The 57,671-nt window shown below is 47.1% G+C and carries 55 protein-coding genes (2 of these 55 running past the window's edge); 21 read left to right on the forward strand and 34 right to left on the reverse strand.

Translation table 11 applies throughout. The features are described from left to right. From rplD to QZT80_RS05665, 4 genes are all read right to left on the reverse strand, one after another. Positions 1 to 523, reverse strand: partial view of a 50S ribosomal protein L4 gene (gene rplD, locus QZT80_RS05650; protein WP_295118897.1) — the 5' portion only. Its footprint begins 119 nt before the window's first position; 523 of the gene's 642 nt are visible here — the first part of the coding sequence; its start codon is at positions 521 to 523; its stop codon lies beyond the left edge, outside the window. A gap of 1 nt (position 524) precedes the next feature. Continuing rightward, complete coding sequence (gene rplC, locus QZT80_RS05655) at positions 525 to 1,142, reverse strand: 50S ribosomal protein L3 (protein WP_295118900.1); 618 nt, start codon at positions 1,140 to 1,142, stop codon at positions 525 to 527. A 214-nt stretch (positions 1,143 to 1,356) separates the two neighbouring features. Then, positions 1,357 to 1,662 (reverse strand): 30S ribosomal protein S10, encoded by a 306-nt coding sequence (rpsJ, locus tag QZT80_RS05660; protein ID WP_012789286.1) that lies wholly within the window; start codon positions 1,660 to 1,662, stop codon positions 1,357 to 1,359. A 764-nt stretch (positions 1,663 to 2,426) separates the two neighbouring features. Further along, positions 2,427 to 3,047: an outer membrane beta-barrel protein gene (locus tag QZT80_RS05665; RefSeq protein WP_295118906.1), complete on the reverse strand. Its 621-nt coding sequence runs from the start codon at positions 3,045 to 3,047 to the stop codon at positions 2,427 to 2,429. A 342-nt stretch (positions 3,048 to 3,389) separates the two neighbouring features. Between QZT80_RS05665 and QZT80_RS05670 the strand changes: the two genes are divergently transcribed. Continuing rightward, positions 3,390 to 4,517: a sorbosone dehydrogenase family protein gene (locus QZT80_RS05670; protein WP_295118908.1), complete on the forward strand. Its 1,128-nt coding sequence runs from the start codon at positions 3,390 to 3,392 to the stop codon at positions 4,515 to 4,517. 186 nt (positions 4,518 to 4,703) lie between these two features. On the opposite strand, the gene QZT80_RS05675 is transcribed toward QZT80_RS05670, so the two are convergent. The 3 genes from QZT80_RS05675 to fusA form a co-directional block, all read right to left on the reverse strand. Further along, positions 4,704 to 5,729: a hypothetical protein gene (locus QZT80_RS05675; protein ID WP_295118911.1), complete on the reverse strand. Its 1,026-nt coding sequence runs from the start codon at positions 5,727 to 5,729 to the stop codon at positions 4,704 to 4,706. 148 nt (positions 5,730 to 5,877) lie between these two features. Beyond that, positions 5,878 to 6,888: a hypothetical protein gene (locus QZT80_RS05680; protein WP_295118913.1), complete on the reverse strand. Its 1,011-nt coding sequence runs from the start codon at positions 6,886 to 6,888 to the stop codon at positions 5,878 to 5,880. Positions 6,889 to 7,127: 239 nt separating this feature from the next. Continuing rightward, positions 7,128 to 9,275 carry an elongation factor G gene (fusA, locus tag QZT80_RS05685; RefSeq protein WP_295118916.1) on the reverse strand — a complete coding sequence of 716 codons (2,148 nt, stop codon included), beginning with the start codon at positions 9,273 to 9,275 and terminating at the stop codon, positions 7,128 to 7,130. Between the two features lie 678 nt (positions 9,276 to 9,953). Between fusA and QZT80_RS05690 the strand changes: the two genes are divergently transcribed. Genes QZT80_RS05690 through QZT80_RS05705 form a run of 4 tightly spaced genes read left to right on the forward strand, consistent with a single transcriptional unit; the run spans position 9,954 to position 15,033 of the window. Continuing rightward, a complete protein-coding gene (locus QZT80_RS05690; protein WP_295118919.1) occupies positions 9,954 to 10,454 on the forward strand; it encodes a T9SS type A sorting domain-containing protein in 501 nt (166 codons plus the stop codon). 20 nt (positions 10,455 to 10,474) lie between these two features. Continuing rightward, a complete protein-coding gene (gene porV, locus QZT80_RS05695) occupies positions 10,475 to 11,641 on the forward strand; it encodes a type IX secretion system outer membrane channel protein PorV (protein WP_295118921.1) in 1,167 nt (388 codons plus the stop codon). Positions 11,642 to 11,665: 24 nt separating this feature from the next. Continuing rightward, positions 11,666 to 12,082, forward strand: coding sequence for a hypothetical protein (locus QZT80_RS05700; RefSeq protein ID WP_295118924.1), 417 nt, complete (start codon positions 11,666 to 11,668; stop codon positions 12,080 to 12,082). 14 nt (positions 12,083 to 12,096) lie between these two features. Beyond that, positions 12,097 to 15,033, forward strand: coding sequence for a hypothetical protein (locus QZT80_RS05705; protein ID WP_295118927.1), 2,937 nt, complete (start codon positions 12,097 to 12,099; stop codon positions 15,031 to 15,033). Positions 15,034 to 15,502: 469 nt separating this feature from the next. On the opposite strand, the gene rpsG is transcribed toward QZT80_RS05705, so the two are convergent. The 4 genes from rpsG to QZT80_RS05725 all read right to left on the reverse strand — a co-directional run bounded on the left by rpsG (position 15,503) and on the right by QZT80_RS05725 (position 18,029). Next, positions 15,503 to 15,970, reverse strand: coding sequence for a 30S ribosomal protein S7 (gene rpsG / locus QZT80_RS05710; RefSeq protein WP_295118931.1), 468 nt, complete (start codon positions 15,968 to 15,970; stop codon positions 15,503 to 15,505). 30 nt (positions 15,971 to 16,000) lie between these two features. Next, positions 16,001 to 16,381 carry a 30S ribosomal protein S12 gene (gene rpsL, locus QZT80_RS05715; protein WP_027318727.1) on the reverse strand — a complete coding sequence of 127 codons (381 nt, stop codon included), beginning with the start codon at positions 16,379 to 16,381 and terminating at the stop codon, positions 16,001 to 16,003. A 136-nt stretch (positions 16,382 to 16,517) separates the two neighbouring features. Beyond that, positions 16,518 to 16,814 (reverse strand): hypothetical protein, encoded by a 297-nt coding sequence (locus QZT80_RS05720; protein WP_295118938.1) that lies wholly within the window; start codon positions 16,812 to 16,814, stop codon positions 16,518 to 16,520. Between the two features lie 96 nt (positions 16,815 to 16,910). Further along, positions 16,911 to 18,029, reverse strand: coding sequence for a branched-chain amino acid aminotransferase (locus tag QZT80_RS05725; RefSeq protein ID WP_295118941.1), 1,119 nt, complete (start codon positions 18,027 to 18,029; stop codon positions 16,911 to 16,913). A gap of 122 nt (positions 18,030 to 18,151) precedes the next feature. On the opposite strand from QZT80_RS05725, the gene QZT80_RS05730 reads away from it, so the two are divergent. From QZT80_RS05730 to QZT80_RS05745, 4 genes are read left to right on the forward strand one after another with little or no spacing between them, the layout of a single operon-like run. Continuing rightward, on the forward strand, positions 18,152 to 18,646 hold the full coding sequence (locus QZT80_RS05730; protein WP_295118944.1) for a hypothetical protein: 495 nt from the start codon (positions 18,152 to 18,154) through the stop codon (positions 18,644 to 18,646). Positions 18,647 to 18,649: 3 nt separating this feature from the next. Further along, positions 18,650 to 19,234: an RdgB/HAM1 family non-canonical purine NTP pyrophosphatase gene (rdgB, locus tag QZT80_RS05735; RefSeq protein WP_295118946.1), complete on the forward strand. Its 585-nt coding sequence runs from the start codon at positions 18,650 to 18,652 to the stop codon at positions 19,232 to 19,234. 39 nt (positions 19,235 to 19,273) lie between these two features. Continuing rightward, positions 19,274 to 19,705 carry a thioesterase family protein gene (locus QZT80_RS05740; RefSeq protein ID WP_295118949.1) on the forward strand — a complete coding sequence of 144 codons (432 nt, stop codon included), beginning with the start codon at positions 19,274 to 19,276 and terminating at the stop codon, positions 19,703 to 19,705. Between the two features lie 16 nt (positions 19,706 to 19,721). Continuing rightward, on the forward strand, positions 19,722 to 20,312 hold the full coding sequence (locus tag QZT80_RS05745; protein ID WP_295118952.1) for a nitroreductase: 591 nt from the start codon (positions 19,722 to 19,724) through the stop codon (positions 20,310 to 20,312). A 295-nt stretch (positions 20,313 to 20,607) separates the two neighbouring features. On the opposite strand, the gene QZT80_RS05750 is transcribed toward QZT80_RS05745, so the two are convergent. The 13 genes from QZT80_RS05750 to QZT80_RS05810 form a co-directional block, all read right to left on the reverse strand. Continuing rightward, a complete protein-coding gene (locus tag QZT80_RS05750; RefSeq protein WP_295118955.1) occupies positions 20,608 to 20,862 on the reverse strand; it encodes a hypothetical protein in 255 nt (84 codons plus the stop codon). Between the two features lie 17 nt (positions 20,863 to 20,879). Next, positions 20,880 to 21,440: a hypothetical protein gene (locus QZT80_RS05755; protein WP_295118957.1), complete on the reverse strand. Its 561-nt coding sequence runs from the start codon at positions 21,438 to 21,440 to the stop codon at positions 20,880 to 20,882. Positions 21,441 to 21,663: 223 nt separating this feature from the next. Then, on the reverse strand, positions 21,664 to 22,590 hold the full coding sequence (locus QZT80_RS05760; RefSeq protein ID WP_295118961.1) for a glycerophosphodiester phosphodiesterase family protein: 927 nt from the start codon (positions 22,588 to 22,590) through the stop codon (positions 21,664 to 21,666). A 6-nt stretch (positions 22,591 to 22,596) separates the two neighbouring features. Continuing rightward, a complete protein-coding gene (locus tag QZT80_RS05765; protein WP_295118964.1) occupies positions 22,597 to 24,081 on the reverse strand; it encodes a calcineurin-like phosphoesterase family protein in 1,485 nt (494 codons plus the stop codon). Positions 24,082 to 24,161: 80 nt separating this feature from the next. After that, positions 24,162 to 25,496, reverse strand: coding sequence for a glycerol-3-phosphate transporter (gene glpT / locus QZT80_RS05770; protein WP_295118967.1), 1,335 nt, complete (start codon positions 25,494 to 25,496; stop codon positions 24,162 to 24,164). Between the two features lie 67 nt (positions 25,497 to 25,563). Further along, entirely contained in the window at positions 25,564 to 27,108 is a 1,545-nt protein-coding gene (locus QZT80_RS05775) for a DUF5689 domain-containing protein (protein ID WP_295118970.1), read from the reverse strand. Between the two features lie 28 nt (positions 27,109 to 27,136). Next, positions 27,137 to 28,657 (reverse strand): SusD/RagB family nutrient-binding outer membrane lipoprotein, encoded by a 1,521-nt coding sequence (locus tag QZT80_RS05780; protein ID WP_295118973.1) that lies wholly within the window; start codon positions 28,655 to 28,657, stop codon positions 27,137 to 27,139. Between the two features lie 11 nt (positions 28,658 to 28,668). Next, entirely contained in the window at positions 28,669 to 31,917 is a 3,249-nt protein-coding gene (locus tag QZT80_RS05785; protein ID WP_295118976.1) for a SusC/RagA family TonB-linked outer membrane protein, read from the reverse strand. 336 nt (positions 31,918 to 32,253) lie between these two features. Beyond that, positions 32,254 to 33,828, reverse strand: a complete 1,575-nt coding sequence (locus QZT80_RS05790; protein WP_295118979.1) for a glycerol-3-phosphate dehydrogenase/oxidase — start codon at positions 33,826 to 33,828, stop codon at positions 32,254 to 32,256. Between the two features lie 518 nt (positions 33,829 to 34,346). After that, the gene (locus QZT80_RS05795) at positions 34,347 to 35,798 is read right to left on the reverse strand and encodes a family 43 glycosylhydrolase (protein WP_295118982.1); all 1,452 of its coding nucleotides are present in this window, start codon (positions 35,796 to 35,798) and stop codon (positions 34,347 to 34,349) included. Positions 35,799 to 35,898: 100 nt separating this feature from the next. Further along, positions 35,899 to 37,392 (reverse strand): glycerol kinase GlpK, encoded by a 1,494-nt coding sequence (glpK, locus tag QZT80_RS05800; RefSeq protein ID WP_295118985.1) that lies wholly within the window; start codon positions 37,390 to 37,392, stop codon positions 35,899 to 35,901. Positions 37,393 to 37,419: 27 nt separating this feature from the next. Beyond that, entirely contained in the window at positions 37,420 to 37,776 is a 357-nt protein-coding gene (locus QZT80_RS05805; RefSeq protein WP_295118987.1) for a PadR family transcriptional regulator, read from the reverse strand. Positions 37,777 to 37,801: 25 nt separating this feature from the next. After that, entirely contained in the window at positions 37,802 to 38,311 is a 510-nt protein-coding gene (locus QZT80_RS05810; RefSeq protein ID WP_367112854.1) for a winged helix-turn-helix transcriptional regulator, read from the reverse strand. A gap of 26 nt (positions 38,312 to 38,337) precedes the next feature. Between QZT80_RS05810 and QZT80_RS05815 the strand changes: the two genes are divergently transcribed. From QZT80_RS05815 to QZT80_RS05825, 3 genes are all read left to right on the forward strand, one after another. Next, complete coding sequence (locus tag QZT80_RS05815; protein WP_295118990.1) at positions 38,338 to 39,024, forward strand: DsbA family oxidoreductase; 687 nt, start codon at positions 38,338 to 38,340, stop codon at positions 39,022 to 39,024. Between the two features lie 215 nt (positions 39,025 to 39,239). After that, positions 39,240 to 39,935 carry a ferritin-like domain-containing protein gene (locus QZT80_RS05820; RefSeq protein WP_295118993.1) on the forward strand — a complete coding sequence of 232 codons (696 nt, stop codon included), beginning with the start codon at positions 39,240 to 39,242 and terminating at the stop codon, positions 39,933 to 39,935. 16 nt (positions 39,936 to 39,951) lie between these two features. After that, positions 39,952 to 40,788: a ferritin-like domain-containing protein gene (locus QZT80_RS05825; RefSeq protein WP_295118996.1), complete on the forward strand. Its 837-nt coding sequence runs from the start codon at positions 39,952 to 39,954 to the stop codon at positions 40,786 to 40,788. A 65-nt stretch (positions 40,789 to 40,853) separates the two neighbouring features. On the opposite strand, the gene QZT80_RS05830 is transcribed toward QZT80_RS05825, so the two are convergent. Further along, a complete protein-coding gene (locus QZT80_RS05830; RefSeq protein ID WP_295118999.1) occupies positions 40,854 to 41,903 on the reverse strand; it encodes a glycosyltransferase in 1,050 nt (349 codons plus the stop codon). Positions 41,904 to 42,030: 127 nt separating this feature from the next. On the opposite strand from QZT80_RS05830, the gene QZT80_RS05835 reads away from it, so the two are divergent. Continuing rightward, positions 42,031 to 43,095, forward strand: a complete 1,065-nt coding sequence (locus QZT80_RS05835; protein ID WP_295119002.1) for a glycosyltransferase family 4 protein — start codon at positions 42,031 to 42,033, stop codon at positions 43,093 to 43,095. On the opposite strand, the gene QZT80_RS05840 is transcribed toward QZT80_RS05835, so the two are convergent. After that, complete coding sequence (locus tag QZT80_RS05840; protein ID WP_295119005.1) at positions 43,096 to 43,602, reverse strand: cupin domain-containing protein; 507 nt, start codon at positions 43,600 to 43,602, stop codon at positions 43,096 to 43,098. A 188-nt stretch (positions 43,603 to 43,790) separates the two neighbouring features. On the opposite strand from QZT80_RS05840, the gene QZT80_RS05845 reads away from it, so the two are divergent. After that, a complete protein-coding gene (locus QZT80_RS05845; protein WP_295119008.1) occupies positions 43,791 to 44,369 on the forward strand; it encodes an NADPH-dependent FMN reductase in 579 nt (192 codons plus the stop codon). Between the two features lie 34 nt (positions 44,370 to 44,403). Here the strand turns inward: QZT80_RS05845 and QZT80_RS05850 are convergent, their stop codons facing one another. From QZT80_RS05850 to QZT80_RS05860, 3 genes are all read right to left on the reverse strand, one after another. After that, complete coding sequence (locus tag QZT80_RS05850) at positions 44,404 to 45,567, reverse strand: PepSY domain-containing protein (RefSeq protein ID WP_295119010.1); 1,164 nt, start codon at positions 45,565 to 45,567, stop codon at positions 44,404 to 44,406. A gap of 1,207 nt (positions 45,568 to 46,774) precedes the next feature. Next, positions 46,775 to 47,461, reverse strand: a complete 687-nt coding sequence (locus QZT80_RS05855) for a hemerythrin domain-containing protein (RefSeq protein WP_295119012.1) — start codon at positions 47,459 to 47,461, stop codon at positions 46,775 to 46,777. 102 nt (positions 47,462 to 47,563) lie between these two features. After that, positions 47,564 to 47,932 carry a DoxX family protein gene (locus QZT80_RS05860; protein ID WP_295119015.1) on the reverse strand — a complete coding sequence of 123 codons (369 nt, stop codon included), beginning with the start codon at positions 47,930 to 47,932 and terminating at the stop codon, positions 47,564 to 47,566. An 87-nt stretch (positions 47,933 to 48,019) separates the two neighbouring features. Here QZT80_RS05860 and QZT80_RS05865 point away from each other — a divergent pair, with 87 nt between their 5' ends. The 3 genes from QZT80_RS05865 to QZT80_RS05875 all read left to right on the forward strand — a co-directional run bounded on the left by QZT80_RS05865 (position 48,020) and on the right by QZT80_RS05875 (position 50,492). Next, the gene (locus QZT80_RS05865) at positions 48,020 to 48,385 is read left to right on the forward strand and encodes a helix-turn-helix domain-containing protein (protein ID WP_295119018.1); all 366 of its coding nucleotides are present in this window, start codon (positions 48,020 to 48,022) and stop codon (positions 48,383 to 48,385) included. Positions 48,386 to 48,562: 177 nt separating this feature from the next. Beyond that, on the forward strand, positions 48,563 to 49,189 hold the full coding sequence (locus QZT80_RS05870) for a TetR family transcriptional regulator C-terminal domain-containing protein (RefSeq protein WP_295119021.1): 627 nt from the start codon (positions 48,563 to 48,565) through the stop codon (positions 49,187 to 49,189). A 10-nt stretch (positions 49,190 to 49,199) separates the two neighbouring features. Further along, a complete protein-coding gene (locus QZT80_RS05875) occupies positions 49,200 to 50,492 on the forward strand; it encodes an AarF/ABC1/UbiB kinase family protein (RefSeq protein ID WP_295119024.1) in 1,293 nt (430 codons plus the stop codon). A 78-nt stretch (positions 50,493 to 50,570) separates the two neighbouring features. Here QZT80_RS05875 and QZT80_RS05880 read toward each other — a convergent pair whose 3' ends face one another. The 3 genes from QZT80_RS05880 to QZT80_RS05890 all read right to left on the reverse strand — a co-directional run bounded on the left by QZT80_RS05880 (position 50,571) and on the right by QZT80_RS05890 (position 52,026). After that, positions 50,571 to 50,957 carry a VOC family protein gene (locus QZT80_RS05880; RefSeq protein ID WP_295119027.1) on the reverse strand — a complete coding sequence of 129 codons (387 nt, stop codon included), beginning with the start codon at positions 50,955 to 50,957 and terminating at the stop codon, positions 50,571 to 50,573. Between the two features lie 103 nt (positions 50,958 to 51,060). Beyond that, entirely contained in the window at positions 51,061 to 51,489 is a 429-nt protein-coding gene (yiaA, locus tag QZT80_RS05885; RefSeq protein WP_295119030.1) for an inner membrane protein YiaA, read from the reverse strand. A 75-nt stretch (positions 51,490 to 51,564) separates the two neighbouring features. Further along, entirely contained in the window at positions 51,565 to 52,026 is a 462-nt protein-coding gene (locus QZT80_RS05890) for a hypothetical protein (protein WP_295119033.1), read from the reverse strand. 178 nt (positions 52,027 to 52,204) lie between these two features. On the opposite strand from QZT80_RS05890, the gene QZT80_RS05895 reads away from it, so the two are divergent. Then, on the forward strand, positions 52,205 to 54,901 hold the full coding sequence (locus QZT80_RS05895) for a hypothetical protein (protein WP_295119036.1): 2,697 nt from the start codon (positions 52,205 to 52,207) through the stop codon (positions 54,899 to 54,901). Positions 54,902 to 54,961: 60 nt separating this feature from the next. Here QZT80_RS05895 and QZT80_RS05900 read toward each other — a convergent pair whose 3' ends face one another. Next, the gene (locus QZT80_RS05900; RefSeq protein ID WP_295119039.1) at positions 54,962 to 55,174 is read right to left on the reverse strand and encodes a hypothetical protein; all 213 of its coding nucleotides are present in this window, start codon (positions 55,172 to 55,174) and stop codon (positions 54,962 to 54,964) included. A gap of 227 nt (positions 55,175 to 55,401) precedes the next feature. On the opposite strand from QZT80_RS05900, the gene QZT80_RS05905 reads away from it, so the two are divergent. The 3 genes from QZT80_RS05905 to QZT80_RS05915 all read left to right on the forward strand — a co-directional run bounded on the left by QZT80_RS05905 (position 55,402) and on the right by QZT80_RS05915 (position 57,404). After that, entirely contained in the window at positions 55,402 to 56,070 is a 669-nt protein-coding gene (locus tag QZT80_RS05905) for a DUF6250 domain-containing protein (RefSeq protein WP_295119042.1), read from the forward strand. Between the two features lie 393 nt (positions 56,071 to 56,463). Further along, the gene (locus tag QZT80_RS05910; protein WP_295119045.1) at positions 56,464 to 57,009 is read left to right on the forward strand and encodes a sigma-70 family RNA polymerase sigma factor; all 546 of its coding nucleotides are present in this window, start codon (positions 56,464 to 56,466) and stop codon (positions 57,007 to 57,009) included. 8 nt (positions 57,010 to 57,017) lie between these two features. Beyond that, on the forward strand, positions 57,018 to 57,404 hold the full coding sequence (locus QZT80_RS05915) for a hypothetical protein (protein ID WP_295119048.1): 387 nt from the start codon (positions 57,018 to 57,020) through the stop codon (positions 57,402 to 57,404). 65 nt (positions 57,405 to 57,469) lie between these two features. Here QZT80_RS05915 and QZT80_RS05920 read toward each other — a convergent pair whose 3' ends face one another. Next, positions 57,470 to 57,671, reverse strand: partial view of an NIPSNAP family protein gene (locus QZT80_RS05920; protein ID WP_295119051.1) — the 3' portion only. 581 nt of this gene lie beyond the right edge of the window; the window shows 202 of its 783 coding nt (coding positions 582-783); its start codon lies beyond the right edge, outside the window — the gene reads right to left on this strand; the stop codon is at positions 57,470 to 57,472.

Consider the following 57,671-nt stretch of genomic DNA (forward strand, 5'->3'; position numbering starts at 1 on the left):
AAGGCAGGTTCCTTAAAGACAGGTAAACATTGTCATTATACTCAGGAAGAATAACCAAAGTCTTCTTGCTCTCAGTATTAATGTTCAGACCTTTAAGAATGCTCAGGAACTGCTTGGTTTTTGGAGCGTCGAAGTTCACATCTTCTACTACGATGATGCTGTTCTCTTTAGCTTTAGCAGACAGTGCAGAAATCTTAGCGAGATCTTTTACTTTCCTGTTCAGTTTGATGTCGTAACGGTGAGGTTTAGGACCGAAGATGGTACCACCGCCTTTATAGAGAGGGTTACGGATGTTACCTTTACGGGAACCACCTGTACCTTTTTGTTTGTGCAGTTTACGGGAAGCACCCTGAACTTCAGCACGGGTTTTTACCTTGTGTGTACCTTGACGCTGAGCGGCCAGATATTGTTTCACTGCCAGGTAAATCACGTGATTGTTAGGCTCCACACCGAAAATCTCCTCGGGAAGCTCTACAGACCTTCCGGTTTTCTTACCTTCTATATTTAAAATATCGATTTGCATGTTACTTCTGGATTAAAACGATTGAACCATTGTGGCCCGGAACGGAACCACTTACCAGGATATAATTCTTGTCAGGGAATACCTTCAGAACCTTAAGACCTTTAACTTTCACTCGTTCGTTACCAGTTTGGCCAGCCATACGCATGCCTTTAAATACGCGGGAAGGATAAGAAGATCCGCCTACGGAACCGGGAGCTCTGCTACGATCGTGCTGACCGTGCGTTGCTTCACCAACACCGCTAAAGCCGTGGCGTTTTACAACACCCTGGAAACCTTTACCTTTAGATGTACCTACTACATCTACTTTCTCGCCTTCAGCGAAAATCTCGACAGTGATAGTTTCTCCAAGGGCTTTTTGTACGTCTGGGTTACGGAACTCTTTTACGAATCGTTTAGGGGAGGTCTGTGCTTTCGCGAAGTGATTAGTTTCTGCTTTGGTAGCGTGTTTCTCTTTCTTGTCGCCGAATGCTACCTGGATAGCGTTGTAACCGTCTGTGCTTTCAGACTTAACCTGTGTTACAACGTTGGGACCAGCCTCGATAATGGTACAAGCTGTTTGCTTGCCATTAGCTTCGAAGATGCTGGTCATGCCAATCTTTTTGCCAATAATACCTTTCATTGATGATATATTATGCCCAGCGCCTGAGGGATGTCAAAGCTATCCTCAGGATGAGCGGTTTAAATACTCTGTTTATTGGGCGGCCACCCAGAAGGCGTGACCTAATGTCTTGATAACGTTACAAATATCTCAAGCGGACCTCTATCCCAGGATATCTGATTTACCAATTGTCTCGATGAATCGTATCCCTGGATTTGCCCGCCTGCCGATGTCCTTACGCCTTAATCTCTACTTCTACACCAGAAGGAAGGTCGAGCTTGCTCAACGCATCCACTGTCCTGGAAGAGGAAGTATAAATGTCCAACAAACGCTTGTGCGTGCAAAGCTGGAACTGTTCGCGCGCCTTTTTGTTTACGTGCGGTGAACGCAGTACCGTAAAAATTTTCTTTTCTGTAGGCAAAGGTATAGGACCTGTTACCACGGCACCCGTGTTTCGCACGGTTTTAACGATCTTCTCAGCGGATTTATCCACCAAATTATGATCGTAGGACTTCAGCTTGATTCTAATTCTCTGAGACATATGCAATGAACTTCTTCTAATTTACCCCTTACAATTTGGGACGGCAAAGGTAACCCTTTTTTTAATCAGGACAAATATTTTTGAAGGAAAATTGGGATTGACGGCAAAATAAAACGGATTTGCCTGCCAGTAGGTAACAAACTACTCTGTTAGAAGTGTGGCTAATTTACACATTTACAGTTAATTCGGCCCTTTTTGCCGGGTTTAATTATCCACAGGGCATCCTTATTTTTTTCAACATTCCTTTGTCCAAAATGGAACTGCCCCCGTAAGGAGGCAGCCCTGGCATTTGTCCGTTAATCAAGAAAGCAACCCTGTTCCTGTTGCCTTCACCCGGCTTATCGCCGGGCACTGCCAAATTAATATAGCTAATACTCAATTCCCTGTTCATTCCTGTTCATTTTACTTTTCATCTGTTCACAAGTTAAAAGCGATCCGTAAATTATACGTTAGCCTAAGATTCAATATTAAATTCCATATAATATCTTAGCCAGCATCAGCTCTCGACGCCCCGTTGGCCCCCACTCAGCCCCCAACTCGCTGTTGACAAACTAGGTTAAAATACCACCGTAGATAATCCGGATCAGGCCTACACGAACGCGGCATTACTACAGGCTTAAGAGAGGTTCCGACACCATCACAACAATACGATCCGAACCCGGTACTATTTTACCAGCCTTTATAGCGACGCTACAAACTATATCAGGAATAAAAAAGGGACCGGTACACCGGTCCCTGCTATTAAAGGTTATCTTGTTCAGGAATTACATCCTTGCTTTTTCCTCCTTGTAAATCTGCCTGGCCTTTGAAGATGGCAGGTAAATCTGGAAACCAAGGTTGAAAGCTACCTGGTGGCTGGTGGTAGAGCTACCGAAGCCCACACCAAGATTATACTTTACCAGCGCTTCCAAACCAACGTTTGGCGTAATGAAATAAGCCAGACCAGGACCAAAACCAACACCAAGACCATTAGTACTCACTGAGTTGGTTTCTACATCCTCTACCTTCGTTTTGGAGTTAGTGCCGACAAAACCTACGTTAGCTTCAAGAAAAAACTTGCTACGTTTGGAGAATTCCACGGTTTTGTCGTCTATAAAGTAACGTCCGAATGCACCCACTCCGTAATTCACCGAATTTGTTTTGGTATCGTCCACTTTTGCGTGAGAGTACCCCAGGCTCACATCGGCACCTATCGCTAATCCGTCCTTAATAAACCACCCTACTTTAGGGGAAATACCCAGGTCGAACGAATTGGAACCATCCTGGAAAGTTCCGGTTACATTAAGCAGGTTAACACCCACCATAATATTGCCTTTTTGTGTTTGGGCCATAGATACAGCGCTAAAAGATAAGAGTGCCAGGGTCAGAATGTGCAGTTTTTTCATAAAATCATGTTTTGGTTTAATTACGAATTTTATTGAAGGTTAATAAATACATTGCCTTAAATGCTTTGCATGCAGGATATCCGGGAACAATAATGATGGCAGACATACAATATTCAGTGCATCTCATGCACATACCTTAGCTAAATTCTAAATGACGGAGAAGGTTAGGGGAAAGAAAAATTTTATATAGGTGTATTGATTGCTTGCCAAACAAAACTGCTGATAATGAACATCCTAAAGATACATACAACACAATTTCTAATAAAAGGTTCGCCCAAGTATTATGCCGTTTATATCATCAGGCATAAATATTGACGTTTTATGCTCATAACCTGATCTTTTATGAAAACGACTGCATTCTCATTTCCCACAGTAATATTGCTTTGTTCAGCCATATTTCTCGCTGCCTGTGGCAAAAACAATAATGGTAATAATGATAATCCGGACGATCCGAGCTGGCCGGCAGACAGTGTGCGCACTGTAATAAGTAATCTTTCCCAGCCATGGGAAATACTGTGGGGGCCAGACGACTATATATGGACAACTGAGCGAAGTGGCCGTATTAGTCGCATAGAGCCCAAATCGGGCACTTTAAAACCGTTACTGACCATCAGTGATGTAGACCAGCAAAACGAGGGTGGCCTGCTTGGCATGACCCTTCATCCTGATTTTAAATCCAACGGATTCCTTTACGTTGTGTACAACTACAATAAAGGCGGCACTTACACAGAAAAGGTGGTACGCTATACTTATAAAGACAGCAGCCTGTCCTCTCCTGCCATAATACTTGATAATATCGCCGCATCCGGCATCCATAACGGTTCCAGGCTGGCAATTGCTGACAATAAACTCTGGATCACAACAGGCGATGCAAATACTGCAGCAAATGCTCAGAACACCGGCAACCCTAACGGTAAAGTATTAAGAATAAATTTAGATGGCAGTATCCCGGCAGATAACCCCATCGCTAACAATCCGTTGTGGAGTTATGGGCACAGAAATCCCCAGGGGCTGGTGGTAGTCAACGGTATCATCTACACTTCCGAACATGGAGCTAACATTGAAGACGAGGTAAACATCATCGAAAAACAAAGGAACTATGGCTGGCCTAACGTGGAAGGACCCTGCAATACCGACGGTGAAAATACTTTCTGCGCAGCGAATAACGTCAAAGCACCTATCTGGTCGTCTGGCACACAAGGAACATATGCGATTTCCGGAATGGACTACTACAACAATGATCGCATCTCCCAATGGAAAAATTCATTGTTGGTGACCAGCTTGAAAAATAACAGGTTATACCAGCTAAAACTAAGCGAGGACAAAAAAACAGTGACGACCACTAAAACCTACTTTAACGGAGCCTTTGGAAGGTTGCGCGACGTTTGTATTTCGCCGGCTGGCCGTGTATACATTTGCACAGGCAATGGAAATAACGACAAAATAATAGAAATCAGTAAACCAGAATAGTAACTGTTCACATATATAATCGAAGCGGGGATAGCGATCATGCCATCCCCGTTTTTTATGCGGTGTAGTCTATGTATTACGCTATCAGCTGCCCGAATACTTCATGGCATTGCACCTGACCGATTACGCATAAAAAAACAGGAGGGAAATTTCTTTCCACTCCTGTTTATGGAATGACCGGTTTGTTTATTTCTTCGTGTATTCTTCCAGCCTGGTACCCCTGGTAAGAATAATCTTATTGCCTTTCACTTCTACAGGAATGATAGCCACCTCAAGATAAGAAGTACCTGCGTCGCCATTACTATCGTATACGATGTAGATAGATTTTAAGGATTCATCGTAGTTCCAGCCACCGGTTTTAGTGAAGGTGTTGCTGTAGCTGGTAAAAGCCATAGCATCGCAGGTAGACGTTGCCCAGTTAGGCATTCTGCCACCAGTAACTTCCGTGCTTTTGAATGCGCCGCCGCTACCTAACACATACTCGAATTTATCGGTCTGGGTGATGTAGGTAGGTTTATAAATGCCATCGCACATTTGCCCATTAGGGCAAACTGTGGTCGGCTTGTTGCTAACACAATACACCATTTGCTGAATTGTATCGGCCTTGTACACATTAAATTTCCAGGCCGTATCAAAGCCTATTTTTTTTGTGCCGGACAATTGCCAGGTCCCGTTCAGGGAAGGCAGGCCTCCTGGTTGTTTAACTTCAACAATATATTTGATGGTATTGCTAACTGAACCTCCTGCACTAAATGCCGCCACGTTAACGGTAAATGTGCCAGACTTGATATTTTCCGGCAATTTGAAGATGATGGCCGAGTCGCCGGGGAAAAATTCTCCCTCCGTTTTATACTGGCCCTCCTGGGCTTTGCGTGCATTACGCGCCAGTGTGTAATCTACTTTAAAATAAGAAGAGCTGTTACCCTCAAACTGTACAAGGTAGCCCGCGGCCGAGTAAGCACCCACCGAAAACCTGGGCTTGATAATGGTATAACGGCCATCGATCGCTACCACATCACCGTCCTCTGACTGAAGTACCAATGCCTGGTCGGTAGCCGCCGGAATTGTGCCTTTAACCGTTTCACTGTAATAAACTTTAACTTTGCTGCTAAGCGCCACGCCATCCGTGGGATCTATTTCTGGTTGGTCGTCCTTACCACAGGACGTGAAGCCGGCTACTGCCAGCATAGACAACAATACGTACTTTTTCATAGGAGGATAAATAGGTTTATCACACTAAGATATACCAAATACAATTAATAAATAACATCGACATTGTGTATTAGTTATCTATTTTTAGATTACATTACCACAAATAAAAAGGCTGCCTTGCAAGGCAGCCTTTTTATTTGTGGTCGGACTATTTTTTAGTGTATTCAACCTTTTCTCCATCGTCGTAAGTGATGGTAAATTTGTTACCCTTCACCTCCAGGTTGAAAGTTTCAAAGTCCCAAAGTTCATCGTCGCTGATGTTATCGCCAATGGACAGCACTTTAGTTTTTGAATTATAACCCCATGAACCGGTTGTGTTATCTTCCTGCTTTTCTTCGAAGTATTCGGCTTTTGAGCAGGTTGATGTTTCGAAGTTTAAGTATTTGTAAATACCCAGGTATACGCTGGTGAACTTACCGGCAGCTGTAAACGTAATCTCGTCTTTAGACTGATCCCTGATAGTAGTAGCTAATTTCACTTCAGTGCAATTGGCACCAGCAGGACACATATCATAGATTTTACCATCATTGCACATCAGGTTGGTGAGTGCAGAGTCGATGAACACGTAAGTCCATTTCTTCTTTTCCGCATCATACTCACCCGATTTTTTCCAGGTACCTACCAGTGAACCCAAACCTGCAGATTTAATTACAGTAATGCATGCAGTCACTTTATTACCGATTTTACCTTCCGCATTGTAGGCAGCGTACTCTACGCAGAACTCACCATCCTGGAAGTCAGCAGGAATTTTAAGGATGATAACCGAATCTGCAGGATTTAGCGTTTCTGCTTCTTTAAACACACCAAGCTGTTTAGGAGCTTTACGGGCACCTCTTGGTTTGGTGTAATCAATTTTAAAGTAAGAGCCCGCGCCTTTAATTTGCACCAGGTAACCAGCTACATCGCCAGCTTCTACTTGTGGAACAATGATAGCATAACCGCCACCGATGGCGGCAACGTCGTCGTCGCTGGCAATCAGGGTAGGCGCGCCCGTAGTAACGTCAGGCAATGAACCTTTTACCGTTTCACCATAATAAACTTTTACATTAGCCGCAACCGCATCCGGGTTGGCAGGATTAGTTCCGGATTCTTTGTCGTCTTTACCACAAGACATAAATGCAGCGATAGCCAGCATAGAGAGCAGCAGGTACTTTTTCATAGGAGGTTTGATTAATTAGTGAATATTATATAAAATTTCAGGCGGGGGTTTATACCACCAGTATTAGCAATCGGGTTATTCAGGTTTGCACTTCGCTCATTGCACGCTACAAAGATATTATAACAATCAACAAATTCAATTATTTAATAATCTTTATTAAATTACTTAATAAGGACTAAACACAAAAAGGCCTCGCTTTTAACAGCGAGGCCTTTTATATTGAAAGATCAATAGTCGAATTAGTCGGCTTTCACTTTACCTTTTACTTTCGCGATCACTTCTTCAGCGATGTTGTTAGGAGCAGGTGAGTAGTGAGAGAACTCCATGATAGAAGTTGCACGGCCAGAAGACAGTGAACGGAGCTGCGTAACGTAACCGAACATTTCGCTCAACGGTACTTTAGCTTTGATCACCTGTGCGTTGTTTTTAGATTCCATACCTTCCAGCATACCACGACGGCGGTTCAGGTCACCTGTAACATCACCCATGTACTGGTCTGGAGTGGTAACTTCAACTTTCATGATAGGCTCGAGCAATACCGGCTTAGCTTTACGGCCAGCTTCGCGGAACGCGGATTTGGCGCAAAGTTCGAAGGACATTGCATCGGAATCCACCTGGTGGAAGGAACCGTCAAACAAACGAACTTTCAGGTTATCCAGTGGGTAGTTAGCGAGTACACCATTTGACATGGAAGCCTCGAAACCTTTCTGGATAGCAGGAATGAACTCTTTAGGGATAGAACCACCAAAGATATCATTAATGAACTGGAAGTGTTTGCCATCGTTTTCTTTCAGCCATTCAACATCAGCAGGTCCGATCTCGATCTGGATGTCGGCGAATTTACCGCGACCACCTGTTTGTTTCTTGAACACTTCGCGGTGTTCGAGTTTCTGGGTGAATGCTTCTTTGTAAGCTACCTGAGGGTTACCCTGGTTAACTTCCACTTTGAATTCGCGTTTCATACGATCGATGATGATCTCGAGGTGAAGCTCACCCATACCGCTAAGTACAGTCTGACCTGTTTCTTCGTCGGTTTTAACTTTCAGGGTAGGATCTTCCTCTACGAGTTTGGCGATAGCCATACCCATTTTATCAACGTCTGCCTGAGTTTTAGGCTCGATCGCAACAGCGATTACCGGCTCAGGGAAGGTCATTGATTCCAGGACTATTGGTGATTTTTCATCACACAGGGTATCACCTGTTTTGATATCTTTAAAACCAACAGCAGCTCCGATATCACCAGCTTCGATGAAATCGATAGGGTTCTGCTTGTTAGCGTGCATCTGCATGATACGGCTGATACGCTCGTTTTTGCCTGTACGTGTATTGAGTACGTAAGAGCCAGCGTCCAGACGGCCAGAATAAGCCCTGAAGAATGCCAGACGGCCTACGAATGGATCGGTAGCGATCTTGAAAGCCAATGCAGCGAAAGGTTCTTTTGCATCAGGCCTACGGATGATCTCTTCGCCATTATCAGGGTTAGTACCTGTTACGGCTTCGATATCCATTGGAGAAGGCAGGTAGCGACAAACGGCATCCAGCATTTTCTGTACACCTTTGTTTTTGAAGGAAGAACCGCACATCATCGGGATGATCGCCATATCGATGGTAGCTTTACGGATCGCTTCGTGAATTTCGGCCTCAGAGATAGAGTTTGGATCGTCGAAGAATTTCTCGAGCAGTTTGTCATCGTAGTCAGCAACAGCCTCAACGAGTTTAGCTCTCCATTCGTTCGCTTCTTCCACCATATCAGCCGGAATGTCGATTTCCTGGTAAGTAGCACCTTTACCTTCTTCGTCCCAGATAATACCTTTCATGGTAATCAGATCGATTACACCTTTGAAAGTATCTTCCGCGCCGATAGGCAGGGTTAATGGAACTGGATTAGCACCCAGCATTTCCCTGATCTGTTTTACCACGTTCAGGAAGTCTGCACCGGAGCGGTCCATTTTGTTAACGAAACCGATACGGGGTACACGGTAGCGGTTAGCCTGGCGCCAAACGGTTTCAGACTGTGGTTCAACGCCTGATACAGCGCAGAACAATGCTACGAGACCATCCAGTACACGCAGTGAACGTTCAACTTCTACAGTGAAGTCCACGTGACCGGGAGTATCGATGATGTTAAATTTATATTGTTTACTATCTGGCGTAGCTGCACCCTGTTGGGTAGGGAAGTTCCAAAAACAGGTAGTCGCAGCGGATGTGATGGTAATACCTCTCTCCTGCTCTTGCGCCATCCAGTCCATGGTAGCTGCACCTTCGTGAACCTCACCTATTTTGTGGGTTTTACCTGTATAATACAGGATACGCTCTGTGGTAGTGGTTTTACCGGCATCGATGTGCGCCGCAATACCAAAGTTTCTTTGAAATCTTAAGTCTGCCATAAAATTAAAATGCTAAAAATAATGCAATTCAGGGCGCAAAGGTAAACTATTTTTAACAATAAATAAAGTAGTTATCCTTTGTCGAATTGTTAATTCGGTGCCATTTTTCAGGGCATGGGAAAGCCCTGTCATATTAAAAAAATATAATTGAGTAAGTGGTGCGGAATTTCCAGTAAAATGACAAAAAAAGCCGGGAATTAAAAAAAAACCGCCATTCGCCAATCTAAAATGGTGACTTTTATCGAAAGTATTAATTTTATTCAAGGTAATAGGCTCCGCAGCAATCAGAAACCCGTGTAGTAGCGAAGCGAGCAATGCCCCAAAGAACCATATAAGATGTGAGGAACATAGATTAGCAGCAGCATCCTCATATCAAAAATACACAGCACTCCATATTAAGGATTCTTTTAACAAGTTCTTGTTGAACCAGGAAAAATATTGCCCACACTTTTGGGAGTGGGTAGTCAGTAGTATTTGCAACCATAAAAACCGAAAACACATGAAACCACATCTACTTTCCACTTTCTGTGTGCGTAAGCCACCCCCGCAATAAGATAATCGCATCTTCTTAAGGCATTGCCCATCCATTGCCAACACGGCCTGCTAAAGGCGGTAATGGCATTGCTATGCCCCAAAGATGTTGTCACCCGTTTCTACATCCCAATTAATTCAATCATCATGAAAACAACCTTTACGAGGTATTTACTCTTTCTGGGCTTTGCGGTGGCGCTAAGCCTGCCGGCCAGGTCGCAGATTCTCGTGCGCCAGGTTACGGCCACCGCAGGCGGCAGCGGAGCGGTCAATGGTGTGTCGTTCGAATACACTGTAGGCGAAGCTGTAATCTCCACATTGTCGGGCGGCGAGATGTTGACCCAGGGCTTCCATCAGCCAGAGGTTATTCCCCATCCCGGTCAGGGCGTAAACCCGCTGATCAACGCGATCATATTTCCCAACCCGGCCGTAGCTAATGTTAATATACGGTTCGACCTGCTGGACAACGCCAATGTGCAGATGCTGTTTATCAATGCAGCCGGCCAGGTAGTGTACCAGGAAGCCCGGAAATACGCGCCAGGGAAAATCACCATGACCCTGCCGGTCAATCGCTTCGCAGCCGGTATTTACACGGTCCTGATAAAAGCAAACGGTCACGTGTTTATGGACAAGCTGATCGTCCAGTAAATTATCTCAAACAAAAGAGCATGAAAAAGTACATCATACCCTTAGTGCTAAGCTGCTGCATTTTAGGAGCGTGGCAGGCTTCAGCACAAAAACAGCAGCAGAAGCCCCCCAGTGTGGGCGCCTCTTTCCTGCAAATTAATCCGGACGCCCGCAGCAGTGGCGTTGGCGATGCACCCACCGGAATGGAGCCCGACGCCAATGCGCTGTTTCATAATGCCGCCAAAATTGTGTTCGCCGGCGATTGGGGCGTAAGCGCCTCCTACTCCCCCTGGATGTGGGAAATGAACACCGGCAGCTCCAATACTGCCATGGCTTACATTTCAGGGTTTAAAAACTTTGGCGATAAGGAAGGGGTTGGCATGTCTGTAAAGTACTTCCACCATGGCGAAGTGACTTTCCGCGACGATAATGGCAACGAAATGCAAAAGTATAAGCCAAAAGAGTTTTCCATTGATGCGAGCTATGCGCGGAAATTGGGAAACAACCTGGCACTGGCCGTATCGTTACGCTACATTCGCAGCGACCTTGGCAGTGGTACTTTTAACGGCCTTGAGCAAAAACCGGCACAGGCAGGTGCAGGCGACATTGGCCTGTATTACCAAAGCCATGCAAACCATATCGACTTCGATAACCGGTATTGCTGGGGCGTAAGTTTTACCAACATTGGCAACAAACTGAAGTACACCGACGATGCACAGCGTAAAACATTCCTCCCTATGAACCTCCGGATTGGCGGTGGCTATAGTTTCGTACACACCACTGATCACATGTTCACCCTTTCGGCTGAAGTCAACAAACTGTTAGTGCCTACTCCTCCGATTTATGTGGAAGATATTAACGGTGTGCCTACCAGCGAAATCGAAAAGGGTAAAGATCCGGACCGTGGTATAGCTGAAGCGCTTTTTTCTTCTCTGTGGGACGCACCTGGCGGATTTAGCGAAGAAATACGCGAATTCACGGCCTCAGGAGGAATAGAATATGCTTACCAGCGGCAGTTTTTTGTTCGTGCAGGCTATTTCCGGGAGCATCCTAACAAAGGTCACCGGCAACATGCAGCGGCAGGCATTGGGGTAAAAATTAAAGCCATCCAACTCGATATGGCTTACATCATGCCGACAGACGCCAGCCTGTACCGTCGGAAAACGCTGAAATTCACCCTGCTTTATAACCTTTCTCCAGAAAAATAATTTACTAACCTGAAATAACACCATATGAAAATTTTAATACTGCTCATCGGCATGTTAACCATCGGCGCACTGGGAGTTAACGCCCAGGAAAATAACGGAGGTGGTGCCAAATCAACCAAATACCGGTTATTTCCAGACTTCGATAAAGATGTTAAAAAGGTGAATGCTACGGAAGATAAAAATGCCCGCAGAGCAGCCCCACAAAACACCACATCGACCAGGGAACAGATTTTTAAGGACTATAAAAAGCAGCCTGCTGCGCGTTCAGCGAAACCATCTGCCCTAAAAACGGGTGGCGCAAAACTTTCGTCGGATAGTAAAGCAGAACCTGCACCTGCAAAGGAAGAAGTGAAAAAACCTGAAATTCCACTGCAGGAAGGCCAGGAGCCAAAAGAAAAACCTGTTACCACGCCCAAAACAACTCCGCTCTCAAAACAGTAAAACCAGCACCTAACATGAAAAAATTACTATATACTACTTTCTTTTTGTTCCTTGCTCTTTATGCTACTGCTCAAAGCGGGCTTACGGGCACCAACTACCAGGCGGTAGCGCGGAACTCGAATGGTACCGTTTACGCTAACCAGGCAGTAAACGTACGTTTCTCCATCCTGGGTGGCTCCAATGCCGGCCCGGTACAATACCAGGAAACACATGCCGCTAACACTAACCAGCTTGGCCTGTTCAACCTGCAAATCGGTAAAGGTACTCCGGTAACCGGCACGTTTGCGGGCGTTCCCTGGGCCAATGCCAACCAATTTCTTAAGGTGGAAGTAAGCCTGAATGGCGGTGGCAGTTATACCGAATTAGGTACTTCCCAACTGATGACAGTGCCATTCGCCCTGTTCGCCGCAAGCGGTAACCCTGGCCCACAAGGGCCACAAGGTGTTCCGGGCGTTGCAGGCCCTGCGGGTCCCGTAGGTGCTGCTGGCCCTGTTGGTCCTGTAGGCCCGGCTGGTCCCGCCGGCCTTAACGGTGTAAATGGCGCCATAGGCCCTGTTGGCCCTGCCGGTCCGGCAGGTGTTGCTGGGCCCGTTGGCGCAATTGGTCCTGTCGGTCCTGCAGGCCCAGTAGGCCCTGCCGGTCCCCAGGGCCCTCCGGGTGATCTTAATGCAGCTCCTGCAAGCGGGGACCTCAGCGGCAACTATCCTGGTCCTACAGTGGCGAAACTGCAGGGACAAACCCTGAGCGGTGTTGTACCTATATTGGACCAGGTGTTGAAGTTTAATGGCACCGAATGGGTTCCGTCTACGTTATCTGCAGGCCTTACCCTTCCGTTCGTTGCCAATGAGAATAACGCCAACACACTCTTTTCCATCAACAATGCAGGCGACGGCACTTCTATAGAGGGTACTAATAGCACCACTACTTCAAGCATAGCAGCCGTGCGTGGTATCGTCACCAGTACTGCTCCGGGTGGCTTCTCGTCTGCAGTACGTGGCATTAATAATGGTACCGGCGGACTGGGAATTGGTATTTGGGGCAGCCAGGCAGGCAGCGGATGGGGTGTTTATGGTGTTACGCCTAACGGCCTCGGCGTTTATGGTAACTCCAGCGCAGGCGGTACTGGTGTGTATGCAAATAGTAATAGCGGAACGGGGCTTACTGCTACCAGCAACAACGGTATTGCCGCCAGCATTTCCATCTTTAACAATGCAAACAACAGTAATGTACTAAATGCAAATACCCTCGGTAATGGTACAGTAATAAACGTCACCTCATCCGGTAACGGAGCTGGTGTGTTTTCCTCTACCGGCGCAGGTTTCGCGGTGCATGGTGTTACAAGTGAGCAAACAAGTGCAGGTGTTATTGCTGATAATAATGGCGCGGGTGAAGCCGTGGTTGGCCGTACTACATCCGATATTGCGGGTGCGGTAGTGGGGCGTAACGACGGTGGCGGTTATGGTGTGAGAGGTTTTATCTCTACCAACACCACCGGCACCGCCATAGGCGTTTTTGGACAGGTAGGTCAAAATAGCAGTAAGGGCCGGGCAGGTAGATTCGTAAACCTGAACCAAAGTAACGAACTCGGCAACACGCTTGAGGTAGAAACTAATAGTAACGGTAATATTCCCGACAATACCCAGGGCAATGCTGCATCTTTCCTGGTAGACAACACTAACAGTGTTGCAGCAGGCGTACGTTCTGAAGTAAATACCATTTTCGGCAACTTCGGTGCCGCAGGTATATTCGGCATAGCTTCAGGCACAGGTGGTTTCGCCGGCCTTTTCCACTCTTCAAACCCAACAGGTAATGGCCGTGCGCTGGTTGCGATTTCAGACGGTAATGGTAATGCTATTACTGCCAACTCCGCTAACAGCGGGAACGCGGTAGAGGCGAATATAGACGGTGATGGTACCGCAGTATATGGCTGGGTACCAACCTTCGCCGAAGGCCGTGCAGCGAGGTTCGAACACTTTAACGACGACAATGAAAATGCCGTAGTAACTGTAAAAACAGTGGGTAACGGTATAGGCGGCGATTTCAAGGTAGACCGCACCACCGGTACTTCTCCTGCAGTGAAAGGAGAGGTTAACTCCATATTCGCCAACTTTGGTACTGCCGGTGTTTACGGGCTGTCATCAGGTACAGGTGGGTATGCCGGCTTATTCTACTCTTCTAATGCGGGAGGCAACGGCCCCGCAGTACTGGCGCTTACAGAAGGCGCTGGTAACGGCATTACCGCCAATGCAGGTGGTAATGGCGATGGAATTGAAGCTAGTTGTGACGGCAATGGCAACGCAGTATCTGGCTTCGTCCCGAACTTTGGTACTGGCAGAGCCGGAAGGTTCGCCAACTTCAATAACGCCAACGCACAACCTGTTGTACATGTCACCACTACCGGCACCGGTTCAACCCTGCTCATCAACCACACGGGCCCAAGCGGTAACCTGGCCGTTTTCCAAAGCGCTGGTGCCAACGTTGCCCGCATTAACAAAGCCGGCATGGGCTTCTTTAACGGAGGCACCCAGAACTCAGGTGCGGACGTTGCCGAGGCGTTTGACGTAAGCGGCAGCATCAGCAACTACGAACCTGGGGATGTACTGGTGATCGCTACCAGCGAAGACAGGATGGTGGAAAAATCCTCTGAGCCTTACTCTACACTCGTAGCGGGCGTATATGCTACTAAACCGGGTGTACTCTTAACAGAAGAAGAAATCGATACCGATATTTCCGATAAAGCCCCAATGGGTGTTGTAGGTGTAATCCCTACTAAAGTTTGCCTCGAAGGCGGCCCTATCAAACGCGGCGACATGCTGGTTACTTCCAGCAAAGCAGGTTACGCGATGAAGGCCGATCCAGAGAAAGTAAAACCCGGCCAGGTAATCGGTAAAGCACTGCAGCAGCATCTTTCCGGCGAAGGGAAAATCAAAGTACTGGTAAACGTGAAGTAACTTTTGCGGTATAAGTAATGTGCTGCGCGACAAAGTTCGCAGTACAGTTAGAAGTTTAATTATGGTTGTAACTTAGCGAAGCCCGCTTTCCAGCGGGCTTCTGCTATTATAGTAAGGCAAGGTTTGATTAAAACCGGTAATTTGTGTCACTTAAAACTATACCATGATCCCGGATGATCTGCACATTTGCCTCGCATGTATCGATCTTTAAGGCTCCCTGCAAGAGGGAACTGGTTGTTCTCAGTAAACAATTGAGAGCCAGGCAGGAAACAAACAGGCAATAGTCTTTCCAAGCGACGGACGCCTGGTACGCTGGCAAAATAGCAGAACTGGCAATGAGTGAAGCAAGAACAGCTAACAGGGTAGTTCTGAGCGGTTGGGGTCTTATGATTACCTAAAATAAAACGGCAAACGCTCCAATAAAGAACGTTTGCCGCAATTATATGCTGTAGGGCCTAAACCCTTTCTACTATATTCTGAAGTGAGAGAATGCTTTGTTAGCTTCAGCCATACGGTGAGTATCTTCTTTCTTTTTGAAAGCAGCACCTTCACCTTTGCTTGCAGCTACGATCTCGTTAGCAAGTTTCTCAGCCATGCTCTTACCATTTCTTTCGCCAGCGAAACGGATCAACCATTTCATGGAGAGAGAAATTTTCCTGTCTGCACGAACTTCGGCAGGGATCTGGAAAGTAGCACCACCGATACGACGGCTTCTTACTTCTACAGCAGGCGTTACATTAGATAAAGCCCTTTTCCATATTTCGTAGCCATTTTCGTTAGTAGTTTGGCTAACACGGTCGATCGCATCGTAGAAAATCCTGTAAGCGATGGATTTTTTACCTTGTTCCATGATGTTGTTCACGAAACGGGTTACTTGTTTGTCGCCAAATTTAGGATCTGGAGCCAGCGGTAATTTTTTCGCAGCTTGCTTTCTCATTTATTGAAAAATTTCAACTAGTTATTATAATTATTTTTTAGCCTTTTCCTTCTTAGTACCATACTTAGAACGGCTCTGCTTCCTGTCTTTCACACCAGCGGTATCAAGTGAACCACGTACGATGTGATAACGTACACCCGGAAGGTCTTTTACCCTACCACCACGGATCAGTACGATGGAGTGCTCCTGCAGGTTGTGACCTTCACCAGGGATGTAGGCAATCACCTCAATCTTGTTGGTCAAACGAACCTTGGCCACCTTACGCAAAGCGGAGTTAGGCTTCTTAGGCGTGGTAGTGTACACACGAGTACATACCCCACGGCGCTGAGGACAGGCATCCAACGCTCTGGACTTGGATTTGGCCCGGATAATTTCTCTTCCTTTTCTTACTAATTGTTGTATAGTAGGCATTCTTACCTATGTTTTTTTTCGTCTGTTTACAATTACGTCCAAATTCCCCACATGGAGATTTTGGGAGGGCAAAGGTATGACTATATGTTTATAAATACAAATTGTTCGCTAATATTTTTAAAATCCCGGGGAATTATCAGGCCCTTCCATTCAGTAACTCGGTTACTATCTGCTCCCATTCCTCGTTCAGGCTGGCCTTTGGGGTATTTCTCCCGGCCCTGGCATACCAATAATCAGCATTACCCAGGTCACCTTCTTTACGATGCAGGTACGCATGTATATACGAACCTGTACTTCCTGCTATGTTCTGGGCTATGTCGTGTGCCATCTCCCAATCCCCTTTCCCATCCCACCACATAGCGGTGAGCGCCGGCTTTATGCCGTACGGCGGTTCGGAGGACTGCAAAGATGCGATAAATTCCGGTAAAGTCATGAGCGAAAGATAGGAAGTTTCCTGTTTTCAGAGAAAAAAGAAGGCCAGGCATTGCTGCCCGGCCTCTTTATAGCTAAAACACATAACACTTTCGACTTAAATATGGTAGTTCCAGCCCCTGGTATCTTCGGATTTACCGGTACGGATCGCATCCAGGCGGTTAATTACCTCTGCTCCTACCTTATAATTGGCGGTGTCCAGGCGGAGGCTCTTCTCCTTGAAGTCCAGCTGCTCCACATAAGCCACGCTTGATGCGGTGCCGGTGCCGAACACTTCTTTAAGGGTACCGTCCTCGTAAGCTGCCACTACCTCTTCTATAGATATAGGACGTTCCTCCACGGTAAGACCCATATCTTTTAATATATCCATTACACTGGCCCGGGTTACACCTGCCAAAATGGTACCCTGCGACAGATCTGGGGTAATGGCGGTGTTGCCGATAATAGTAAATACGTTCATGGTGCCACATTCCTGCAGGTACTTATGCTCGTAACCATCTACCCAAAGTATCTGGTCGTACCCCTGTTTGCGGGCCTGCATGGTTGGCTGCATCGTACCGCCGTAGTTACCGGCCGCTTTAGCATAACCTACCCCACCCGGGAAAGCGCGCACATATTTATCCTGCACTAACAGTTTAATGGGCTTATTGAAATAAGGCCCCGAAGGGGAGTTGATGATCATGAACCGGTACGTTTCTGAAGGACGTACGCCGATAAACTCATCGGCCGCGATCATAAACGGACGCAGGTAGAAAGAGCACCCCTCGTTGGAAGGTACCCAGTCGCGGTCCAGGTCGATCAGCATGGCCATACCACCAATAAATAACCACTCAGGCACGTCGGGCATGCCCATCCTGTCTGCCGATATATTAAAACGTTTGTAATTGTCGTATGGACGGAAGATCATCGGGTTACCCTCCTGATCTTTATAAGCCTTGATGCCTTCAAAAATAGCCTGCCCGTAATGCCAGGCTGCATTAGAAGGACTCACAGAAATATGCGAAAAAGGCAGAATTTGCGCATCATGCCATTCTTTTCCGTCGAAATCGGCCACCAGCATATGATCGGCATATTTTTTACCGAATACGAGGTTATTGAAATCTACTTCGCCAATACGGCTCTGCGTAGTTTTAGTAACTTTAATCTTCTTTAAAGCTTCTTCCATTGGATTATTTGAAAGTAAATCATGACCCACGGGATAATCTGCAATCATCATGGTTTATCGGTTTTATCTCAATATTTTTACACTTTCCGGATCATTTACCCGTCGAATGATCTGCAAATAAACTGATTTTTCCCCAAGCGGGGATGGTCGCATAAATCTTTAATAATATATATATGAGCCTTTCAGCAGTGCAACTGGACCCGTACTTACTGGCTAAGATGTATACCCAGCCTATTATTCCGGAAGAAAAGCAGGCAGGGCCGGTGGTACAAAAAGAGCTGCCTAAAGTCAAATATTTAGGCGAAAATCAAAAAAACATACTGCTACTCATACAAAACGAAAATGAAGCGTATTTAAATGAAGAATCATTCAATCTGCTTACGAATATATTAAACGCCTGTAAACTGGGCATGCAGGATGTAGCACTCGCAAATGTAGCCCATTACACTGCGTTAACACTGGCAGACTGGCAAAAGGTGGTGAACTTCCAGCGTGTGGTTATATTCGGCATTGCGCCCGACCAGCTTGCCGTGGAAGCACCGGTTTACCAACTGGTGACTATCAATAATGTTACCGCCATCTTCTCCCACGACCTTACCTTCATTGGTTCCGACAAAACCCTGAAAGGCAGGTTATGGATGGGACTTCAAAAATTATTTAATTTATAAGGAATGGTTTTAGTTTTTGCGACGAACAACGATAATAAGGTAAAAGAGGTACGCGCCATGTTAGGCAATGCCTTCGAGATCATCACATTGAAAGAATCGGGCATCGATATCGACATACCCGAACCGCATGACACCCTGGAAGATAATGCCCGCGAGAAATCGACGGTTATATATAATATGACAGGCAAAAACTGTTTTTCGGAAGATACCGGCCTGGAGATAGACGCCCTGAACGGAGAACCTGGTGTGTTATCGGCCCGTTATGCGGGCGAGCAGAAGGAAGCGGCAGACAATATCGTGAAGGTGCTGACTAACCTACAGTCACAACCCAACCGTAAGGCACAGTTCCGTACTGTTATTTCATTACGGTTAGGCGAGCAGGAACACCAGTTCGAAGGCATTTGCGAAGGGGAAATACTCGAAAGCACAACAGGTGTAAAGGGTTTTGGTTACGATCCCATCTTTAAACCATCCGGTGCCGACCGCTCCTTCGCGCAAATGGAAATGAGCGAAAAGAACAGTTACAGTCACCGCGCAAAAGCCTTTTCAAAACTGGTAGCTTTCCTGAAGGAGCAGCAGCCTGCCTGAAATATCCCTCCCGTTTTATCGTCTACATTTTAAATATACATGGCCAGAGTTAAGATCAGCTTACCGGAACAGTTTAAATTTTCTACACAAATACCCATCCGCATACAGGATGTGAATTATGGCGGCCATGTTGGCAACGACGCTATTCTTTCGATTATGCACGAAGCCCGCCTGCAGTTCTTAAACAGCATTGGCTGTACCGAACTGGATGCTTACGGGGTAGGCATGATCATGTCGGACGTAGCGATCGTATATAAAGGAGAAGGGTTCAGGGGCGATGTGTTCGTGGTGGAAGTAACTGCCGACGAGCTATCTCCCTTTGGATTTGAGTTGCTGTACCGCCTGAGTACGGAGCGTGAAGGTAAAAAATTGCCTATCGCCGAGGGCAAAACGGGCATGATCTGTTTTGATTACAGTCAGCGTAAAGTGGCCCGCATGCCCGACATATTGCAAGAAAAATTGATTGGATAAACGAGAAACGCATAAGATGACAACATTTACAGAACAACCTGCTTACCTGAAGCACGTAATTACACACCGCCGTACGGTGAAACCAGAAAGAATGAATGGCCAGCAGATTCCTGACGAACAGGTACAGGAACTATTGCAACTGGCCGACTGGGCGCCAACCCACGCTTATACAGAGCCCTGGTTCTTTTTTGTGTACGCTGGCGAAAAGGTGAAACAATTTTGCCAGGACCATGCAGAACTTTATAAGAAAGTACGCGGCGAAGCTTATATCCCTGGTACTTATGACAAACTGGCCACGATGGGCGATAAGGCTTCGCATGTCATTATCTCGGTAATGAAACGCGGTACCAACCCGAACATCCCCGAGCTGGAAGAGATTGCCTCTGCTGCTGCCGCTACCCAAAACCTGTTGCTGGGTGCTGCCGCTGATGGCATTTCCGCTTACTGGGGTTCCGGTGGTATGGCCTATAACCCTGCCATGAAGGAGTTCCTGGGCCTGCGTGAAGAAGACAAAGTGCTGGGTGTTATCTACCTGGGCTACTCCGACGTTACGCTCGCTCCCGGTAAAAGGACAAAGCCGTTGGAAGAGAAAGTAAAGTGGATGTAACTGAACACTAACATCATTGCCGGGCATAAACACTGTTTTGTGCCCGGTTTTTATTTATGGAACAGGCATTACTCCCCTATTGAGCCCCCGTTGTGTCACTCCCTTCAACCACAACAAAAAACTGAACAAATGGTAATACACCATCACTCTCCCCCTTATCTTCCCATTTACCCTTCCATACGACAGGATTAAGCATAGTGGCTAGTTCCCTTCAGGACCCTTTAGCGATCCTGTACAGGATGGATATAGGCACCCCGGGGGATGTTTGATACTATCTTTAACAACCCATAGGCTGTTAACTTCCTGTATCATGGGGAGGCACATCTGCTAAAGGAGCCTCCTTCTTCACCTTATTTCTCTCAAAGAAACCTTCCTTTTCAAGGCGGGCAATCGTTTCCCGGTGAAAATCCTGAGGATCTAACACAAGGCCGAACCAATCGTGCCAGCCTTCGGGACGGCTGGGTATAATAGTTGCCGGATCTATACCAGGCAGATCGGGCAATGGCTTGGGATGATACTTGTAAAACCGTTTGATGAATTTTGTAAACATAACATCCTATTTATTCATTATAAATTTTCTACTATCTCTACTTTATATACCGGATCGTTATTAATATTCAATTGAAAAACGATACAGCTTATATATGGGAACAATGCCAAAATGGAAAAGAAGTACGCATATTTATAGAACCGCACTTTCGCATTTAAGATCGCCTGGTTATCGCCTATCGCGTATTCTAATTCATCGATGTAGGACGCCTTTAACTTCAGGTCAATTTCATCATATCTATATCCAGAGTTCTCATACTTTCTTCTCAGGTCTACATAAAATTTCTTTGGTTTGTCTACGTAATAAATCGACGAAGGAGTTAATAACCTTATGCTATAAATAAATGAACTTAGAAATAGTACCCCATAAAGGTAAAACGACAAATGAAAGAACCAGTTGCAATTTACTTTAGAGAAAAAAAGCGATTCTACAACCGGCATCAGGAAGATAGCCTCCACTGAATATAAGATCATCAGGTACGTAAACTTGTCCTGCGTTTTGTGATAGGCTTCCAAATACTCCGTTTGGCGTTTTTCATTGAGTTCAATGATGCAGTCGAGATCATAGAATGAAATCATTTATGATGGCTTGTGCATTCCGGGCAATTGAATGCGGGTTAACAATACTCCCTGGCAGAAATGCAAATATAGGGGAAAGATGACTTCATTTTGGGTGAATAGAATTGTTGCGGGTGAAGGGAGTGACACAACGGCGGCTGGGTAAGGGTTTGATGTTTGTTCAATGATAAAAAAAATGACCGGCAGGAGTACCGGTCATTTGCGATATAGTTATAAGTGTGTGTTAAAATCCTGCTTCGGCAAAAAGGTTGGGGTAGTCGGATATAATACCGTCGACGCCCATATTTTTTAAGCGGATAATTTCTGCTTTATCATTTACCGTCCATGGGATCAGTTTTATGTTTGCATCTTTACAGGCCTTTACCATTTCGGCGGTTACCATGGTGTAGTGTGGACTGTAAGCGAAAGGCATAAATCCAAGATCGGCGAGATTTTCGGCCAGCGTTTTCTTATTGGAAGCCTCTACCAGGTAAGAGGTTTTAACACCTGCATACTGCCTGTTCAACACCTGCAATGTTCGCCTGTCGAACGACTGGATAACGGTGCGCGGTGTAATACCTTTCTCCTCCACTACTTTCATCAGCAGGCTCACGAACTCTTCGGGAGCGGGATGTAACACGCCGTCGGTAGCAGGCCTGCATTTGGTTTCGATATTATACCAGACAGGCTTTACGCCCTTTTCGGCGGCATACTTTTCAGATGCTTCGATAAGATCGGCGAGCAGTGGTTTTTGTACGGCCATCTTCTGCTGTTGCGGAAAGCCGGGATTACCTTTCTGCCCTACATCAAAACGTTTGATATCCTCATAGTTCATAGAGAAAAGTGCGTATTGCTTTTCCTCCTCTTTAGTGATGAACCTGCCCTCGGGTGTGGTGGTGATATCGTGGTTGAAGTAAGGATCGTGCGAAACGATTACCTGTTTGTCTTTTGTGACAGATGCATCCATTTCCAGCGTGGTTACACCTACATCAATTGCTTTCTTCATGGCCGGAATGGTGTTCTCGGGCATGAGGCCGCGGCTGCCGCGGTGGCCTTCCTTATCGAAGGCAGGAAAGGTTGCATCGTTAGTTTGCGCTGTCATACGTTTAGAGGAGGCGCAGGCCGTCCACAACAAAGATGCGGCAAGTAATCCGGATAAAGGTAATTTCATCTGTTCCTATTTTTTAGGCTGCTTGCCTTGTAAGGCTAATGTTTGTGTATACACCGCGCCAAACCTGTCGGTCGCGGTTACCGTTACCGACCGTGTACCCAAAGGGATCACTCCTTTAAACAGGTGATCGGTAGCGCTGGGTTCTACGAACTTATGTTTAACCGGCAGCTCAGCACCCTTGTACAGCTTTACCGCCAGCGGATCGAAGCCGTTAAAACGCTTCATATCACCCAGCTTGTTACCATCTGCCGTCAGTTCTACTTTCCAGGCCGGGTCGTAGTTCCACACATTGGCAATGATGTTCGAAGGATCGATCTCGTCCTGGAAAACGCTGACCTGGTAATCTTTTGATTGCCCCACACCCTTGTAATACCATTTCATATCATCACCTTTTACTTCATACACGCCGTAACCACCGGGAGTACCATCTCCACAAACCGCGCCAGTCCACCAGGCGCCGCATACCGTACCATGTATGTGTTCGAATACACCTTCGTGCAGTACATTTTCGTTGAAGTGGGTATGACCGCTCATGATATGCGACTTATAGTTTTTAAGCAACGCATACAACTCAGCGCGATTTTCGGTAACACCACCGGGGCTGGGCAAATCGGCACCGGCCCGTTTGAAAGCCTCCGTATAAGCGGGAATGTGCATGCTCAGGATAACAAGGCTGCCTGGCTTCACTGTTGCCAGGTCTTTCTTCAGCCAGGCAATTTGCTCGTCCGTAATCATACCTTTATACTCTCTTTCTTTGCCGAGGTAATACACGTTATCGAGTACTACGTAATGCGCTTTACCACGGTTAAAGGAATAATAAGTGGGGCCGAAAAGTTTCTTGAAAGTGCGGTCGCTCGTTTCGTCGCCACCCTGACGATAGTCAAGATCGTGGTTGCCAATTACCTGGAAGAAAGGAATGCCTGTAACCGTAGCCGCCTGAATATAATCGTCGAACAAATCGTGTTTGTCCCATACCAGGTCACCACAACCGATGCCATGCCACAGCGCGTCTTTGCCGTAACTATCGATCAAAGCCTTTGTATCCGGGGCAGATTTGGTGATCAGTTCTTCTGCATCGTCTTTGGAGCGGATCTGTGGATCGGCCCATATGATAAAGTTATGCTCGTCGTCGTTTTTGGCCAGTGGTGTAAGCGTAAAGTTGATGGTTTGTGCATCTTTTGCTTCAAGTGGCTGGAAGTAAGCAGCCAGCCCCTCTTTGCTTACCGGGATTTCGTGACCGGCAGGCACACTTACGAATACGAATCCCGCTTTTTCATTGGCAGTAAATCCGAAACGACCTTTGCTATCAGTGGTTACTACAGAAAAACCATCGCTCACTACAACACCTTTAAGGGCTTTACCATTAGCAGTTACCTTACCCGATACCCTGGTAGCTTTACCACCTACGATTGCAGAGTAAGCCCTGTCGGCCCCTGAAAGTATACCTGCACCGATCAAAGAAGTGAGGTAAAGAAAATTACGCCTATCCATGTTTATGTAAAAATTTGGCTGCAAAGTAAAGCCGTGACAGGCAAGCCGCCCCGTACACGATGTTATGAAATCGCTAAGTTTTACCGCACGCCCACATTGAGCTTCTCGCGGTTCCAGGTAAGAGCGGTAAAGAAGATGGCCAGTATGCAGGCAGCGATCATGACATAAAAACCACCATCCCATCCCCATTTATCTACTATGTAACCGATGGCCACATTAGCGAACAATGCGCCTCCGAGGTAACCGAACAAACCGGTTAATCCCGCCGCAGTACCTGCAGCCTTTTTCGGCACCAGGTCAAGGGCCTGAACACCTATCAACATCACCGGCCCGTATATCAGGAAGCCGATAGCGATCAGCGCGGCATTATCCACCCAGGGTCTGCCCGCAGGGTTTTTCCAGTATACGACTACGGCTACCAGCACCAGTAACATATAAATAACGGTTGCCGGGGCACGGCGGCCGCGGAATATCTTATCGCTTATCCAGCCACATAACAATGTACCGGGAATGCCTGCATACTCATACGCGAAGTAAGCCCAGCCTGTTTCTTTTACCGAGAAACCCTTTGCTTCTTTCAGATAAGTAGGGGCCCAGTCCAGCACACCGTAACGCAGCAGGTACACAAATACGTTAGCAAGTGCGATGTACCACAACAACCTGTTGGTAAGAATATGGTTCTTAAATATAGCCATGGCCGTTAGCTCCTTTTCATGATCGGCAGCATAGTCGGCAGGGTACTCGTTTTTGTATTGTTCCACCGGCGGTAAACCGCATGACTGCGGCGTATCGCGTACAAGCCAGTAAGCAATGGCGGCTACCACAAAAGCTACAGCGGCGGGGAAAAAGAATTTACTCTCCCATACGCCGAACAGGTGCATCCCCAGTATCGTCAGCGGACCAATAAGACCACCACCGACGTTATGGGCTACATTCCAAATCGACATCATGGTCCCCCTTTCTTTCAACGAAAACCAGTGTACCACTACCCTTCCGCAAGGCGGCCAGCCCATACCCTGAAACCAGCCATTAACGAACAAGAGCGTAAACATAATGGCGATAGAACTGGTAGCCCAGGGAAAAAGGCCCATCAACAACATTGTTAACGCCGACAGCACGAGGCCGAGAGTAATGAATTTACGCGCATCGCTACGGTCGCTCAGGTTGCCCATGATAAACTTACTAATGCCATATGCCACCGATACGCCGGACAAGGCAATACCCAACTCTCCTTTAGAAAATCCCTTATCCGCGAGGTCGGGCATGGCGAGTGTAAAGTTCTTTCGCACCAGGTAGTACCCTGCATATCCTATAAATATGCCTATAAACACCTGCCACCTCAGCTTCTTGTAGTCCTGGTCTATCACATCTGCAGGTTGCAAAGGTTTCGGGACCGGCGGTTGTAACCAGTTCATTAAAATCGGATCGGTTTATATGAGAAAGATAAAATGGAGCTGGATACGATCCAGCCCCGGGCATCGTTTATTGTATGAATAATTTTGTTGACAGCGAATCGTTCTGAATTTCTGAAAGCTGGGAAGTCTTTGTCATCAATACATTCGTTTGTGTTCTGGCTTTTGTCCAGCGGCCTAAACCAACATTGTACTCACCGCCCAGGATATAAAAGAACCCAAGGTCGCCGGTGTTATAAGCCAGGAAGGTGTTATTGGTACCCATCCTGAAATAAGGCTGTTGAATGGATGGTTCAAGCGGATTTACCACATCATACCAGTCGGTATTGGCGATTTTGTATCCCAGTGGTGGCGGACCAGCACTATAAAGACTGCCACCACCGTTTACCCATATTACATCTACAGGTTTAGTATCGGCAGTTACAGTAACGCCTTCGAAAACAGCTATACCAAAGGCATTACCACTGTTAGCCAACCAGCCATTTTTAGCCACGCCAAATCCTTCGCCGGCTTTAGTTACATAGTCGTAATTCTTCACCCAGTTAACGGAAGAAATATCGGTAGAAAGATCACCGTTAATCAGTTTGAATTTACCGCCAACATAAAAGAAGGTGCCTTTTGCAGCAGTGCCCGAGTTGATGTTGATCTTATAGGTACGGTCAACACCCGTAGCCCAGCCCTTATTCGGCGCCCCGGTGGGGTTAGATGCACCTGCATTATTGTTCCATACCAGTGAATATGGCGTTACAGCGAAGTCGATATCCCTGGTGGCCATCATCTGCACGTATTCATAGTTACCATCAGAAGCTATTCTCGGATCGCTGCAAAAACCGGTGATCAGGATGGGTTGCAGTTCGATTACGGAACTGAGAATATCATAATCTTTACCGGTACGCAGGCGAAAAATGGGAACAGACTTCCCATCGCTGCCTTCTTTATTAAATACGATACCGCGGTAATTGGCCATTACCGGCAGCAGGCTGTCGGCAAAGGTAGCGCCGGCAGTGGTCGATACCGTGATGTTACCAAAACCATCATTCAGTACCCAGTCTTTGCCCCCGAACTTATCGGTGGGCGCAGGCAATGGATTAAAGCCGCCCTTTACCAATACCGACAATACACTTTCATATGCATCCGGGTTAGCCAGTATCTGGCTGCTGTTGGCGCGTACAGCCGGAATCGTATTATTGGAAGATACTTTTGTGATATCGCCGGTGGTAACACCTGTAATGCGTAAAATTCCTTCTTTTTTAGTCATTACTTTACCTGCAAGGTTTACGATCAGCGAATCGCCCGGCACGAAAGTAGCTGCATCATTCCCTAACTCAATAGCTATACCACGAAGCAGGTTAAGGCGGCGGTAATCCTGCATAATCAGTAAACCGGCGGGCATATTACCACCTGTATGATCGGATACTACAACCCCGGTAATTTTATCGCAACCAAACATGGTTTCCTTCGACAAAGGCACGTCTTTACCATGATAAATGCTGCGCAGGTCGTACATGGGCAGGTACGGGTAAATTACGGCACCGGGATAGGTCTTATCTTTCTCACAAGCCCAAAAACTTATAAACAAAGCCAGGAAGACGGAATATTTAATAATGTTGTTCATCGTGTTCTTTTTACTTGAATGTTGATACTTACTTTTTCTGCCACCATACTTCGGTAGAGATTACATCAGGCCCCTGAACGGCAACAGCCAGTTTGTAATTGGTGGGGTTTGCAGACTGCACATACAGCGGATAGTTAAAACGTGCCGGCATTACACCACCATTGCTTAACCCGTTGCCTTTGGGTAATACAGGATGGCCGGTGCGGCGGTACTCTACCCACTGCTGTAAATCGGTAAGGAACAAAGCATAGTATTTCAGCAGATGGATCTTCTCCATTTTATCTTCCAGTGGCAATGTATCATCCCATGGAATATCTGCGTTGGTAAGAAAAGTTTTAATATCCACCGCCCAGGCAGGCATCCACAGCGTGATGCTGTTTTTAGCGCCATCGTTGTAGTAGGTTTCGGCAGAGCCGGTAATCCAGCCTTTAACAACAGCCTCCGCCAGCATGAATTTTAATTCTGCAAAGTTCAGGATCATACCTGCCAGCGCATCTGTTTGCATGGATGTGGTGGAGGTATTGGAATAGAAGTAAGATTTTTTCGGTCCGCCCTGTCCTGGCAAATAACCGCTGGGTACACCTTTAAACCCTTCGGACGACTGTGCAATACCCCACCTGTTAATACCATTCGCACCAAGCGATATATTCAGCCTTGGATCGTCCCAGGATACCAGGTGATCAATGAAGAAACTGGCAATACCCGGAGCGCGGAAATCCTGTTCCCTTACGCCGGTTACATAGGGATTAACATAGGGAGCTACACCTGTCCATTTGAGGATGGCCGATTCCGCATTACTGTTGATGAGCGGGTAGGTAACATTATCTCCCACAATTTGCTGGAACTTAGCGATTACGTCCGACGCCACTTCCGTTTTACCGGATATCCTCAGTAGCAAACGCAGGTAAAGTGTATTACAGAATTTTCTCCATAGAGATGCTTTACCTCCATATATCGGATCGCTCGCAGTAACGGTAAGGTCAGCTGCGCCCGTAAGCAGCGTGTTAGCCGTTTCCAGCTGTTTAAAGATGTCTAAATAAATATCTTTCTGCCTGTCAAAAGCTGGCTCGTAAATAACACTGTCGCGGCCTTTGTTAGAATTGAAATAAGGAACATCGCCATATGCATCCGTAAGCATGGAGTAAACCCACGACTGGCAGATGAGCGAGATGGCCATATAGGTTTTGTTGTAGTTTGGACCGGTAGTGTCCGCAGCTACCCTGTAAAGGTCTTTTAAGTTCGACAGTTGAATGTACCAGTTATTGTACAGGTAATCGGCCCAGGTGTTGTTAAAGTCGTAACGGAACACGCGACCGTCAGAATCGTTCATGTCTACCGTAACCTGCATCAGTTCATTATTGAAATTGCGGTTACGTATCATGTTATAAGTAACGATGTTTACCAGCGCCGGCGCCAGCAACTGCTGCGGCAGGGCGGTTGTTGTTTTATTGGGATCTGTGTTGATCTCCTTAAAATCCTTTGTACAGGAACTTAAAAAGAGGGCGAACAACAGCACAGCGCCTGATATTTTATTAATAAACTGCTTCATTTTCGTTCAGGTTAAAGTCCAATAACTAGGTTAAAACCAAATGTGCGGGTAGATGGGAACTGGCCGATCTCAAAACCCTGTACTATATCTGTTCCGCTGATCGTACCAAATTCAGGATCGAACATGGGCCATGGCGACCAGATGAACAGGTTACGCCCGTATACCCCAAGGGTTACCCGTTGTAACCCGATCTTATTGAGCATGGCAGGCTTAAAGGTGTAGTCCAGCCTGGCTTCCCTGAATTTGATGAAGTCGGTAGAGAACGTATTACCTTCTGCGTTATCGATACCGTAATGAGAGCGGTAGTAGTTATCAATATCCGTGGCCACCTTTGTGTTGGGCACATATTTTCCATCTGCGTCTACCACCACACCGTTACCGATTACACCACTTTCCCGGCCGGGCACCGTGTTCATCGTTTTACCCTGTTCCGCCAGTTTATGGTGCATCAGCGAATGTGCTACCGCACCCCATTGTGCATCGAACAATACATTGAGGCGGAATTGCTTGTAAGTAAAGTCGTTACTGAAACCGAGCTTACCTTTCGGTATTGTGTTACCGAGGTGAATTACATCGTCGGCCAGTTTGGCGAAACCGCTGCTGGCGTCGTATACAACCTGACCATCCGGCGCTCTCAGGTAACCACGCCCGTAAAGGTCTCCCATGCTGCCACCCACTTTTGCTACGATCTGTCCGCCACCAATGGGACCCGTACGCAACACGATCGATGTATCGGGCAGTTCGAGGATTTTATTGCGGTTAAAGGAGTAAACGATGTTGCTGTTCCATTTAAAATCTTTGGTAGATACAGGTGTGCCGTTCAGTGTAAATTCCATGCCCTGGTTCTGCACCTTACCCGTATTGATCACTGCATTGGCCCAGCCAGACGAACGATCGATTACGCGGGTAAGGATCTGGTCCCTGGTGTTACCGCCGTATAGCGCGATATCAATGCCAGCCCTGTTTTTCCAGAACCTCACGTTAGTGCCCACTTCAAATGTGGTGGTACGCAGTGGTTTAAGATTGGGATTGGTAACAAGCGTCGGATTTTGCAGGTAACCATCGAAGTTAACAGGACTTTCATAACCGTAAGCAGTATAGTAAGGCGTTGTACCGCCGCTACCAACGCTGGATGCAGAGAACCTCAGCTTCGCAAAAGAAATGGCGTCAGGCAGTTTTACTACTTCAGACAAGATGAAACTTGTATTAGCCGATGTATAGAAGAAACCGGCGTTGCTGGTACGGATAGGGGTAGCCAGCGTACTGTTCCAGTCCTGCCTGCCAGTAACATCCAGGAACAGGAAGTTTTTATAAGATGCAGAGAACAGTGCGTAAAAGCTATTCAGTGCAATCTGCGATTTGTAAGGGATGGCTACCTTAGGGCCCGCAGCATTTGTCATGGAGTATACACCCGGAACGATAAGGGAGTCGGCACGTACTTCATCTCTATTATAGAAATTGCGCATGGTACTGCCACCTAACGTACCCGATACATCAAAGTCTTTATTGATCTTTTTATTATACTTCAGCAGGAAATCGCCGGTAACCTCCTGTGAATAGATGTTTTGTGTACGGTAACTGCCTAAGCGGAATTTACTGCCGGCATCAAACGGACGTTCCTGCGCGCGGCGCTCGAACGAAAGGTCGGACGAAGCCCTTAACTGCAGACTTAACTCCTTCGTGAAACTGTACGTAGCGGTGGCGTTACCGGTAACGCTGTTACGGTTCGATTTGTTCTGGAACTCATATGCAACCGCGTACGGGTTTTCGGGAAAGCTGGAGAAAGGGAATTCAATCTCGCGGCCCACTTTACCCAGCGCCCAGTAATTCTTCAACCAGTTAAGGTCGCCATTGGGCTGCCAGAAAATGTACCAGTACATAATAGACTGGTTGCCATAACCGGTACCCGGAAGGTTATCACTCTTTTTGTTCGTATAATTCACCTTCGAGGATATCTGTAATTTATCATTCAGTTTAGAGTTTACAGAAAAAGCAACGGTGTTACGCTGGTATCCAGTGTTCGGCATAATCCAGTTGTTCTGCACATTCGTAACAGAGAAACGGGCAATCGTTTTGTCCGTACCACCATCCACGCTAATCGTGTTTGTAAGGGTTTTACCGGCTTCGAAATAATCGCGGGTAGAGTTTACATAAGGCTTCCACAATGATCTTTCTTTGGCCTGCGTTTGCGTTTCAGGATCATACTGGTAAAACATTTGCCCATTAAAACGAGGACCGTAAGCAGAACTGGTAGCACTGGTGTTATTACCATCGGGCGACGCCAGGTAAGAGTAATAGTTGAGGCCCCCGGTACCCTGCCCATACAAATACTGCAGGTCGGGCCAGCGGTTCACAGTTTCCATGGAACCATTGGAATTCACGGTAATGCCCAATCCTTTTTTCCTGGAACTGCCGGATTTAGTAGTAATGATGATCGCACCATTAGCGCCGTTCTGACCGTACAGTGCAGCCGCACCAGGACCTTTCAGCACCGTGATCGTCTCAATGTCTTCCGGGTTAATATCGTTAAGACCGCTACCGTAGTCGGCAGGCATGTTATCGCTGCCTGTACCATAAGGCACTTCGCCCGCTACTGCTGTACGCCGGCCACTTCCACCAACACCACCGCCACTCACGATCACACCATCCACCACCACCAGTGCTTCGTTGTTACCGGTAAGGTTGTTCTCGCCACGTAACACGATTTTGATAGAACCGGTTGGGCCACCATTGGATCTTACGAGGTTAAGGCCCGCTACCTTACCAGACAGTGCATCGGTCCAGTTACTGGACAATGCATCTGTAAGCTGTTCGCCCTTTACCACGGTAGTAGCATAACCCAGTGCCTTTTCATCCCGTTTAATGCCAAGCGCCGTCACCACCACTTCGTCGAGCGACTTCGGATCTTCCTTCAAAACTATGTTTAACTGTTGTGTTGTTTTAATTGTTACTTCACGCGAAATAAAGCCCAGGTAGGTAAATACAAGTACTCCGCCTGACGGGGGCAGTGTAATCATGTATGCGCCTTTTGCATCGGTAGTAGTTCCTTTTCCGGAGTTTTTCAGGTGGATAGTTACGCCAATCAGCGCTTCACCTTTTTCGTCCGTTACTTTACCGCGCACCACTACTTCCTCCTGCTGAAGTTTCCCTGAAGAAGTAAAAGCCATGGAAGCCGCTGCCGCAGCGGGGGAAGCGCTACCCGACACCATTGTGCAGACACCCAGTTGCAGGCCGGTGATAAATAGTAGAAAGTGTTTCATTCAACAAAATTGATTTTTTTAATAATTCTCTGTGGAAACCGTTTAACGCGTGAAATTTTGGATTGATGTCTTGTCTGTGGAGTCTTAATAAATCACCAGCGGAGAACACGGATGGAAGCGCCATTGGCTGCGTTTACCAGCCTGCGCTACATCTGCGATGTTTACACCGTTTAATCCGGGGCCGCACATGCGCTGCGGCACCAAAGTTTGTTCTGATCTGCTGGTAATACTGTTGTAATAAATCCTGTCGATAGTTTAGATGAGGCGTATAGCCAGATATTGGTTGTGTTAATTCATTACGTGTTCAATTCAGTTTTTAACGTGGTTTTAAATAGATCAGTTCAGCATGTACGTTTTTGCTAACGCCCGAAATTCTTCCAGTTGTTGTTGTTCCCATTCCTTGTCATGCCCCAGTTCTCCAGCCAGCATATGGGCTACCTGGGGGGCAATACGCACAGCTTCTTCTGCATCCAGGAACAGCGCACGGATACGGCGCGCCAGCACATCTTCCACGGTGCGCGCCATTTCGTTTCTTGCCGCCCAAATCACCTGCGCCTTAATAATACACAACCTGGTGCTGAGTACTTCTTTCAGGGCAGGCTCCTGGCTGGCCAGGGCTTCTACCAGTGCAGCATCTGCGCCATAGAAGTACATCGGGTTGTGGAAGTCTACTTTCTCCAAAGCCCCATGCAGCGGCAGATTGCTTGTTACCGAACCAGTAGCCGGCCATCCATGCGATTCTTCCAGTTTGTCGATAACATCTTCCGCCATTTTGCGGAAGGTTGTCCATTTACCGCCGATGATGGTTATCAAACCTGCGGGCGATATAGTTATTTTATGGCTTCGGGATATCTCTTTCGTTTTTTCGCTGTTGCCTTGTGGTGCTGCCAGTGGCCGTAAACCAGCCCACACACTTCTTACATCGCTGCGCTGTGGCGGTTTGTTCAGGTAAGCACCGGCCGTAGCCAGTATGAAACTAATTTCCTGTTCCAGCGCCAATGGATCGAGGCTGATAGAATTCACCGGTGTATCGGTAGTGCCTACTACTATTTTATTATGCCAGGGCACTGCGAATAACACACGTCCATCGCTGGTTTTGGGGATCATCAGCGCATCGTCGCCCGGCAAAAACTCCCGGTCGAGCACCAGGTGTACACCCTGACTGGCGGCAATGCTATGTTTTGCGCCAGGGTTATCCATACGCAGTACATCGTCCGCAAACACGCCAGTGGCATTTATTACGCCCTTTGTTACCACCTTGTAAGTTTCGTTATTTTCCACGTCCTGCAGCAGCACTTTTACGATCTTGCCGCGGCCGTTCTTTTCCAGTCCTTTTACTTTTACATAATTCAACACCAGTCCGCCATGCTCAGCAATCGTTTGTACCAGGTTAATAGCCAGCCGCGAATCGTCAAACTGGCCGTCGTGGTAAAGTATACCGGCCGACAGGCGTTTGGGTGATAGCGTGGGCAGGCGTTTCAGCGTTTCGGATTTAGAAATGTGACGGGAACGGCCGAGGCTCAGGCGACCTGCCATCCAGTCGTACAACTTTAAACCAACGGTGTACATAATACTGTCCCAAAGCGAATAAGCAGGGATAACGAAGGAGGTGTTGTGTACCAGGTGCGGCGCATTCTTCGTGAGCAGGCCCCTTTCTATACTTGCTTCGCGCACCAGCGCCACATCGCCCTGTGCGAGGTAACGTACACCACCGTGTACCAGTTTGGTACTTTTGCTCGAGGTAGATTTGGCGAAGTCCGCCTGCTCTACCAATAAAGTTTTATAACCTCTCGTTACTGCTTCCAAAGCTGCGCCGAGGCCGGTAGCCCCACCGCCGATAATTACTACGTCCCACTCTGCTCCCTCCCTAACCTTCTTTTTCAGTTCGCCGATTGCCGCGTCCCTGGTCATACGATATTTATTTTACCCAAAGTACCGCCTGGTACATTGTAAAGATACTCACATTTCAATACAAGGTACATCGGATTGCGATACAGTGTATTTAGAGGTACATATTTGTAGTGAATTAGGCATATGAGATATCATTTAGGGAGAAAAAAGTATTAATATTGAAAGATGCGGTGGTTTTGCTGCAGTATAGTGGCCGGGAGTTAGGGAGGGTTTTTCTTATATGCGGATACTTTTCCGGGTAGGTAACTGACACCGGAGCCGGCTATCTTAGCTGGAGTTTTGGCATGATGTGTATACACCGCACGCCAAAAACTTACGCTCGTAAGAGGTGTATACATCGAACTTCAATTCGTGCTTAGACTTAAGGCCGAACAGGAGCAGTATATACACCGCCTCACAAAGAAGAACTCAAATTCGAACTTAGAATTGGGCAGCGGGCGGTGTATACACCATCCCACAACGAAGTGAAAAGAACTTAGACTCACAAGCGAGAGGTGTTTAACAATGCAACCACACACCTACCTCCACTCTAACTCATACTTCAAACTTCGCCCCTTTTCCTCCTCAAATACTTTTCCATTGTCTTTGCTGTAAGCCTGCACGCCCTTACTAATCCCATCATCATTATAAGCTACACCATAACAACCTGCGGAAGCATTCGTACTTATCACCATGCAGTAAGACTTACCCTTCTGCAACTTCAGGCTGAATTTACATCTAATACCTTTAGCCGACCAGCCTATCTTTCCTTCTTCCACTTTCGAAACCGCCAGTGGCTGACCAGTGGGCTTGAATGAAGCATCGGCAGCATAAATCGCGACGACCAATGCTGAATCGGGATCGGTGTTTTTGAACGAAGTGAGCTGGATGGCTTTTAAAGTACCGTTACGGGCGGCTTTAAAAGATTGCGAGCGCTGTATGTTGCGGGAGATGTCGCATTGCAGCCGGTAACCTTTTACCGGCGATGGGTTACACTTTAGCGGTTTAATGGCACCATCTTCCGTAAACTCTAACACCGTCCAGTAGTAGTTAGCAAGGGCTTCATTTTTAGCGGCATTATTCCATAAATCGCTGCCGTACAGGTAAATGGAATCTTTCCCCAACTTAAAGGCAGATACAAATGAAGGCTGACCGCCGCAGGAGTTATCGCTGATCTTTATGCCTTCGGACCAGGGACCTAAGGGCGAGGAAGCGGTACGGTAAGACGTGCCGGTACCGGAGCAATAACCGCAGTTGGGGTCAGAATACGTTACATAGTATTTGCCTTTACGTTTAAACAGTCCTGGTGCTTCAGTGTTGCCTGGTGTTACTGCCTTTACGTGTTCGCCAGTGCCGGAAAGATAATCATCGGTAAGTTTTTCGATAACGATCGTTCCTTTCGCGCGCCAGTCGGTGTAGGCGAGGTAACAGCTGCCATCATCATCTATAAACAGATCGTGATCGCCGTTGTTGAGTCCTGCCGCGGGAGCATTGGCATTTACCGCCACTACCGGCTCCTTTACTTCCACAAAGGGGCCAACAGGACTTTTGCTGGTAAACACACGATAGCCGGAAACATTATCATATACGTTAATCCAGAGTACATACCGGGAGGTGCGCTGGTTGTACACCACATGCGGACGAAAACAGCCGTACGTGTTACCGTTACAGCGCGTTTGCCATACCTGTGTACTGGCGTCGAAGAGCGCGCCTTTATCAGTCCAGGTTTGAAGATCGGTGGAGGTGTATACTTTGAATCCGCAGAAGGGCGCTCCTTTTTTACCCCAGGCAAACCCGCAGTCGTAACTGGTGCCATACAGGTAATACACACCATTGAACCGGGCAATTTCTCCATCATGCGCATCTATGGCGTCGCCAGCGGTGCTGAAGCGCGTAAACTGGTCGCCTTTTGCATTGAAGTTTTCGATCTTTTGCGCGAGGGCTGCCAGCGGCAACAATACGCATAACAGGAGTATGCTTTTCTGTTTCATCTAACAACTGTTTAAAAGTGGAATATGCCAATTTACAGATTATGTACCCGGCATATCCCATCTTTTCAAAAAGTATAAATGAATTATCAGATTGTACAATCTACAAATCCCAGTTCTTCACACGTGCAATTGCTTTCTGCCACTTTTGCTTTACAGCGGTAGTGTCATTACTTTCATCGGGATGAAATGTTTTACTGATGCGGTACTGCGCACGTACTTCAGACAGTTCCCAGAAACCGGTGGCCAGACCTGCCAGGTAAGCAACACCAACAGCACCCACCGGCATCACTTCCGGCCGCATGATCGGATATTGGAGTATGTCGGTTTGCATTTGCATGAAGAAGTCGTAACCGGCAGAGGTACCATCGACACGCAGCGCTGTAATCGAACGGCCGCTGTCCTTTTCCATGGCCTGCAGTGCATCGTAAATACCCAGCGCCACGCCCTCCAGTGAAGCGCGCGCAATGTGACCCGCGGAGGTGCCGCGTGTAATACCAATGATCATCCCACGTGCGTATGGGTCCCAGTAAGGTGCGCCGAGGCCGCTCAGTGCGGGTACGAACATTACACCGCCATTGTCGGGCTCTGTTTGCGCCAGGGCTTCTATTTCTGCGGTAGACTCTATCAACCCCAAACCATCCCTTATCCACCTGAATACGGAACTGCCGCCAAACACACTGCCTTCCAGCGCGTAGGTTACCTTACCGCCTATTTTCCAGGCGACCGTTGTAAGCAGGTTGTGTTGGGAAATGATAGGCGATTCGCCAATGTTCATGAGTGCAAAACAGCCACTACCATAGGTATTTTTCACCATCCCCGGTTCCAGGCACATCTGACCGAACAAGGCTGCCTGCTGGTCGCCGGCCACACCGGCAATAGGTATACCAGCACCAAATAAGGACGGTGCAGTTTGAGCAATGATCTCGCTGTTACTGCATATTTCAGGCAACAGTTGGAACGGAATGCCGAAGAGGCGTAATAATTCTTCATCCCACCGCAGTTCGTGAATATTGAACAACATGGTGCGCGATGCATTGGTTACATCGGTTACATGTTTTTTGCCGCCGGTAAGTTTCCAGATAAGCCACGAATCGATGGTACCAAACGCAAGCTGGCCCTGCTCTGCACGAATACGCGCGCCCTGTACATTATCTAATATCCAGCTGATTTTGCTGGCGGAAAAGTAGGCGTCGAGAATTAAACCTGTTTTTTGACGAATGAGTTCTGAAAAGCCCTGGTAGCGGAACTCATCGCATATTTTAGAGGTACGGCGATCTTGCCAGGCAATTGCGTTATAAATGGGATGACCACTCGCTTTATCCCATATCACAGTGGTTTCGCGCTGGTTGGCAATACCAATGCCAGCTATGTCGCCGGGTTGTACGCGGGTTTCCTCTAACAATTCTTCAATTACCGAAAGCATGGTAAACCAAATCTCATTCGGGTCCACTTCTATCCAGCCCGGCTGGGGGTAATATTTTTCGTATTCTTTCTGTAACTGCTTTACAACCTTTCCCTCCCTGTTGAACAATACCACACCGGCTGCGGCAGAGCCTAAGTCCAGCGAAAGGATATATTGTTTATCTGTATTCATATCGGGCATTTTATACGTGGCTGGTTTTTAGATTTTTTTGATCTCGCTGATGGCTTGCATTAGTTCGCCGAGGTATTGGTACATAGCTTCCAGGTACTCGTTGCCCTGTTCGGTAAGTTTGTAATATTTGCGTGGCACGCCTTCTTCCATCTCCACCCAGCGCGAGTCTAACAACTTCTCCTTTTTCAGGCGGCTGAGCAGCGGGTATATAGTGCCTTCTGCAATATCCATATCGGCCAGCTTCTTTATTTCGCTGATCAGCTCATAACCATATCGCTCCTTACTTTGCAGTAGCAGCATAATGATATACTCGAAAAGCCCTTTTTTGATCTGGGACTGCCAGCGGGTAATAAAGTAGGCACTTTGCTTGTTCTCGTTCTCCATACGGGATGTTTAAACTTTAGGGGGGTCAGGCTTTCTTCAGTTTGTTTTTAGACATAATGCGCTTGCGGTGTTGTTCTCCCCATTCCTTCATTTCCAATATCACCTTATCGAGCGAGCGGCTATAGGTGGTGGCTTTGTACTCCACCGCCACCGGCATACTGTCGTACACCGTGCGAGTAACAAATTCGTTTAACTCCAGTTCCTTCAGTTCTTTAGATAATACTTTAGGGGTGATGCCCTGCACCGACCGCTGAAGTTCTTTGAAACGTTGCGGGCCACCCTCCAGCAGGGCGATGATGATCGGCAGTTTCCACTTGCCACCCATTACATACATGGCATCACGAATGGCGTTGAGGCTTTTTTTACAAACCTCGGTGGCGTTGGCCGGATAGGCTTCGGCTTGTTTTATCCTGGACATATATTTGTATTTAGTGGCTACAGGGTACCGGTATCCTAAAGGATAGTGGTTACCAAAGTATAGCAAACTTACGATAATTTTGCAGGAGATGGTAGACCTGGCCTTCGCCACTCCCATCTACCCAGAATTTAAAAATTATAATTATGAAAGTTGAAATATGGTCGGATATAATGTGCCCATTCTGTTACATCGGCAAACGCCGGTTTGAGCAGGCACTCGAGCAGGTTGGTGGACAGGAACAGGTAGAAATTGAGTGGAAGAGTTTCCAGCTGGACCCGCAACTGCAATATACACCGGGACAAACCGTACACGATATGCTGGCAGAAAAAAAAGGCTGGACGGTAGAATATGCAAAAGAAGTGGGCAACCAGGTAAGCGGTATGGCCGCGCAACTGGGACTCGAATATGATTTCGATAAAGCCATTCCTGCCAATACTCTGGATGCACATCGCTTTTCGCACCTCGCGGCCAAACACGGTTTGCAGCACATCGCCGAAGAAAAACTATTCGCCGCTTATTTCACAGAAGGCAAAAACGTGGGCGATCATGAAACACTCATCGCTATCGGTAAAGAAATAGGTCTGAATGAAACAGAAGTAAAAGAAATGTTGCAGAGCGATACTTATAAAAGCGCTGTACACAAAGACATTTCAGAAGGCTCTTCAATTGGAGTAAGAGGCGTGCCCTTCTTTGTATTTAACAGGCAGTACGCTATTTCAGGCGCACAGCCGTTAGAAGTGTTTACACAAACTTTCAAAAAAGTGCAGGAAGATGAGAAAACTTCCGGCACCGTAGAAGGTGCAGTATGTACGCCAGAAGGCGATTGTTAGATTTATTTATACAAATAAAAAGGCCGGATGACTTTCCGGCCTTTTTTTATTCCCCAACCTGTGTAACCCGCCAAGCATAAGGAAAAACATGCCACTTAAATTTTAACATTTTAAATCCGCGCAGTCATTACACAACGTAGATGATAATGGAAACACTATTCACAGTAACCTGATTATCTGAACATTCCCAATTATTAACTAAAAGCATTTTTCTTATGAACAAATTCCAAATACCTCCTGTCGAGGGGGCGGGGGGAGGCTTGTCTCCAAAAGGCATGCAGCGCCGGCAATTCCTGACAAAACTTGCTGGTGCAGCATCTGTAGCAGCGGTTGTTTCAGGGTGTAGTAAAGATGATAATGATAACAGCGGCATTAACCTGGGTTCAGGCGATCCGGGCATTCTCAACTATGCGTATGCGTTAGAACAGTTGGAAGCAGCATTTTACACGCAGGTAATACTCACGCCTTATACCGGCATTACCGCTGATGAGAAAGCGTTACTGACAGACATCAGAGACCATGAGATCGCACACCGTGAGTTCTTTAAAAATGCCTTAGGATCTAAAGCTATTGTTTCGCTGGAAGTAAATTTTTCTGCGATCGACTTTACCAGCAGAGCCAGCGTACTGGCCACCGCCAAAGCGTTTGAAGACCTGGGCGTATCGGCTTACAACGGTGCGGGCAAACTGATCACCGACGGCACCTACCTGTTACTGGCAGGCAAAATCGTGTCTGTAGAAGCACGTCATGCCGCCTACATCCGCGACCTGATCAGCAACGGTAGTTTCGCTGACAGCACTGTAATAGACGCTAACGGCCTCGATAAAGCACAAACTCCAAAACAGGTATTAAGTGTTGCTTCGAAATTTCTTAAATCGAAGCTGAACGCCAATAACCTGCCTACTTCCTGATCTTAAAAAATTTGTTATGAATCTCTTTCAGATACTGAACGATATAGAAAAAGTAGACCCAGAGGTATACGACAAACTGGATAACCGCCGCTCGGTGATGAAACAGTTTGCTAAAATAAGTGGAAAACTCGCCCTGGCAGCAGTTCCCATTGCTTTCGGCGGCATGTTTAAAAAAGCATATGGACAAGGTACTACAGCTGTTGTAGACACCCTCCAGTTCGCGCTTACACTCGAATATTTAGAAGCCGCGTTTTATGTAAAAGCGGTGAGTACTGCGGGACTTATTCCTGCTGGCGCCCCTACTGCGGCCATTACTACGATACGCGATCACGAAACCGCACACGTAAACTTCCTGAAAACAGCTATTACTTCGCTGGGCGCAACGCCGGTAACATCACCTACGTTCGACTTTAGCGGGGGTAATGGTAGTAATAATGGTCCTTTTAAAACAGTATTTTCCGACTATGGTCTGTTCCTAGCTGTAGCCCAAACCTTTGAAGATACAGGTGTAAGAGCCTATAAAGGCCAGGCGGGTAACCTCATTTCTAATAATGATGTACTCACTGCCGCGTTAAACATTCACTCCGTAGAAGCGCGCCATGCCGCCCACATCAGGAGCATGCGTAAGGCTGCAGGTGCTGCCGTGAAACCATGGATCACACTGAACGACACAGGCGGTATTGGTACGGCTGTAGCAGCCAGCTACGCGGGTGAAGAACTGACTACGCAGGCGACTATTAATATTGTGAACATCAACGGCATGTCTATCAGTGCGAATGCAGCTTCCGAAGCGTTTGACGAAGACCTGAGCAAGGCGGCCGTGTTGGCAATTGTAGATCCGTTTATTGCCTAGATAGAATGCGATGCCATAATTGAGTGGATGGTTTCAAAAAGCCAGGCTGTGAGGCCTGGCTTTACTTATTTGCGGGAAATCAGTTCAGTGGCCATATCCACCAAACTTTGCCCCAGTACGCGGTGGTTATATTTTTCTGTGATAACCTTATACCCGTTCTCAGCCATCTGCTCTCTCAAAGCAACATCGGTTTTGAGTTTGAGTATTGCATCGGCCATGGCACTGGCATCTATACTGGTGAGTAGTATATCTTTGTTATCTGTAAATATTTCGTGTATAGCGGGCGTATCTTTCGAAATAATCGCCTTTTTCACGGAAGCGTAATGGTAAATCTTATTAGGGATCACCAGGTCGGCCTTTAGGGTGTTGCCAAAAATACCCAGGCATACGTCGAAGCGGTTCATCTCCTTAGATAAATCTTCGTAATTAACCCAGCCCGCCAGCGATACGTTCGATAACCCGTACTCAGCTACCAGCTTTTTTATCTTTTCAAACTCGAAGCCTGAACCTATTAGACGGAATTCAATCTCTTCATGATGTTTGAGTACACGGGCGGCTTCTACGATCTGCGTAACACCCTGTAAGGGAATAAACCCGCCGTAAAACCCTACGATGAACTTACCTGCAGGCTTATCTTCTACCGGCATCGGGTAAAAAGAATCGGTATTTACACCTACCGGCAGCACCTTCAGTTTATCCAGCGGTATTCCGAAAGTATCGTGAAAGTACTGCCTGTGGCAATTCGTATCACACACCACCAGGTCGGCCATCTTCATGGAAATCTTATCTTTCAGGTAGTTTTTATAGGCGCGTGGAGAATAACGGCTCACCTTTTTATAATCAAAAACCTTGGTGAGATAACGGGAAATAAGCGGATCGAAAATTACCGGTTTATCGGACAACAGCTTTACCAGCGGAACGTTTGTATGGGTAAACGATGGCATAAACACCACATCGGCGGCTTTAATGGCAGCTTTCATTTTGCTGAAGCCGAACGACTTCTCCCTGTAACTGTAAAAAGAAAGTTCGACACCCGGGATGGTATTCAAACCATCGATAAGCACCTGGGTCCTGTTATAAGAACGGTCGAATTTGCCGGCAAAAAGGATTTTCATTGTTGGTTGCAGGTATTAACTAATTTGTAGGTCATAGTTATGCTGATGCCCGCAAGATAGTTTTTTAAAAACACACTTATCTGAGAAAAATTTATTTCTTTGTGCCCGTAAAATCAATGTAAACGCCATGTCGAAAGCGCCATTACGCATACTGGAAATGAATTTTGAACGTGGCTGGAGAGGCGGCGAACGGCAAACGTTGTATACCCTGCAGGGCTTTAGCAAAGCGGGGATGCAGGTAAGTATCCTTTGCCGTAAAGGGTTCCCGATGGAACAACGTGCAGGAGCCGAAGGCTTTAAAACCCACGGTTTTAAAAATGTACTCGGGGCGCTTGTTTACCTGGTGTTTAACGGGCACAAATACGATATCCTTCATACACAAACTTCGCACTTCCTCACCTATTGCGTACTGTCAAAACCTTTTCACCGCGCTAAAATTGTGTTTACCCGCCGGGTCGATTTTGTGCCAAAGGGACGTATGACATGGCTGAAATACAAGCTTACCGACAAAGTTGTAGCCATCAGCTCTGCGATCAAACGCATCGTGGAAACGTTCTCCGGCAAAGACGTTCCGCTGATATCAAGCGCTATTGTGGCCAAACAGTTAAACAAGGAACGTGCAAGGCAGATACTGGCCGAACATCATATTTCAGCAGGCAAAAAAATAGTGGGCACTACGGCTGCATTGGTACAACACAAAGATCCTTTAACCATGGTGGAAGCCGTTCGCCAGTTGGCCACCAAACGCAACGACTTCGTATTCCTGCACTTCGGCAAAGGCAACCTGGAAGAAGCCGTGCAGCAAAAGATCAAAGAATATAAACTGGAAGAACAATACAAACTGATGGGCTTTTACCCGGAAGTGGAAGATGTGTTTTCTGTACTGAACGTATTTGCCATGAGTTCTGAAGAAGAAGGCCTGGGCAGCAGCGTGCTGGATGCCTTTCTATATAAAGTACCCGCAGTATCTACCAACGCCGGCGGGTTAGTTGACCTAGTAGGCGAAGGCCGCGGCATTATGTGCGAAGTGAGGGACGCCAGTGGTCTGGCAGAAGGTATGAACGCCCTGTTAGAATCGCCCGAACTGCGCGGGCAGCTTACCGAAAAGGCTTACCAGTACGCAGTTACCGAACACAACATCGATCATCTTACGCAAAAGTACAAAGCCCTCTTCGCCTCCATGGGCCTTTAACTAACGTGTCATTTCTGCAATAAGCGTTGCATGAGCGGGGTACTCCGCCGACAAAGCGGCCCTGTCTGCCAGTTCAAAATCTGCAAAATCGAAGCCCGGCGCTACCGTGCAACCCACCAGCGCGTAAGTGCCCTGTGCCGCTACCCTGGAGCCGAACCAGCTGCCTGCGGGAATTAACGCCTGAAATGAAGCACCCTCCTCCACATCGCGGCCCAACAAATGTATTTTTAGTTCACCGGTGGGTGTTATTTCATAAATGTGGAGCGTATCTCCCGCATAAAAATGCCACATTTCATCAGCGGCAATGCGGTGAAAAGCAGAGAAATCGCCCTTTTGCAGCAGGAAATAAATACCAGTGGCGGCATTACGCCCGCCATGAAAAGTAGCCGGCAACACCTGTTGCGGTAACGTAAGCGGCGCCCTGTAGGTTTCGCGGAAGGCACCGCCCTCCACATGTTGCTGTAAATCCAGTTTGTTTATCCAGTATGCTGCGGTGTTATTTTCCATGGCATAAACTTAATAAATACTGTTATCAGGATAACGAATAATGTTGCACAAATAATCATTGTCAGCAAAAACCAGCGAAACACCCCTTAATTTTGCAGGCCAGGTGGTATGCAAGAGGATACCGGGTAACCAATCAGCAACAGGACCTGTTACTTTTGCAGTAGAAAAATCTATCTAAAGCACTATATATGCTCAATCTTAAAATTATCGTAACGAGTACACGTCCCGGACGTAAAGGCATTATTTTCGGAAACTGGCTGCTGGAAGAGGCGAAGAAACTACCTGAGTTTAATGTTGAACTGGTAGACCTGGCGGAAATTAACCTGCCGCTAATGAATGAAGCCAACCATCCTGCCATGCGTAAATATGAACACCAGCATACGAAAGACTGGAGCGCCAAGATCGAAGAGGCCGATGCTTTTATTTTCGTAACACCTGAATACAACTACAGCTTTACCGCTGCCTTCAAAAATGCGATCGATTACCTGCACAGTGAATGGAAACACAAGGCAGTGGGTATTTTCAGCTATGGCGGCATTTCCGCCGGCACCCGCGCCCAGCAAATGATGCGGCTGGTGCTGGCTTCTATGAGCATGACGGTGGTAAATGAAGCGGTAACCATCCCAATGTACACCCAGCACATCGACGAGGACAATAATTTCTCGGCCACCGAGCAAATAGAGCGTACGACCAGTATCATGTTACAGTCGGTCGCTAAATGGGGCAGGCTGTTAAAAGCTATCAGGGAGGACGAAACGAAGAAATAAACAGAAAGGCCCCGCAGCATTGCGGGGCCTCTTTTTATATTGATGATTTTGCCAGCGCGGGCATTTTCTTTACCGGCTGCTTCTTTTTCGATTTATACTTTCGTCCCCACCAGATGTATATACCGGTAACGGGCATACTGGCGCAAATAAGACTGGCCAGGAACATGATGATCTTACCCGGCAGCCCGAATATGGCGCCCACGTGTATATCATAGTTCATCCGACGTAACTTATCACCAAACCCTTTGTCTGCATACTCCCCATTATAAAGGGCGTTTGCAGGAAACTGTTTCAGCGTATGCTGGTCGTACACATAGGTATCGGAGTTGTAATAAGTGCCGGGGCGGTGGTTAATTCCCGCTTCCAGCGTGCCTTTATCGTCTGCAGGCATGTAAAAGTAAACCCCCTCGTCCTTAGAGGCTTTCGCATACAGCTTTTGCCAAATAATATCTTCAGGATTGGTCACTTTACCGATCTGCGTAGTGTCAGACACCAGTACTTCTGCATCGGTCAGCGATTTACCGCCTGTGGTAACGAAATAAAGGGATTTACTGAACCATTCAAAACCCCATACCAGGCCGGTAAAGGCCAGCACGAAACCGATGGCCATCATATAAAACCCGAGTACGTTATGGAGGTCGTAGTTCAGCCGACGCCACTGCGCTTTCCATTTAACGGAGAAACGTTGTTTTGCCGCGCTCTTGTTTTTAGGCCACCACAATACTAATCCGGAAATGAGCATGATCACGAATACGAGTGTAGCGGTAGCCACTACCGGCTGACCAATGGCCGGTGGCAGCCACAGGTAAAAGTGCCCGTGCAGGATGAAGTGGAAAAAGTCCTCCTCCTCGCTCCACACCTTTTTCACCTCGCCGGTATACGGATCAATAAACACCTGGTAATAATAGTCCGGATTCGCACCATAATACATCACTGTCGCACTTTTATCACGACCGGGATACGATATTGCGTTCGGCTTTTTGCCTGTCACCAACGGCCCGGCAATGGCTTTTAGCTTTGAAGGCGGCAAGGGTTTAACGTCTTCCCTCGTTTCGGTGGTCAGGTACGTGAAAGCCATCTTTTTGATCTCATGCTCGAAAGCCAGTATACAACCGGTGATGGCAATCACAAAAACAACTAACCCGGATGCAAACCCGAGCCAGAGATGTATTTTTCCTATTAACTTTTTAATGCTCATATTAAACCATGTAGCTTAATGTCAAACGGCAGTTCCGTGAAATACGGGAACGATGGCAACATGATCCTGCGTAAGGTAAATAGTCTTCCAGGCCGGAAGAACCGGCCGGCTGGGTTGTTTACATTCACGTTGGTCGTATATCCGTAATAACTACCTGCAAAGGTGCTTCCTTAAAAACTCAGGCATTGATCAAATCGGGAAAACGACTTACGCAAACGGGAAAAATTAGGCTGGGACAGGCGGAAGGGGTACTATTAAGCCCCCGTTGTGTCACTCTCTTCAGCAGCAGCTACAACACCGAACAGGGGAAGCCAGCGGGTTAAATAATATCATACTTTGGAGGGTACTGGCATCAAAAAAGCGGGAATTACTAATGTAACTATATAGAAATCAATTATATAGTTATGACACTCTGTGTAAAAAATGCCACTAATTCATTCGAAATCAAGCAAATAAGCACATCAAGTCCGCCTCATATCCACCTCATATCCGCATCATCTCCCTTTATCCCGGTGTTATATTACCTTTATACTGGCTTTACATACATCTCATCCTCCTGTCTGGTACTTCCTTCCTTCAACATTACGCCGGCGAATCACCTGCTTCCCAACCTGTATCGTGCGGGCAAAAAAGAAGGAAGGGCAGACGCCCCTCCTTTTACCCTACTTGTTATTGTTAACCGTTTTCATGTTCAACTTGCAATTTGAACATCAAACAACCAAAGTTCTCTTTACCTGTAGCATATTTGTTTGGGCAGCGCATCGCCTCCGATGCACTGCCCGGTAACGCGGTATGGTTCTACACGATGTACAATTAATGGTTAAGCTTAACGCTGACTATAGCCAATACGCCATGCAAAGCAAGCATATACAGGCATCCGCTTAAGGAAACAGTAAAGCAATCAGCGTTCTGTTTCAGGGAAATAAATCAACATAAAGGAAAATACTTATGGCGCGACCGGGGAACAACTGGCTGCTAACCATGGCAAACACTGCTATACGAACAAATAAACCGGAGAAATATAATTGGGATTTTTGTTAATGGACAATGCCGTTGTACATCAACAGAATAAAATTATCGCATCACTTCAACTAAAAAAAAATATTTTATGCTGATAATTGATTACATTATAGTAATACGTGTTACAACGTTTATGCGTTAACGACAACCGCATGCAGCTGTAGCTGCCGGATAAGAAATAGGTGCCTTATGCGATCTGCATCCCATCTGACAATGCGGTTTGCAAAGCCCGCCACCTGTGATAAGGCAACTCCTGCTCCGCTAAGCCCATGAACACATTAAATACTTCGTTAGGCGCATTATTCTTAATGTCCGACATCCAGTTAACTACCTCAGCATCGTTGATGGCACGTAACATCCAGCGGCTTTCTTCTAACAGACTGTTTGGCGGCAAAGCGCTCAGTATCGCATGTTCCAGTTGTACGATCATCGCATCTGAATAGTGAATCCACAATACACCATTCAATACTTTTTCTTCCTTGTTCATGTGGTAAAGCGTGAAGGCGATCAGTTCATTAAAATCATAGAAGATGCGGTTACCGGCTTTTTTCCTGGCGCTATCATCTTTTGCAACACGCCAGTTGGCTATTTGTTCCAACAGGTCGTGGCGTTGTGCGTTAGCGGTTATATGTTCGCGTTTAAATTCTTCGGCCAGCGAAGCGTTGCAGGGTTGTAATGCGGGTATGATAAAACGGTCCTCAAGACCGTTATGCAAATCGAGGCAACGTAACAACTGCTCCAGTTCCAGCAAAGTATTTACCGCCTGATCGTCGCGGGCGAAATCGGTTTGCTGAATGAGCAGGGCAAGGTGATATAACATCGCCCTCATACCTTTATGCAGCTGGTTGAAAATATTATAACGTGCATTTTCCATATCGGCTTAAATATGTTACAATATTCCGTAGCATAAGCCGGTAGAAAAAGCCACGGTTGCATCAATTGTTAAATACAATGGCCCAATTGTAGATAAAGATAGTCAGAGCGCCAGGCGGAAATCCTTATCTGTAAAGAGTATAACAAAAGGCAGTACGCACACAATGAGTGAGTTATAATAATGATTAAACTCATGGTGAGCCATATGTGAGGTGAATGCGCCGATAGCAAAAGGCAACAGGAAAAGCACCGACGCATTTTTAAGATGCGGCACAAATAAACCGGCAATCAGTCCCATCACTCCCAATACTTCTGCATACCCGATTACCAGTGTCCAGGTTTCATTAAAGCCCAATGATTTCATGCTTTCCATCATCGATGTTTTTTTGATTACTTTAAACAGACCGGCATATCCGAAAATATAAGTAAAGTATGCCAGGGCAGCGTAATGCACGATTGTTCTGATTTCCATTTTCATCAATTTTCTTTCAAAAGTAGAAGCGGGTGCATAACTTTACAAGAGCGGCGAAAATTGTTAAGAACGCACAAAAAAGTAAGTATGCCACCCAAAGCCACTTCCACTAATGCACTGAATAAAAAAGAAATTGATGCCTCCTGCGGGGTGGCCTTTACCCTGTCGCTCATTGGCGGGCGCTGGAAACCGGCCATTTTATGGGCCTTACTGGATGGCAGAAAGCGATATAGTGAATTAAAAAGGACTATCCACCAGGTATCGGAACGTATGCTCACGGCCCAGTTGCGCGAGCTGGAAGAGCATGGCCTGATCAGCCGGCACGTATTTCCCGAGGTGCCCCCGAGGGTGGAATATGAGTTAACCGAGCTGGGATGGTCGATGAAAGGCCTGCTGCAACAGATATCAGACTGGGGCGATGTACACCGGCAGCCCGAAACAGCACAACTTTGACAATACTTTAACAAGGCTCTTTCCCTTACCCATGCTGCATTCCAGTGCAGAACCCACCATCTTCCCCAAATATTTTGGCCAACTGCACTATTGTGGGCCCCTGGGACGTAAATTTGTATAAATCCGATTTATTAACCCGATCCCGTCCCTAAAAAACATTCTAAAACCGAATTAATCATGGAAAAAAGTGAGATCCGCGCCGCTTACGAGCAATACTGGCTGGAAAATGGGAAAGAACCCGTTTCGGTATTTGCCTTTGTGCAGCCCCTGAACATTACAGAAGCAGCGTTTTACGATCATTACAGCTCGTTCGACGCCCTGGAAAACGACATCTGGCTGGGCATTTTTAATGGCACCCTGGCCAAATTACAAGGCGATGAAACCTATCGCGCATACACCTCCCAGGAAAAACTCCTGGCCTTTTACTTCATGTGGGTGCAGGACCTGAAAGAACACCGTAGTTACATCCTGCTGCAAAAGAGCCGATTCATGCTGCCCGGTGCCGAACTGCGCCAGCTGGAAATGTTCCGCAGGGCGTTTTACGACTACGCCTCCAGCCTTATCAAAGAAGGTTACCAGGGCGAACAGATCAAGGAAAGAAAATACATTTCCGATCAGTATGTACACGGCTTCTGGCTGCAGGCGCTGTTTGTTTTACGTTACTGGATAAAAGATACCAGCGAACGTTTCGAAATGACGGATGCCGCCATCGAGAAAGCGGTGAACCTGAGCTTCCAGCTGATACGCAGCAATACGCTCGATAGCCTGCTAGACTTCGGTAAATTTATTCTCACCAGGAAATAGCGCGAACGATATGAAGGAGCAAAATAATATCCCTACCGGTAAAGTGGAAAGGGCAGGTAAATTCGTGACCACCGGGTTAAAAGTTGGCGGCAATTACATTAAACATTACACCCGCAAACTGCTGGACCCATCTACCACAAAGGAAGAACTGCACCAGGATAATGCGGAAGATATATACGATACTCTTAGCAACCTTAAAGGCAGCGCCCTGAAAGTAGCGCAAATGCTGAGTATGGACAAGGGCATGCTGCCCAAAGCGTACACCGACAAGTTTACCATGTCGCAATACAGCGCCCCTCCCCTTTCGGGCCCGCTGGTGGTAAATACCTTCGTGAAAACACTGGGCAAATCGCCCTCTCAACTGTACGACAGCTTCGAGATGAAAGCCAGCAATGCTGCCTCCATCGGCCAGGTACATAAAGCCACGAAAGACGGGAAAAAACTGGCCGTTAAAATCCAGTATCCTGGCGTAGCCAACAGCGTAAAGTCTGACCTCCGCATTGTAAAACCTTTTGCCGTGCGAATTGTAGGTATGAACGAGGTGGATATGGACAAATACTTCGACGAAATTGAAACCAAACTACTCGAAGAAACAGACTACAAACTGGAACTACAACGCTCTGTAGAACTCTCCGAACTTTGTGCGCACATTCCCAACCTGGTATTCCCGAAATACTACCCGGATATGTCGTCCGACAGGATCATTACCATGGACTGGCTGGAGGGCAAACACCTGAAAGAGTTCCTGGAAACCAATCCTACACAGGAAGTACGTAACAAAATCGGCCAGGCGCTGTGGGACTTTTACCAGTTCCAGATGCATACACTTCGTAAAGTACATGCAGACCCGCACCCGGGCAACTTCTTACTGCGCGAAGATGGTACAGTAGGCATTTTCGACTTTGGTTGCGTGAAGGAAATTGATGAACATTTTTACGTGAATTACTTCCTGCTCACCGACAAAGAAGTGTTGAAGGACGAGCAACGCAGAAGAGAAATTTACACTAACCTCGAAATGATACATCCGAGCGATAGCGAAAAAGAAATAGAGTTCTTTTCTGCCCTGTTCCAGAAGATGACCTCCCTGTTAACGTTACCGTTTACAGTAGATCGTTTCGACTTTGGCGACGAGGCTTATTTTGCAGAGATATATGCCTACATGGATTACCTGTATAACCTGAAAGAAGTGCGCGAATCGAAGGTGGCAAGGGGAAGCAGGCATTCGTTGTACGTGAACAGGACCTACTTTGGGTTGTACTCCATTTTGAGCGATCTGAAGGCGGATGTAGTGACGAAGATGTAAAATACAGAACATAAGTAATATAGAAAGAGGCTGTTCAGACAGCCTCTTTCTATTTGAGTATATTGACATTGCTGACAACTATATCTTCGCCTCAAACCCCGGATTATAAATCACCCCGATAATATTACCCCAGGGATCTTTTACCATAGCCACCATAATATCGCCGCCCACCTCGCGTGGCGGGTCGTACGGCGTTGCGCCTGCGGTTATTAATGAATTGTAAGCGGCAGTAATATCAGGCACCCCCCAATAAGTTTCTACACCGCCACTGCCTGGCGCCAGTGCATCTGCGTCGTCCGCAGCGGGTTGCAGGCCCAGTTCGTAGCCGGCAATGTTAAAGCCGATATAAAACGGTTCGTCGAAATAAGGTTCGGTTTCAAAAGCTTTACTGTACCAGGCCTTTGCTGCTGCCATATCTTTTACGCGGTATATAACGGTGCGCAGGCCCTGAAACTGACTACTCATAATCTGATCATTTAAAGGATGAAATTCCTTATCAACTTACAAAAAAACAGCCAGCCTGTAAAAAATTACCGGCTGGCTGCAAACTTTTAAGGTAAGAAGATAATTAGTTGTCGTTAGATGCAACGGCTTTAGGAGCTTCGTCCTTAGCAGCCGCCTGCGCATCGCGGGTATTTTTTTGTACGGTAATAGCGCCAAATACGCTGAGCAGGAAGGCGAAGGCGTAAAAACCTTTTTCACTCGGCAACAGTGTGGCATTCCACAAACCGATGATGAGCAACACGATGGTGAGCAACATCGATACCCAGCTGATGCCGTAATAAATATCCGTAACCGGCACTCCTTCGAGGCGGTCGCGCACACATTTTTGTACGGAAACTGCAGCAAAAAGGCCATACATCAACACAGTGAAGTAATATCCTTTTTCATTTAACTGCATCGTAGCGTTGAAGAGGCCAATGTTAAAGCCGGCAATACCGGCGAATAATGCAACCCAGGAGGCGGCAACAAAGGCAACAGACGGTTTTTGTTTCATGTTGTACGTTATAGGTGATAAATGTGACGGAAAAATAGATAAATTCTCCGTACTCCAACACCCATTAGGGAAACTTTAACTATTATGGCATAACCATGTATCCACGCTACGCATGGTTTCTGTTAAATATTCCTTCGCTTCTTCCACGAAACTAATACCACATTTAAAATAACCAAGGCTGATGAGATGCAACTGGTTTTTAAGCTCGTTTTCAGACACAAAATCACTTTCGAGAAACGCGTGAAAGCGCGGGATATCGGAAGTACAAAGTTGTATGGCCTGAATATAAAAATCGTGCGTGGCGCGGGCATGAGAGGCCAGCAACATATCTTCCATTTCGGAGAGATATTGTCCGCCGGAGTTAAATAACAATTGTGAAAAACCGCCCTGCGTAAGATTATACGTAAAGAAATCTGCCAGCATTAAAGTGTTTACCTGTTCGGGCACCTTTGCGGGGCGTTGGGTTTGCATGTACTGCCGCGTTTTATCGGCAAGGTCGTAAAGCTGCTGTTCTGGCTGTGGCTGAGCCGTTTCCATACCGTTCTTTTTTATGAAGATAGGGATATGCACCGAAACCACCCATCTTTATTGATTGTTATACTGACACTTTTTAACGCTAAAAGCTTTGATTTATCTGAGTTTTCGTCTACATTTATTTCTACCGGCTATTATTCCACGATTTATTTTCTGATGAGCTGATATAAACTAACTGAGGATGAAAACAAACAATCCCCTATCTCGCCGCGCGTTCATGAAAAACTCGATGGTGCTTACAGCAGGACTACCCGTACTGTCGGCTTTCGGCAAAACGGGCTCCGATGTATTAGCTGCACCCGGCCCGCTCACTGTTCCATTACGCTGGCTCGATAAACAGGCACCAGTTGCCGGCGGTGGCGTAACATGGGGTGTTCCATGGCCCAAAGGCATCATTAAAAAAGATGAATTTATATTGGAAGATGCGGACGGCAAAGCCATTCCGCAACAATCGTGGCCCCTGGCCTGGTGGCCCGACGGATCGCTGAAGTGGAGCGCACACGCCATCTCCCTGCAACAACAGCCGCCGGCACAACTGCTGCTGAAACCAGGCAAACAAAAGTCTTTCACAAACACCATCAAAACAGAAAATAATGCCACTTCCATTCGTATAGACACTGGTGTTATACAATGCGAGCTGGCGAAAAAAGGAAATGTGCTGGTGAATTACATTCGCCACAACGGTCGTGATATAGCCACAGGCGGCAAGCTGGTACTTTTGAACAGCACCGATCCTGATGCAGCAGCCGTTACACGCAGCACATTCGAGGGCGATATCGAAAAGATAAGCCTGGAACAGAATGGCCCGTTACGCGCCGTGGTGAAGATAGAAGGTAAACATACCGGTGGAGGGCGTGCCTGGCTGCCTTTCATAGTTAGATTGTACTTCTACCAGGGTAGCGCCGCCATTCGCGTGATGCACACCATCGTATTCGACGGCGACGAGCAAAAGGATTTTATTACTGGATTAGGATTGCGGTTTACCGTGCCCTTAAAAGACGAACTGCACAACCGGCACGTCCGCTTCTGTGGCGAAAACCAGGGCGTATTTGCGGAAGCAGTACGTGGGCTTACCGGGTTGCGGCGCGACTCCGGCGAGGCCACCCGCGAAGCACAGGTAAACGGCAAAGCAACACCGGATGCAGCCACTTTTCCCGCCGCTGTTAAAGATCGCCTGCAATATATTCCAGCCTTTGGCGACTACACCCTTTCACAGATTACAGCCGATGGTTTCACTATTCAGAAACGCACCGGTAAAGGATTTGGCTGGATAAGTTCTGCTTTCGGCAAACGCGCGGCCGGCCTGGCTTACCTGGGCACGCCCCAGGGAGGTATCGCTTTAGGTATCCGCAACTTCTGGCAAAGTCACCCCGCCCAGTTAGACATCCGGAATGCGGCCACCGACAATGGCGAAATCACCGCCTGGCTCTGGGCGCCGGATGCTCCCGCAATGGACCTTCGCTTTTACCACGATGGTATGGGGCAGGATACATTCCCTAAACAACGTGAGGGACTGGAAATTACTTACGAAGACTACGAACCCGGTTTTGGTACGGCCATGGGGGTAGCCCGCACCAGCGAACTACAACTTCATATATTACCTGCCACACCTGCCAACGCCGAGCTGGCAGCGATTGCAAACACCATTCAGCAACCGCCCGTACTGTCCTTCTCTCCGGAACACTGGCGAAGGGCTGGCGTATTTGGCAGCTGCTGGAGCCTGCCGCCCACCACATCGCCTGCTACAGAAAGAGTAGAAAAGGAACTCGACTTCTTTTTTAACTATTACCACCAGCAGGTAGAACAGCGCCACTGGTACGGCTACTGGAACTATGGCGATGTAATGCACAGCTACGATGCAGACAGGCATCAGTGGCGGTATGATGTTGGCGGCTTTGCCTGGGACAATTCCGAGTTAAGCACCGACATGTGGTTATGGTATTACTTCCTGCGCAGCGGCCGCGCCGATGTGTTCCGCATGGCCGAAGCCATGACCAGGCATACGGGTGAGGTAGATGTGCATCACCTCGGCCGCTTCGCCCCGCTGGGCTCCCGGCACAACGTGCAACACTGGGGCTGCAGTGCCAAGCAACTGCGCATCAGCACGGCTACCAACCGCCGCTTCTACTATTACCTTACCGGCGACGAGCGTGTGGGTGACCTGATGCGCGAGCAGATAGACGCTGCCAAAACCCTGAGAGATATAGTACCAGGCAGGAAGATAGGCGCACCGCAAGGCAACCCGGAAGGCGATTACGCCACGGTTTCCTTTGGTACCGACTGGGGCTCGCTGGCGGCGGCCTGGCTTACGGAGTGGGAACGTACAGGCAATACAGTAGCAAAAGACCGGCTGCTGAACAGCATGCAAACTATTGCCGCACAACCGAACGGCTTTTTTACCGGCGGGTCACAAATGGAACTGGCCACCGGTAAATTCAAAATAAGTAATGCCTTTTCCGTATCGCACCTGAGCGCCGCTTTCGGACTGCCCGAAATATGCCTGGAGCTGATAGATGTAGTGAAGAACCCCGCGTTCGAGAAGGCCTGGCTGCAATACTGTACACTTTATAACGCCAGTGCTGAAGAGCAGCAGGCCGCACTGGGAAAGAGCCTTGGCAAACTGAACCTGCGGCAGGGCCATGCCCGCCTCACCGCTTTTGCCGCCAACCGTAAAAAAGACCCGGCACTGGCTGCAAGGGCCTGGAAGGAGTTTATTAATGCTCCCGGCGACCTCCGTAACACCACGCCTGCCGTTAAAAAGCTGGCAGGGCCGGAAGTGCTTAATCCAATAGATGAGGCAGAAGGAGTATCGACTAACGCCGTGGCGCAATGGGGGTTAACGGCAGTATTTATGCTGGAGTACCTACAGGCGCCTTAAAATAAAAGCAGGACAACTTGCGGTTGTCCTGCTCTCTATCTTATATCAAAAAAATACAACTTAAAGGCTGCTATAACCTCGCCTTCTTGCGGGAATCCTGATGGGAGTCCCTTTTTCTTCTTTCACGTGGGACCTAAAGGCACCAGTCTGTAACTTTTGTTCTTTCTCTACGCCTACATTATTTTTAATGCCTGGCACTTCTATCGTTACAACTGCTGTTCTGCCATGTGGCTTAATGGTCGGAGCCTGACCGGGGACATTCAATGCTTGCATAAAAAATAAGGTTTTAAAAGAATTCTGAAACTTATTAACCATTCACTACTTATAGTAGTACAAATATAAAGCCACTTAAACGAGTGCTGTTTTGTGCGGAAAAACCAAGAAAATCGGTGTCGGTTAATGGCTGGTCGGTACTGTTGAGTGGAAATCATTCCACATTTTAGGGTTGGTTATCTGCACATCACAAAGATACTTTTTTTCATAATAAGAAATTTGAACCGATGTTGCGATACTTCACATTTTTCTTACTACTATTCGTAGTACTCACATCAGCAGCACAACGCCGCGTTTTAAAGAAATATGATTTTAATCATACGCTTGACACTACAGTGTGGGTGGTGGAAATGGCGAACGTGGGTAACTCAGGTGTATACACCAAAAAAGGCAAACTTGTGCTGGATACAAAAGGTGGTGTAACGGTTTGGTACAAATACGCATTGACAGGCAGTTACAGGATTGAGTTCGAGCGTACGGTGTTAGTTAACGGAGGTGAAAACGACCGTTTATCCGACCTGAACGTGTTCTGGCAGGCTATTGACCCGCGCAACAGCAACCTGTTTACCCGTAAGGGCACTTTTGAAGAATACGATTCGCTGCGTATGTTTTATGTTGGTATGGGCGGTAATACTAACACCACTACACGCTTCCGGCGTTATGAGGGCGACGGGCGCAAAACTTTGTTAGCGGAAAAGAACGACCAGGCCCACCTGCTCAGGGCGAATAAAACCTATCGTATTGCTATTATAGTACAAAACGGCAGCACCAGTTTTTGGGTAGACGGGCAATGCGTTTTCTCCGCCAAAGGCCAGCAGCAGGGCGATGGGCACTTCGGGTTCAGGAGTACCTGGTCGCGGCAGGAAATCAGTAATTTCAGGATTCTTTATCTATGAGAATCTGACTCGCAAAAAAATAGTTCCATTTTCAGAAAATAACCTATTACCAACCACCGCTTTTCTACGACTATATATTTATACGCCATCAGCCGTTCAAGACAAGCGGCTGGGTATCCCCTTCGGGAAGGCTCCTTCTGATCTCCAATTTCAGGGTCATTGTACCGGTTTTTGGGAACGATGGTAATGGGAATTACATCGTGCCTGCGGTACAATGGCTCTTTTCTAACTGGCGGACCCTTTTTAAAATAAAATATCCACATATTAAATCCATATTTTATTTTATTCCGTTAGTAATTGTATCCCATTACCATCAAACCCAAGTTTATTCTCCTAATCATTAGCGGGCAACGATTGATCAATTAGCTAACCGTGTAAAATTGTACGGCCGTTATGAAGGAATTTGACAATAACCAACCTTTCCTTGAGTTTTTTGAAACCCTGGAACCTGCCCTAAGGGCCAAAGCCAAATCTATTCTCCGCCGCGACCTTTACCTGGACGATGTGATACTGGAAGTAATGTTTCTAGGTATCCGGATTTCCTGCACCCCGTATTATAGTGAAATCGTCAACAAACCCGGATACTTCCTCCGTATAACCTACTGCAGGGCCATCGACTATCAAAGAAAAGAAAAACAAACAGAGGAGCTGACAGAAGAAGTTAAGGAGCGCCTCTGCCTGCCAGACGAGGACAACGTTTTCCAGGAAGCACTTTCAGCAATCAAAGAACTGGGGCTGGATAAAGTGCTGCCACCACGCCGCTGGAGCATGTTTGAAATGTATTATGCCGAGGGGATGAGCCAGGACGAAATTGCCAACCATTTCGGAGATACCAGCAGACACACAGTGAAGACGCAAATTCACCTGGCCAGGCAGTTCGTGGTGGCGGAATTGAAAAAATGGGCAAAAAGTAAAATAATTGAGCCGGGCTATTACTAATCGCGTTATTGCTGCGTACTACTAATATGCAGGTAGATTTCGAACAACTTTACCGCCTCACACTCGAGGAAATTGCGGGCACCATTTCCGATGCCGACCGCCAGCTACTGGAGTTAATTATATCCTCCAGCGAAGAAGCGGCCATGGCATGGGCCCGGATACACGACGGGCTTGAAAATGGTGACAGACTAGTGCAAAAAGGCGCCGTAACCCGGCGGGACAGGCAAATACTCACCTGGGTAATCACGAAATTATCAAGACGAAAATGGCTGGCGCTTGGGGGCCTGGTGTTGTTTAAAGCCCTCTTGTTTTTTGCACTCGGCTGGTTCATATCTAAAAACAGCTCAAAACCGACTACAACAAGTGCCGAAGTACACATAGCCCAACACTCCTGATCGCCTGATCGCGCGATCCTACTAACAGACACAAAAAAGCCGGGCTACAACCCGGCTTTAGATTTTTATAGATCTGAGAAGGCTTCCGGCTTTAGCAGGAACTTATCTATATGCGATACATTATTTTTATAAGACTCGATGGCCGATAGCTTTTTCCAGTCCGGATCGGCACCAAAAGCTTTCCAGTGGGCCTCTCGCTCGGCATTGTTGTTAAAACTTGTCATGTACATCAGGTTAGGCATGTGGCTGCCGGCAATCACTTCGCCA

Source organism: uncultured Chitinophaga sp., assembly GCF_902168175.1.
Lineage (GTDB): Bacteria > Bacteroidota > Bacteroidia > Chitinophagales > Chitinophagaceae > Chitinophaga.

What these genes read in the sequence shown, in the direction of transcription:
- QZT80_RS05810 (WP_367112854.1), bottom strand. Translation starts at nt 38,311, where the DNA reads ATGGGAGTGGCGAAGGCCAGGTCTACCATCTCCTGCAAAATTATCGTA.
- QZT80_RS05705 (WP_295118927.1), top strand. Translation starts at nt 12,097, where the DNA reads ATGAAAAAATTACTATATACTACTTTCTTTTTGTTCCTTGCTCTTTAT.
- QZT80_RS05870 (WP_295119021.1), top strand. Translation starts at nt 48,563, where the DNA reads ATGGAAAAAAGTGAGATCCGCGCCGCTTACGAGCAATACTGGCTGGAA.
- QZT80_RS05760 (WP_295118961.1), bottom strand. Translation starts at nt 22,590, where the DNA reads ATGAAATTACCTTTATCCGGATTACTTGCCGCATCTTTGTTGTGGACG.
- QZT80_RS05775 (WP_295118970.1), bottom strand. Translation starts at nt 27,108, where the DNA reads ATGAACAACATTATTAAATATTCCGTCTTCCTGGCTTTGTTTATAAGT.
- QZT80_RS05675 (WP_295118911.1), bottom strand. Translation starts at nt 5,729, where the DNA reads ATGAAAAAGTACGTATTGTTGTCTATGCTGGCAGTAGCCGGCTTCACG.
- QZT80_RS05750 (WP_295118955.1), bottom strand. Translation starts at nt 20,862, where the DNA reads ATGTTTACAAAATTCATCAAACGGTTTTACAAGTATCATCCCAAGCCA.
- QZT80_RS05900 (WP_295119039.1), bottom strand. Translation starts at nt 55,174, where the DNA reads ATGCAAGCATTGAATGTCCCCGGTCAGGCTCCGACCATTAAGCCACAT.
- QZT80_RS05845 (WP_295119008.1), top strand. Translation starts at nt 43,791, where the DNA reads ATGCTCAATCTTAAAATTATCGTAACGAGTACACGTCCCGGACGTAAA.
- QZT80_RS05820 (WP_295118993.1), top strand. Translation starts at nt 39,240, where the DNA reads ATGAACAAATTCCAAATACCTCCTGTCGAGGGGGCGGGGGGAGGCTTG.
- QZT80_RS05755 (WP_295118957.1), bottom strand. Translation starts at nt 21,440, where the DNA reads ATGATTTCATTCTATGATCTCGACTGCATCATTGAACTCAATGAAAAA.
- QZT80_RS05890 (WP_295119033.1), bottom strand. Translation starts at nt 52,026, where the DNA reads ATGGAAACGGCTCAGCCACAGCCAGAACAGCAGCTTTACGACCTTGCC.
- rpsG (WP_295118931.1), bottom strand. Translation starts at nt 15,970, where the DNA reads ATGAGAAAGCAAGCTGCGAAAAAATTACCGCTGGCTCCAGATCCTAAA.
- yiaA (WP_295119030.1), bottom strand. Translation starts at nt 51,489, where the DNA reads ATGAAACAAAAACCGTCTGTTGCCTTTGTTGCCGCCTCCTGGGTTGCA.
- QZT80_RS05795 (WP_295118982.1), bottom strand. Translation starts at nt 35,798, where the DNA reads ATGAAACAGAAAAGCATACTCCTGTTATGCGTATTGTTGCCGCTGGCA.
- QZT80_RS05850 (WP_295119010.1), bottom strand. Translation starts at nt 45,567, where the DNA reads ATGAGCATTAAAAAGTTAATAGGAAAAATACATCTCTGGCTCGGGTTT.
- QZT80_RS05740 (WP_295118949.1), top strand. Translation starts at nt 19,274, where the DNA reads ATGGCCAGAGTTAAGATCAGCTTACCGGAACAGTTTAAATTTTCTACA.
- rpsL (WP_027318727.1), bottom strand. Translation starts at nt 16,381, where the DNA reads ATGCCTACTATACAACAATTAGTAAGAAAAGGAAGAGAAATTATCCGG.
- QZT80_RS05910 (WP_295119045.1), top strand. Translation starts at nt 56,464, where the DNA reads ATGAAGGAATTTGACAATAACCAACCTTTCCTTGAGTTTTTTGAAACC.
- QZT80_RS05785 (WP_295118976.1), bottom strand. Translation starts at nt 31,917, where the DNA reads ATGAAACACTTTCTACTATTTATCACCGGCCTGCAACTGGGTGTCTGC.
- QZT80_RS05780 (WP_295118973.1), bottom strand. Translation starts at nt 28,657, where the DNA reads ATGAAGCAGTTTATTAATAAAATATCAGGCGCTGTGCTGTTGTTCGCC.
- QZT80_RS05860 (WP_295119015.1), bottom strand. Translation starts at nt 47,932, where the DNA reads ATGGAAATCAGAACAATCGTGCATTACGCTGCCCTGGCATACTTTACT.
- rdgB (WP_295118946.1), top strand. Translation starts at nt 18,650, where the DNA reads ATGGTTTTAGTTTTTGCGACGAACAACGATAATAAGGTAAAAGAGGTA.
- QZT80_RS05670 (WP_295118908.1), top strand. Translation starts at nt 3,390, where the DNA reads ATGAAAACGACTGCATTCTCATTTCCCACAGTAATATTGCTTTGTTCA.
- rpsJ (WP_012789286.1), bottom strand. Translation starts at nt 1,662, where the DNA reads ATGTCTCAGAGAATTAGAATCAAGCTGAAGTCCTACGATCATAATTTG.
- rplC (WP_295118900.1), bottom strand. Translation starts at nt 1,142, where the DNA reads ATGAAAGGTATTATTGGCAAAAAGATTGGCATGACCAGCATCTTCGAA.
- QZT80_RS05875 (WP_295119024.1), top strand. Translation starts at nt 49,200, where the DNA reads ATGAAGGAGCAAAATAATATCCCTACCGGTAAAGTGGAAAGGGCAGGT.
- QZT80_RS05690 (WP_295118919.1), top strand. Translation starts at nt 9,954, where the DNA reads ATGAAAACAACCTTTACGAGGTATTTACTCTTTCTGGGCTTTGCGGTG.
- fusA (WP_295118916.1), bottom strand. Translation starts at nt 9,275, where the DNA reads ATGGCAGACTTAAGATTTCAAAGAAACTTTGGTATTGCGGCGCACATC.
- QZT80_RS05835 (WP_295119002.1), top strand. Translation starts at nt 42,031, where the DNA reads ATGTCGAAAGCGCCATTACGCATACTGGAAATGAATTTTGAACGTGGC.
- QZT80_RS05830 (WP_295118999.1), bottom strand. Translation starts at nt 41,903, where the DNA reads ATGAAAATCCTTTTTGCCGGCAAATTCGACCGTTCTTATAACAGGACC.
- QZT80_RS05720 (WP_295118938.1), bottom strand. Translation starts at nt 16,814, where the DNA reads ATGACTTTACCGGAATTTATCGCATCTTTGCAGTCCTCCGAACCGCCG.
- QZT80_RS05855 (WP_295119012.1), bottom strand. Translation starts at nt 47,461, where the DNA reads ATGGAAAATGCACGTTATAATATTTTCAACCAGCTGCATAAAGGTATG.
- QZT80_RS05665 (WP_295118906.1), bottom strand. Translation starts at nt 3,047, where the DNA reads ATGAAAAAACTGCACATTCTGACCCTGGCACTCTTATCTTTTAGCGCT.
- QZT80_RS05730 (WP_295118944.1), top strand. Translation starts at nt 18,152, where the DNA reads ATGAGCCTTTCAGCAGTGCAACTGGACCCGTACTTACTGGCTAAGATG.
- QZT80_RS05745 (WP_295118952.1), top strand. Translation starts at nt 19,722, where the DNA reads ATGACAACATTTACAGAACAACCTGCTTACCTGAAGCACGTAATTACA.
- QZT80_RS05805 (WP_295118987.1), bottom strand. Translation starts at nt 37,776, where the DNA reads ATGGAGAACGAGAACAAGCAAAGTGCCTACTTTATTACCCGCTGGCAG.
- QZT80_RS05680 (WP_295118913.1), bottom strand. Translation starts at nt 6,888, where the DNA reads ATGAAAAAGTACCTGCTGCTCTCTATGCTGGCTATCGCTGCATTTATG.
- QZT80_RS05895 (WP_295119036.1), top strand. Translation starts at nt 52,205, where the DNA reads ATGAAAACAAACAATCCCCTATCTCGCCGCGCGTTCATGAAAAACTCG.
- QZT80_RS05865 (WP_295119018.1), top strand. Translation starts at nt 48,020, where the DNA reads ATGCCACCCAAAGCCACTTCCACTAATGCACTGAATAAAAAAGAAATT.
- QZT80_RS05725 (WP_295118941.1), bottom strand. Translation starts at nt 18,029, where the DNA reads ATGATGATTGCAGATTATCCCGTGGGTCATGATTTACTTTCAAATAAT.
- QZT80_RS05700 (WP_295118924.1), top strand. Translation starts at nt 11,666, where the DNA reads ATGAAAATTTTAATACTGCTCATCGGCATGTTAACCATCGGCGCACTG.
- QZT80_RS05765 (WP_295118964.1), bottom strand. Translation starts at nt 24,081, where the DNA reads ATGGATAGGCGTAATTTTCTTTACCTCACTTCTTTGATCGGTGCAGGT.
- glpT (WP_295118967.1), bottom strand. Translation starts at nt 25,496, where the DNA reads ATGAACTGGTTACAACCGCCGGTCCCGAAACCTTTGCAACCTGCAGAT.
- porV (WP_295118921.1), top strand. Translation starts at nt 10,475, where the DNA reads ATGAAAAAGTACATCATACCCTTAGTGCTAAGCTGCTGCATTTTAGGA.
- glpK (WP_295118985.1), bottom strand. Translation starts at nt 37,392, where the DNA reads ATGAATACAGATAAACAATATATCCTTTCGCTGGACTTAGGCTCTGCC.
- QZT80_RS05825 (WP_295118996.1), top strand. Translation starts at nt 39,952, where the DNA reads ATGAATCTCTTTCAGATACTGAACGATATAGAAAAAGTAGACCCAGAG.
- QZT80_RS05880 (WP_295119027.1), bottom strand. Translation starts at nt 50,957, where the DNA reads ATGAGTAGTCAGTTTCAGGGCCTGCGCACCGTTATATACCGCGTAAAA.
- QZT80_RS05840 (WP_295119005.1), bottom strand. Translation starts at nt 43,602, where the DNA reads ATGGAAAATAACACCGCAGCATACTGGATAAACAAACTGGATTTACAG.
- QZT80_RS05905 (WP_295119042.1), top strand. Translation starts at nt 55,402, where the DNA reads ATGTTGCGATACTTCACATTTTTCTTACTACTATTCGTAGTACTCACA.
- QZT80_RS05815 (WP_295118990.1), top strand. Translation starts at nt 38,338, where the DNA reads ATGAAAGTTGAAATATGGTCGGATATAATGTGCCCATTCTGTTACATC.
- QZT80_RS05790 (WP_295118979.1), bottom strand. Translation starts at nt 33,828, where the DNA reads ATGACCAGGGACGCGGCAATCGGCGAACTGAAAAAGAAGGTTAGGGAG.